50 protein-coding genes and 1 pseudogene (2 of these 51 only partly in view) are annotated in these 56,636 nt (G+C 74.4%); 38 read left to right on the top strand and 13 right to left on the bottom strand.

Features of this window, described 5'->3' with window-relative positions; all coding sequences use genetic code 11:
* From B5Y66_RS02120 to B5Y66_RS02095, 6 genes are all read left to right on the top strand, one after another.
* Positions 1-963 carry the 3' portion of a glycosyltransferase gene (locus B5Y66_RS02120; RefSeq protein WP_245806868.1) on the top strand. Its footprint begins 192 nt before the window's first position, so only the last 963 of its 1,155 coding nucleotides appear in the window; the start codon falls outside the window, past its left edge; the stop codon is at positions 961-963.
* 308 nt (positions 964-1,271) lie between these two features.
* Entirely contained in the window at positions 1,272-1,883 is a 612-nt protein-coding gene (locus B5Y66_RS02115; protein WP_079570299.1) for a 50S ribosomal protein L25/general stress protein Ctc, read from the top strand.
* A gap of 109 nt (positions 1,884-1,992) precedes the next feature.
* Positions 1,993-2,595, top strand: a complete 603-nt coding sequence (gene pth, locus B5Y66_RS02110) for an aminoacyl-tRNA hydrolase (RefSeq protein ID WP_079570296.1) — start codon at positions 1,993-1,995, stop codon at positions 2,593-2,595.
* Positions 2,596-2,709: 114 nt separating this feature from the next.
* The gene (locus B5Y66_RS02105; RefSeq protein ID WP_079570293.1) at positions 2,710-3,867 is read left to right on the top strand and encodes a glycosyltransferase; all 1,158 of its coding nucleotides are present in this window, start codon (positions 2,710-2,712) and stop codon (positions 3,865-3,867) included.
* Entirely contained in the window at positions 3,864-5,681 is a 1,818-nt protein-coding gene (locus B5Y66_RS02100) for a polysaccharide biosynthesis tyrosine autokinase (RefSeq protein WP_079570290.1), read from the top strand. Before B5Y66_RS02105 ends, B5Y66_RS02100 begins: the two co-directional genes overlap by 4 nt.
* 35 nt (positions 5,682-5,716) lie before the next feature.
* Entirely contained in the window at positions 5,717-6,883 is a 1,167-nt protein-coding gene (locus tag B5Y66_RS02095; protein ID WP_176168755.1) for a glycosyltransferase family 4 protein, read from the top strand.
* Here the strand turns inward: B5Y66_RS02095 and B5Y66_RS02090 are convergent.
* From B5Y66_RS02090 to B5Y66_RS02075, 4 genes are read right to left on the bottom strand one after another with little or no spacing between them, the layout of a single operon-like run.
* Positions 6,831-8,015, bottom strand: a complete 1,185-nt coding sequence (locus tag B5Y66_RS02090) for a glycosyltransferase (RefSeq protein ID WP_079570284.1) — start codon at positions 8,013-8,015, stop codon at positions 6,831-6,833. The two genes, B5Y66_RS02095 and B5Y66_RS02090, sit on opposite strands and share 53 nt — an antisense overlap.
* A complete protein-coding gene (locus tag B5Y66_RS02085; RefSeq protein ID WP_079570281.1) occupies positions 8,012-9,037 on the bottom strand; it encodes a glycosyltransferase family 4 protein in 1,026 nt (341 codons plus the stop codon). The genes B5Y66_RS02090 and B5Y66_RS02085 overlap by 4 nt, the downstream gene beginning before the upstream one ends.
* Positions 9,034-10,437, bottom strand: coding sequence for an O-antigen ligase family protein (locus B5Y66_RS02080; protein WP_079570279.1), 1,404 nt, complete (start codon positions 10,435-10,437; stop codon positions 9,034-9,036). The genes B5Y66_RS02085 and B5Y66_RS02080 overlap by 4 nt, the downstream gene beginning before the upstream one ends.
* Positions 10,434-12,461: a glycosyltransferase gene (locus tag B5Y66_RS02075; protein WP_245806867.1), complete on the bottom strand. Its 2,028-nt coding sequence runs from the start codon at positions 12,459-12,461 to the stop codon at positions 10,434-10,436. The genes B5Y66_RS02080 and B5Y66_RS02075 overlap by 4 nt, the downstream gene beginning before the upstream one ends.
* 195 nt (positions 12,462-12,656) lie before the next feature.
* On the opposite strand from B5Y66_RS02075, the gene B5Y66_RS02070 reads away from it, so the two are divergent.
* The 3 genes from B5Y66_RS02070 to B5Y66_RS02060 are packed head-to-tail and all read left to right on the top strand — an operon-like array spanning position 12,657 to position 16,197.
* A complete protein-coding gene (locus B5Y66_RS02070) occupies positions 12,657-13,691 on the top strand; it encodes an NAD-dependent epimerase/dehydratase family protein (protein ID WP_079570276.1) in 1,035 nt (344 codons plus the stop codon).
* Positions 13,688-15,001 carry a class I SAM-dependent methyltransferase gene (locus tag B5Y66_RS02065; protein ID WP_079570273.1) on the top strand — a complete coding sequence of 438 codons (1,314 nt, stop codon included), beginning with the start codon at positions 13,688-13,690 and terminating at the stop codon, positions 14,999-15,001. Before B5Y66_RS02070 ends, B5Y66_RS02065 begins: the two co-directional genes overlap by 4 nt.
* The gene (locus B5Y66_RS02060; protein WP_079570267.1) at positions 14,998-16,197 is read left to right on the top strand and encodes a class I SAM-dependent methyltransferase; all 1,200 of its coding nucleotides are present in this window, start codon (positions 14,998-15,000) and stop codon (positions 16,195-16,197) included. The genes B5Y66_RS02065 and B5Y66_RS02060 overlap by 4 nt, the downstream gene beginning before the upstream one ends.
* Here B5Y66_RS02060 and B5Y66_RS02055 read toward each other — a convergent pair.
* Positions 16,169-16,735, bottom strand: a complete 567-nt coding sequence (locus B5Y66_RS02055) for a dTDP-4-dehydrorhamnose 3,5-epimerase family protein (RefSeq protein WP_079570265.1) — start codon at positions 16,733-16,735, stop codon at positions 16,169-16,171. The genes B5Y66_RS02060 and B5Y66_RS02055 overlap by 29 nt on opposite strands.
* Before the next feature lie 181 nt (positions 16,736-16,916).
* Here B5Y66_RS02055 and B5Y66_RS02050 point away from each other — a divergent pair, with 181 nt between their 5' ends.
* From B5Y66_RS02050 to B5Y66_RS02025, 6 genes are read left to right on the top strand one after another with little or no spacing between them, the layout of a single operon-like run.
* Entirely contained in the window at positions 16,917-18,347 is a 1,431-nt protein-coding gene (locus tag B5Y66_RS02050; protein WP_245806866.1) for a glutamate-1-semialdehyde 2,1-aminomutase, read from the top strand.
* The gene (locus B5Y66_RS02045; RefSeq protein WP_079570262.1) at positions 18,344-19,195 is read left to right on the top strand and encodes a sugar phosphate nucleotidyltransferase; all 852 of its coding nucleotides are present in this window, start codon (positions 18,344-18,346) and stop codon (positions 19,193-19,195) included. The genes B5Y66_RS02050 and B5Y66_RS02045 overlap by 4 nt, the downstream gene beginning before the upstream one ends.
* Positions 19,182-20,429, top strand: coding sequence for a polysaccharide pyruvyl transferase family protein (locus tag B5Y66_RS02040; RefSeq protein WP_079570259.1), 1,248 nt, complete (start codon positions 19,182-19,184; stop codon positions 20,427-20,429). The genes B5Y66_RS02045 and B5Y66_RS02040 overlap by 14 nt, the downstream gene beginning before the upstream one ends.
* Positions 20,426-21,061: a PIG-L deacetylase family protein gene (locus B5Y66_RS02035; protein ID WP_079570256.1), complete on the top strand. Its 636-nt coding sequence runs from the start codon at positions 20,426-20,428 to the stop codon at positions 21,059-21,061. Before B5Y66_RS02040 ends, B5Y66_RS02035 begins: the two co-directional genes overlap by 4 nt.
* Positions 21,055-21,969, top strand: coding sequence for a glycosyltransferase family 2 protein (locus B5Y66_RS02030; RefSeq protein ID WP_176168754.1), 915 nt, complete (start codon positions 21,055-21,057; stop codon positions 21,967-21,969). Before B5Y66_RS02035 ends, B5Y66_RS02030 begins: the two co-directional genes overlap by 7 nt.
* A gap of 22 nt (positions 21,970-21,991) precedes the next feature.
* On the top strand, positions 21,992-23,413 hold the full coding sequence (locus B5Y66_RS02025) for an apiosidase-like domain-containing protein (RefSeq protein ID WP_139820675.1): 1,422 nt from the start codon (positions 21,992-21,994) through the stop codon (positions 23,411-23,413).
* A gap of 296 nt (positions 23,414-23,709) precedes the next feature.
* Here B5Y66_RS02025 and B5Y66_RS22845 read toward each other — a convergent pair.
* Positions 23,710-24,291 (bottom strand): annotated as a pseudogene (locus B5Y66_RS22845) (glycosyltransferase family 2 protein); the annotation flags it as partial.
* A gap of 249 nt (positions 24,292-24,540) precedes the next feature.
* Here B5Y66_RS22845 and B5Y66_RS02015 point away from each other — a divergent pair.
* From B5Y66_RS02015 to B5Y66_RS01995, 5 genes are read left to right on the top strand one after another with little or no spacing between them, the layout of a single operon-like run.
* Positions 24,541-26,148, top strand: coding sequence for an oligosaccharide flippase family protein (locus B5Y66_RS02015; RefSeq protein WP_176168753.1), 1,608 nt, complete (start codon positions 24,541-24,543; stop codon positions 26,146-26,148).
* Positions 26,145-27,386 (top strand): polysaccharide pyruvyl transferase family protein, encoded by a 1,242-nt coding sequence (locus B5Y66_RS02010; RefSeq protein ID WP_176168752.1) that lies wholly within the window; start codon positions 26,145-26,147, stop codon positions 27,384-27,386. The genes B5Y66_RS02015 and B5Y66_RS02010 overlap by 4 nt, the downstream gene beginning before the upstream one ends.
* Positions 27,353-28,288 carry a glycosyltransferase family 2 protein gene (locus B5Y66_RS02005; protein ID WP_079570243.1) on the top strand — a complete coding sequence of 312 codons (936 nt, stop codon included), beginning with the start codon at positions 27,353-27,355 and terminating at the stop codon, positions 28,286-28,288. The genes B5Y66_RS02010 and B5Y66_RS02005 overlap by 34 nt, the downstream gene beginning before the upstream one ends.
* Positions 28,289-28,302: 14 nt before the next feature.
* Positions 28,303-29,361 carry a glycosyltransferase WbsX family protein gene (locus B5Y66_RS02000; RefSeq protein ID WP_079571678.1) on the top strand — a complete coding sequence of 353 codons (1,059 nt, stop codon included), beginning with the start codon at positions 28,303-28,305 and terminating at the stop codon, positions 29,359-29,361.
* Positions 29,358-30,410 (top strand): glycosyltransferase family 4 protein, encoded by a 1,053-nt coding sequence (locus B5Y66_RS01995; RefSeq protein WP_079570240.1) that lies wholly within the window; start codon positions 29,358-29,360, stop codon positions 30,408-30,410. Before B5Y66_RS02000 ends, B5Y66_RS01995 begins: the two co-directional genes overlap by 4 nt.
* A gap of 320 nt (positions 30,411-30,730) precedes the next feature.
* On the opposite strand, the gene B5Y66_RS01990 is transcribed toward B5Y66_RS01995, so the two are convergent.
* Positions 30,731-31,570: an inositol monophosphatase family protein gene (locus B5Y66_RS01990; RefSeq protein ID WP_079570237.1), complete on the bottom strand. Its 840-nt coding sequence runs from the start codon at positions 31,568-31,570 to the stop codon at positions 30,731-30,733.
* Positions 31,571-31,778: 208 nt separating this feature from the next.
* Between B5Y66_RS01990 and B5Y66_RS01985 the strand changes: the two genes are divergently transcribed.
* From B5Y66_RS01985 to B5Y66_RS01955, 7 genes are all read left to right on the top strand, one after another.
* On the top strand, positions 31,779-32,387 hold the full coding sequence (locus tag B5Y66_RS01985) for an LOG family protein (RefSeq protein WP_245806865.1): 609 nt from the start codon (positions 31,779-31,781) through the stop codon (positions 32,385-32,387).
* A 205-nt stretch (positions 32,388-32,592) separates the two neighbouring features.
* On the top strand, positions 32,593-33,204 hold the full coding sequence (locus B5Y66_RS01980; RefSeq protein WP_079571673.1) for a TetR/AcrR family transcriptional regulator: 612 nt from the start codon (positions 32,593-32,595) through the stop codon (positions 33,202-33,204).
* Positions 33,205-33,272: 68 nt separating this feature from the next.
* Positions 33,273-33,980, top strand: a complete 708-nt coding sequence (locus B5Y66_RS01975; RefSeq protein ID WP_079570234.1) for an NADPH-dependent F420 reductase — start codon at positions 33,273-33,275, stop codon at positions 33,978-33,980.
* Between the two features lie 131 nt (positions 33,981-34,111).
* Positions 34,112-34,423, top strand: coding sequence for a hypothetical protein (locus tag B5Y66_RS01970; RefSeq protein WP_079570230.1), 312 nt, complete (start codon positions 34,112-34,114; stop codon positions 34,421-34,423).
* Between the two features lie 182 nt (positions 34,424-34,605).
* Positions 34,606-35,295, top strand: a complete 690-nt coding sequence (locus B5Y66_RS01965) for a histidine phosphatase family protein (RefSeq protein WP_079570228.1) — start codon at positions 34,606-34,608, stop codon at positions 35,293-35,295.
* A gap of 197 nt (positions 35,296-35,492) precedes the next feature.
* Positions 35,493-35,870, top strand: a complete 378-nt coding sequence (locus B5Y66_RS01960) for a PadR family transcriptional regulator (RefSeq protein ID WP_079571671.1) — start codon at positions 35,493-35,495, stop codon at positions 35,868-35,870.
* Positions 35,867-37,192 (top strand): hypothetical protein, encoded by a 1,326-nt coding sequence (locus tag B5Y66_RS01955; protein ID WP_079570225.1) that lies wholly within the window; start codon positions 35,867-35,869, stop codon positions 37,190-37,192. Before B5Y66_RS01960 ends, B5Y66_RS01955 begins: the two co-directional genes overlap by 4 nt.
* A 193-nt stretch (positions 37,193-37,385) precedes the next feature.
* On the opposite strand, the gene B5Y66_RS01950 is transcribed toward B5Y66_RS01955, so the two are convergent.
* Positions 37,386-38,738 (bottom strand): hypothetical protein, encoded by a 1,353-nt coding sequence (locus tag B5Y66_RS01950; RefSeq protein ID WP_079570222.1) that lies wholly within the window; start codon positions 38,736-38,738, stop codon positions 37,386-37,388.
* Positions 38,739-38,747: 9 nt separating this feature from the next.
* Positions 38,748-39,419: a hypothetical protein gene (locus B5Y66_RS01945; RefSeq protein WP_139820673.1), complete on the bottom strand. Its 672-nt coding sequence runs from the start codon at positions 39,417-39,419 to the stop codon at positions 38,748-38,750.
* A gap of 223 nt (positions 39,420-39,642) precedes the next feature.
* Between B5Y66_RS01945 and B5Y66_RS01940 the strand changes: the two genes are divergently transcribed.
* Positions 39,643-40,635 carry a GDP-mannose 4,6-dehydratase gene (locus B5Y66_RS01940; RefSeq protein ID WP_079570215.1) on the top strand — a complete coding sequence of 331 codons (993 nt, stop codon included), beginning with the start codon at positions 39,643-39,645 and terminating at the stop codon, positions 40,633-40,635.
* Positions 40,632-41,588: a GDP-mannose 4,6-dehydratase gene (locus B5Y66_RS01935; protein ID WP_079570212.1), complete on the top strand. Its 957-nt coding sequence runs from the start codon at positions 40,632-40,634 to the stop codon at positions 41,586-41,588. Before B5Y66_RS01940 ends, B5Y66_RS01935 begins: the two co-directional genes overlap by 4 nt.
* Positions 41,589-41,594: 6 nt before the next feature.
* Here B5Y66_RS01935 and B5Y66_RS01930 read toward each other — a convergent pair whose 3' ends face one another.
* A complete protein-coding gene (locus B5Y66_RS01930; RefSeq protein WP_079570209.1) occupies positions 41,595-41,852 on the bottom strand; it encodes a PqqD family protein in 258 nt (85 codons plus the stop codon).
* Between the two features lie 211 nt (positions 41,853-42,063).
* Here B5Y66_RS01930 and B5Y66_RS22435 point away from each other — a divergent pair, with 211 nt between their 5' ends.
* From B5Y66_RS22435 to B5Y66_RS01915, 4 genes are all read left to right on the top strand, one after another.
* Complete coding sequence (locus B5Y66_RS22435; protein ID WP_176168750.1) at positions 42,064-42,177, top strand: lasso RiPP family leader peptide-containing protein; 114 nt, start codon at positions 42,064-42,066, stop codon at positions 42,175-42,177.
* 131 nt (positions 42,178-42,308) lie between these two features.
* The gene (locus B5Y66_RS01925; protein ID WP_079570207.1) at positions 42,309-43,490 is read left to right on the top strand and encodes an asparagine synthase-related protein; all 1,182 of its coding nucleotides are present in this window, start codon (positions 42,309-42,311) and stop codon (positions 43,488-43,490) included.
* Complete coding sequence (locus B5Y66_RS22430; protein ID WP_176168749.1) at positions 43,487-43,927, top strand: lasso peptide biosynthesis B2 protein; 441 nt, start codon at positions 43,487-43,489, stop codon at positions 43,925-43,927. The genes B5Y66_RS01925 and B5Y66_RS22430 overlap by 4 nt, the downstream gene beginning before the upstream one ends.
* 2 nt (positions 43,928-43,929) lie before the next feature.
* Positions 43,930-44,910, top strand: coding sequence for a hypothetical protein (locus tag B5Y66_RS01915; protein WP_079570203.1), 981 nt, complete (start codon positions 43,930-43,932; stop codon positions 44,908-44,910).
* Here B5Y66_RS01915 and B5Y66_RS01910 read toward each other — a convergent pair.
* Positions 44,841-46,730, bottom strand: coding sequence for an ABC transporter ATP-binding protein (locus B5Y66_RS01910; RefSeq protein WP_245806864.1), 1,890 nt, complete (start codon positions 46,728-46,730; stop codon positions 44,841-44,843). The two genes, B5Y66_RS01915 and B5Y66_RS01910, sit on opposite strands and share 70 nt — an antisense overlap.
* A gap of 138 nt (positions 46,731-46,868) precedes the next feature.
* On the opposite strand from B5Y66_RS01910, the gene B5Y66_RS01905 reads away from it, so the two are divergent.
* Positions 46,869-48,044: a nucleotidyltransferase domain-containing protein gene (locus B5Y66_RS01905; RefSeq protein ID WP_079570200.1), complete on the top strand. Its 1,176-nt coding sequence runs from the start codon at positions 46,869-46,871 to the stop codon at positions 48,042-48,044.
* Here B5Y66_RS01905 and B5Y66_RS01900 read toward each other — a convergent pair.
* Entirely contained in the window at positions 48,011-48,652 is a 642-nt protein-coding gene (locus B5Y66_RS01900) for a phosphatase PAP2 family protein (RefSeq protein WP_079570198.1), read from the bottom strand. The genes B5Y66_RS01905 and B5Y66_RS01900 overlap by 34 nt on opposite strands.
* Before the next feature lie 22 nt (positions 48,653-48,674).
* Positions 48,675-49,916, bottom strand: coding sequence for an L-2-hydroxyglutarate oxidase (gene lhgO, locus B5Y66_RS01895; protein ID WP_407656366.1), 1,242 nt, complete (start codon positions 49,914-49,916; stop codon positions 48,675-48,677).
* A gap of 221 nt (positions 49,917-50,137) precedes the next feature.
* Here lhgO and B5Y66_RS22840 point away from each other — a divergent pair, with 221 nt between their 5' ends.
* The 4 genes from B5Y66_RS22840 to mfd all read left to right on the top strand — a co-directional run.
* On the top strand, positions 50,138-50,806 hold the full coding sequence (locus B5Y66_RS22840; protein WP_079570193.1) for a DUF4190 domain-containing protein: 669 nt from the start codon (positions 50,138-50,140) through the stop codon (positions 50,804-50,806).
* 95 nt (positions 50,807-50,901) lie between these two features.
* Positions 50,902-51,528, top strand: a complete 627-nt coding sequence (locus tag B5Y66_RS01885) for a DUF4190 domain-containing protein (protein ID WP_079570191.1) — start codon at positions 50,902-50,904, stop codon at positions 51,526-51,528.
* A 187-nt stretch (positions 51,529-51,715) separates the two neighbouring features.
* A complete protein-coding gene (locus B5Y66_RS01880) occupies positions 51,716-52,714 on the top strand; it encodes a DUF4190 domain-containing protein (protein ID WP_079570188.1) in 999 nt (332 codons plus the stop codon).
* Between the two features lie 387 nt (positions 52,715-53,101).
* A protein-coding gene (gene mfd / locus B5Y66_RS01875; protein WP_079570186.1) for a transcription-repair coupling factor crosses the window boundary here: on the top strand, positions 53,102-56,636 show its 5' portion. 95 nt of this gene lie beyond the right edge of the window; the window shows 3,535 of its 3,630 coding nt (coding positions 1-3,535); it begins with the start codon at positions 53,102-53,104; the stop codon falls past the right edge of the window.

The following is a 56,636-nucleotide window of genomic DNA, read 5'->3' as shown; positions in this document are numbered from 1 at the left end:
TCCGCGCTGCCCGTGCGGATGATCCACCGCGAGGTGCCCGACGGCGGGCTCTCGGGGGCGGTCGTCGCCGGCCTGCGGGCCGCGACCGGCGAGCGGGTGGTCGTCATGGACGGCGACCTGCAGCACCCGCCCGAGATGGTGCCCGTGCTCCTCGCCACCGCCCGCGAGACCGGGGCGGACGTCGTCGTTGCCTCCCGGTACACCGGCCGCGGCGACGCCGGCGGCCTCGACGGCCGCTACCGGCGCTGGGTGTCCAAGGCGTCCGGGCTGCTCGCCCGGTCGATGTTCCCTGTCAAGCTGCGCGACGTCTCCGACCCCATGACCGGGTTCTTCGTCGTGCGCCGGGCCGCCGTCGACCTCGCCGCGCTGCGCCCGCGCGGCTTCAAGATCCTGCTCGAGATCCTCGCCCGGCAGCGGCTCGTGGTGGTCGAGGAGCCGTTCGTCTTCGGGGAGCGGTTCGCCGGCCGGTCGAAGGCCACCGTCGCCAACGGGCTGCGCTACGTGCAGCAGCTCACGCTGCTGCGGTTCGGCCGCCTGTCCCCGTTCGCGCTGATCGGCGCGCTCGGCGCCGTGCTGAACCTCGCGATCCTCGCCGGGCTCCAGGCGCTCGGGGTGCACTACCTGCCCGCGGTGGTCTGGGCCAACGTCGTGACGATCGTCATCAACTTCCTGCTGCAGGAGCGGTTCGTCTTCGCCGACCTGCGGGAGGGCGCGCACGGCTTCTGGGGCCGGTTCGTGCGGTCGTTCGCGTTCAACGGCACCGAGGCGGCCGTGCGCACGCTGCTGCTGTGGTGGATCGTCGAGCGCGCCGTGCCGCACCCCGAGCTCGTGCAGGCGGTGCTCATCCTCGTCGCGTTCGTCGTGCGGTTCGTCTTCCAGGCGCAGGTCGTGTACCGCCCGCGGGGCACCTCGCGGGCCCGGGGCCGCACAGGGGACCGCCCCGGCGAGCACGCCCAGCCCTGAGTGAGGCTATACTCGTCCGGTTGCCTCGGCGAGGGACGTCTGACGGGCGCCGGTCACCAGGGTCGTGCAGGTCCAGCACCTGCGACCTGGCCGCCACCCTCAGCGCAGGATCCGTCGGATTTCCGTGATCGACTGGGCGGCTGTCGGTGCACCGCGTTCTGCGGGTGCCCCCACGGCGCGCTCACGATCGCGTCCGTCACGTGTCCCACGCCGACGCAACCGCAAGTTCGCGGGGACCACACTCCTCGTGGACAGCCGACGGCTCCCTCTGGCCGTCGGCACGCACAGACATCCCAGGAGTGATCCACGTGTCCGACATCAAGCTCGCCGCCGAGGCCCGCACCGAGTTCGGCAAGGGCGCCGCCCGCCGCATCCGTCGCGAGAACAAGATCCCCGCCGTCCTGTACGGGCACGGCACCGACCCGCTGCACATCACCCTGCCGGGTCACCAGACGATGCTCGCCACGCGCCACTCCAACGCGCTGTTCACCATCGAGCTGGACGACAAGTCCGAGATGGCCGTCATCAAGGACATCCAGCGCGACGCCGTCCGCGGCACCATCGAGCACATCGACCTGCTGCTGGTGAAGCGCGGCGAGAAGATCGCCGTCGACGTCACCGTGAACGTCGTGGGCGAGTCGGCCCCCGGCACCATCCACTTCGTCGAGGCGCAGACCCTGTCGGTCGAGGCCCTCGCCACGAACCTGCCCGAGTCCGTCGATGTCTCGATCGAGGGCCTCGAGGCCGGCCAGCACGTCACCGCCGGCGAGATCGCCCTGCCCGAGGGCGCCACGCTGCTCACCGACCCGGACGCCGCCGTCGTCGCCGTCGCCGAGCCGCGCGGCGAGGTCGCCGAGGAGGCCGAGGAGGGCGAGGCCGCCGAGGAGACCGCCGAGGCCGCCGAGTCCACCGAGGGCTGACCACACCCCCCGCCGTGAGCGCGATTTTGGCCCACTTCCCCGCGAGGAGGTGGGCCAAAATCATGCTCACAGCGATCCCGGGCAGGCGCAGGAGAGGAACCGACACCCGATGACCGACACCCCGTGGCTCGTCGTGGGGCTGGGCAACCCCGGGCCGAAGTATGCGGCCAACCGGCACAACGTCGGGCAGATGGTGCTCGACCTGCTGGCCGAGCGCACCGGCGCCCGGTTCTCCCGGCACGCGCGCGCCCAGGCCGTCGTCGCCGAGACGCGGCTCGGGGTGCTGCCCGGCGGCCGCCCCGGCCCGCGGGTCGTGCTGGCCAAGCCCACCACGTACATGAACACCTCCGGCGGGCCGGTCGCCGGCCTCGTCAAGTACTACGGCGTGGACCCGGCCCAGGTGGTCGTGGTGCACGACGAGGTCGACATCCCGTTCGACACCGTCAAGCTCAAGTCCGGCGGCGGCGAGGGCGGGCACAACGGCCTGCGCGACATCACCAAGGCCCTCGGCACCAAGGACTACGTCCGCGTCCGCGTCGGCGTCGGCCGGCCTCCGGGTCGTACGGACACCGCCGACCACGTCCTCAAGGACTTCTCCGCCACCGAGCGGAAGGACCTCCCGATCCTCGTCGACGACGCCGCCGACGCCGTCGAGATGGTGCTCGTCGAGGGGCTCCTCGCCGCGCAGGGCAAGTTCCACACCAGGGTGTGAACGGGGCCTGACCGGGCTCTTCACCCGGGTGGAAAGGCCTCCACAGGGCCCATTCCGTGCCCTGGTCTCCTTACGCTCGACGGGCGGTCTCGACCGTCCGCACGAGGAGGAACCATGGGCCCGACGGTGGCACTGGCGCACGACTACCTGACCCAGCGCGGCGGCGCCGAGCGGGTGGCGCTGACGATGGCCCAGGCCTTCCCGTCGGCGCCGCTCTACACGACGCTGTACCACCCGGACGGGACGTTCCCCGAGTTCGCCGAGGTGGACGTGCGTCCGTCGCGACTGGACCGGGTCGGGCCGCTGCGGCGCAACCACCGGCTGGCCCTGCCGCTGCTGCGGGGTGCGGTCGAGAGCCAGCCCGTCGACGCCGACGTGCTGCTCGCCAGCTCGAGCGGCTGGGCGCACCGCTACCGCGGCGCCCGGCGCACCGTCGTGTACTGCTACGCGCCCGCCCGCTGGTTGTACCAGCGGGACAGGTACCTCTCCGGGGCGTCCGGCCGGACGTGGAAGGACCTGTGGCGCACGGGGCTCGCCGGGTCGGCGCTCGACCTCCTCGGCCCCGGCCTGCGGAGGTCCGACGCGGACGCCGCCGCACGAGCGGACGTGTACCTCGCCGTCTCCACGGTGGCCCGACGGGCCGTCCAGGAGGTGTACGGCATCGAGGCCGAGGTGGTCCCGCCCCCGCCCGCGATGGATCCCGACGGCCCTGCCGCCGCCGTGCCCGGTCTGGCCCCGGGCTACCTGCTCTGCGTGGCGCGGCTCCTGCCGTACAAGAACGTCGACGTCGTCGTCGCGGCCGCCCGGCGCCTGCGCCTGCCCCTGGTGGTCGTCGGCGTCGGCCCCGACCGCGAGCGGCTCGAGCGGCTGGCGGGGAACGGCGTGCGGTTCGTCGGCAAGGTCGACGACGCGCAGCTGCGCTGGCTGTACGCCCACGCGTCGCTGCTCGTGGCGACGTCCTACGAGGACTACGGCCTGACGCCGCTGGAGGCTGCGGCGTTCGGCGTGCCCGCGGTGACGCTCGGCACGGGCGGCTACCTCGACACCGTCGTCGACGGCGTGACGGGCCTGTACGTGGAGAGCCCCGAGGCGGCGCCCGTCGCCGAGGGGATCGAGGCCGCGCTGGCGCGCTCCTGGGACCAGGAGGCCATCGGGGTGCACGTGAAGGGGTTCTCCCGGGACGCGTTCGTCGCCCGGCTCCAGGCCGTGGTGGCGCAGGAGGTCGCGGTCGCCGGGGTGTCGGGCACGCACAGGGAGATCGAGGGCCGATGACCGTTCGAGAGTTCCTGCGGGTGATGTGGGAGGGCAAGTACTTCCTCGTCGCCTCGATCGTGCTCGCCCTGGCGGCGGCGACCGTCTACGCGGACCGCAAGCCCGAGGTGTTCGAGGCGACCGCCACCGTCCAGATCAACTCGGTCGACCTGGGCGACAGCACGACCCCGGCGGCCACCACGACCAGCGTCGACACCGACCCCGGCCTCGTCGAGGCCCCCGGCGTGCTCCAGACGGCCGGCAAGGCCGTGGCCGCCGGGGCGGACCCGAAGGCGCTCGCCGCCCAGGTGTCGGGAGTGTTCGACGCCACCACCGGGATCATGACCGTCACCACCACGGCGGGCACCCCGGGCGGCGCGGTCGAGCTGGCCAACGGGGTCGCGTCCGCGTACGTCGACAGCCTGCCCGGCGTCATCGACGACCAGATCACCGAGATCGACGCCCGGCGCGACGCCCTGCGCGACCAGCTCGACACCGTGGACAAGCAGGTGAAGGACGCGCCGAAGGACCCCCTGGCGGGCGCGGAGCGCTCCACGATCATCGACCAGTACCAGACCCTGTCGGCGAGCCGGAGCACCCTGGAGTCGATCGTGACCCCCGCGCAGGTGCTCGTCCCGGCGACGGGCTCGTCGGCCGTGGTCGTCGGGCTGCCCCGGGCCAGCATCGTCCTCCTGGGTGCGCTCGCCGGGCTCGCGATCGGCATCGGGCTCGCCCTGGCACGGCGCGCGCTGGACTCCCGGCTGCGTGGCCGGTCCGACGCCGCCGTCGCCGCGGGCGTGCCCGTGCTCGCCGAGCTCTACGGGGTGACCAAGGCCGCCAGGTCGTACCGCCGCACGCCGGTGCTGCCGATCTCGAGCCGGGTGGCCTCGCCGTTCACCGAGTCGATCCGGGAGCTGCGCACCGCCCTGCACGTGGCGATGCAGGACCGCGAGCACGCCGTGGTCGTCGTGACCGCCACCGACCCGCACGCACCGCGGTCGTTCATCGCCGCCAACCTCGCGGCGTCGTGGGCGATGAGCGGGCGGGCCACCGTCGCGGTGTCGGGCGACCTGCGCCGGCCGGACCTGGAGGGCCTGCTGCCGCGCACGAACGGCCCGGGGACCGACCCGGACGGGCTGCGCCCCACGCAGGTGCCCAACCTGCGCTTCCTCGCGCTCTACGACCCGACGATGGACCCCGCGGACTACCTGGCGACGGACCGGGTCCGCGCGACGGTCGAGGCGGCCCGGGACGCGGCCGAGGTGCTCGTCATCGACGCGCCGCCGGTGCTCGCGGCCGCGGACGCCACGATCCTCGGTGCCTTCGCGGACTGCGTCGTGCTCGTCACGACCGCGGGCCGGACCGCGCGCAGCGTCCTGGCCGAGGCCGCGGAGCGGCTGCGGATCAACGGCGTGCCGCTCACCGGCGTCGCGCTCGCCGGCGTGAAGGGCGACAGCCGGATGGTCTACGCCTCGACCTACGGCGAGCCCCACGAGGGCGACCCGTCCGACACCCACCCGTCCGACACCCACCCGTCCGACACCGCTCCTGCCGACACCGACCCCTCCGACGTCGACCCGTCCGCCGCGAGCAAGGTGGACGACGACGCGTCCCCGGAGCGCCCGGGTGCCCCGGAGGGCGACGCCGCCCCCGAGCGCGTCACCCCTGCGCGGGAGGGCACGACCCCGGCCCGGCCGCCGGTGTTCCCGCCCACGGGGGTCCGGGTGGGGACCGTCGCGTCGCCCGTCCCGACGGCCGCGCAGGACGAGCCGCCGACGCCCGCGCAGGTCGCGCCCACGATCGGCCGGCTCCTGCGCACCGCGCGCCGGCCGTGACCGCCCGCCGGGGCGGCAGGGAGGGGCCCCTGCGCGTGGTCGTCGTCGACCACACCGCGGCGCTGGGCGGCGGGGAGCTGGCGCTGCTCCGGCTCGCCGCGGAGCTCGACCCGCGACGCGTCGAGCTCCGGGCGATCGTGCTGGACGACGGCCCGTTCGTGGCCAGGCTGCGGGCGGCGGGCGTGCGGACCGTGGTGGTCCGGGCGGGGGCGCGGTCGCGCGTCATGGACCGGCACGCGCTCGCCGGCTCCTGGCGAGCCGTGCTCGCGGTGGGTGAGACCGTGCGGCTCGTGGTCCGGGTGGCCGGCGTGCTCCGTCGCGCGGACGCCGACGTGGTGCACACCAACTCGCTGCGCGCCGACGTCGTGGGGCTCCTCGCGGCCCGGTGGTGCCGGGTGCCGGTGGTGTGGCACGTGCACGACCGGGTCGCCCCCGACTACCTTCCCTCGACCGCCGTCCGGCTGCTGCGCGCGCTGGCCCGCCGCGGCCCACGGGCCGTCGTCGCGAACTCGCGGGCGACCGCCGGGACGCTGCCGGGGGTGCGCGACCTGACCGTCGTCCACCCCGGCTACGCGCCCGAGCAGGCGGTCGCCACCTTCGAGGCGCGGGTGCCGCCGGAGCTCCCGGTGGTGGGCCTGGTCGGCCGGATCAGCCCCACCAAGGGCCAGCTGGAGCTGGTCCGCGCGGCGCGCACGGTGCTCGACCGCCGCCCCGACGTGCGCTTCCGCCTGGTCGGGGGAGCGCTCTTCGGCGCCGACGACTACGCGGTGGCCGTCGACGCGGAGATCGGCCGGCTCGGGCTGCGCGGCGCCGTGGACGTGGTCGGGTTCAGCGACGACCCGGCCGCCGAGCTCGACCGGTTGTCGGTGTGCGTGCACGCCTCGCCCGTCCCGGAGCCGTTCGGCCAGGTGGTCGTCGAGGCGATGGTGCGCGGGGTCCCCGTGGTGGCGACCGACGCCGGCGGGGTCCCGGAGATCGTCCGGCCGCTGGGCCGGGACCTGGGCGTGCTCGTGCCGCCGGGCGACCCGGAGGCGCTCGCCGCCGGGCTCCTGACCGTGCTGGACGACCCGGGCGGCGCCGAGCGGCGGGCCCGGGCGGCATACGACGACGCGACCCGCCGGTTTCCCGCCCGCGAGACCGCGCGGGCCGTCACCGAGGTGTGGGAGCGGGTGGCAGGACGGCGTCGACGACGTCGGACATGAGGGCGACCTGGCGCGTCCAGCTGGGGATCGGCTCGGCGCCGGCGTCCTCCGCGGTGGCCGGGGCGGGCGCGGGGACGGTGAGCGCGTCGCGCACGGCGGCGGCGAAGTCCTCCCGCCCGGCGACGGCGACGCGCGGGTCGCTCGTGTCGCGGAAGCCCGCCACCGGGGTCGACACGACGGGCCGCCCCACCGCCCGGTACTCGTAGAGCTTGAGCGGGTCGAGGCTGTCGGTGAACTCGTCGACGACGTGCGGGACGACGAGCGCCTCGGCGTGCTGCAGGTACGCGGGCACCTCGTCGAACGGCCGGGCGCCGAGCACCGCCACGCCCGCGCGGCGCAGCCGGTCGACGTCGGGGCGCTCCAGCGCGACCGGGCCGACGAGCACCAGCGTGCCGACGCCGTCGAGCGCGCGGGCGGTCTCCTCGCACAGCGCGACGTCGAGCCGGTCGGCGTGCAGCGTGCCGACGTAGACGGCCGTGCCGCCGGCCGGCAGGTCCGCCGGGCGGGGGACGGGGCGCCGGTACCGCTCGACGTCGACGCCGTTGGTCACGAGCACGACCGAGCGGGCGTCGGCCTTGCGGGCCGCCAGGGTGGGCGAGCAGACGGTGACGGTGGCGGCGTGCTCCACGAGGTACCGGTCGCCGTCCAGGACGCGTCGCGACTCGGCCGAGCCGCGCGACGCGGCGGTCCAGTCGTCGGTGACGTCGTACAGGGTCGGCCAGCCGCTGACGCGGGCCAGGGTGGCGCCGTAGGGGTCGTTGACCCACAGCACCGGCCGCGCCAGCCCGAGGCGGCGCGCGGCGCGGACGACGACGGCCGCGCGCCGCTCGTCGCCGTGCGGGGCGACCCGCCGGGGGAGCAGCTTGGTCGGCTCGAGGAGCCACAGCCGGCGGGGGCCGACCCCCTCGACGTCGGGGGCGGGCCGCAGCCCCCGCCCGGGCCGCGGCCACGCGCCGCGGGTGATCGCGTGCAGGGGGTCGCCGACCGGCTCGACGAAGAGCACCCGCGCCGACGGGCGCTCGCGCAGGAGCCCCGCGACGAGGTGCTGGTTGCGCCGCCAGACGTGGTCCCACGGCTCGAGCGACACGACGACGAGGTCGGGGCCGACGACGGTCTCCCGGGCCGGGTTCACGGCAGCACGTCCCGGTACACGCGTTCGGTGGCGGCGGCCTGGTGGGCGAGGGAGAACTCGGCCCGCTGCCGGGCCTGCAGGGCGGCGCCGTAGCGGTCGCGCAGCGCGGGGTCCTCGGCGAGGGCACGCAGCCGCCGCCCCGCGTCGTCGGCGTCGCCCGTGGCGTACAGGCCGGGACCCCCGGCGCGGCCGAGCGACTCGACGTGCCCGCCGGAGCCGTCCGCCACCACCGGGACGCCGCTCGCCATCGCCTCGAGCACGCTGAGCCCGAAGTGCTCGCCGGGGGTCGGGGCGAGGAAGATCGACGCGTCGGCCATCAGGGCGGCGACGTCGCTGCGGTGCCCGAGCAGGTCGACGGCGCGGTCGAGCCCGAACCTGGCCACCAGCTCCTTGGTCGCGACCTCGAGCGAGCCCGACCCGGCGATCCGAAGCCGCCAGCCGGCGATGGCGAGGCCCGACGCGGCGAAGGCGCGGACGCCGGCGTCCACGTGCTTCTCCGGCTCGAGGCGGGACGCGACGAGCACCACGGGCGACCTGAGCGCGGAGACGCGCGGGTGGGGCCGCTCCTCGACGCCCGCGACGATCACCTCGCTGGGACCGTCGATCCGCTCCCTCGTGTACCGGCTGATCGCGATCTGCGCGGCCACCGTCCGGCGGATGACGTGCGCGACGGCTCGGCCGGCGAGGCTGCGGCCGCGGACGAGGGCGAAGTGCCGCGTGACGACGAGCGGCACACGCCGTGCGAGCACCGGTGCCCAGAGGCAGGCCGCGGTCTCGGCCGCCGTCATGTGGGCGTGCACGACGTCGGGCCGGGCTCCCTCGGCGAGCGACCGGCGGGCCTCGGCCACGGTGGTGCCCGGCCGGAGCTCGACGGCGTCACCGGCGGCACCGGACATCGAGGCCGCGGCACCGCCGACCACGGCGACGTCGTGCCCCGCGTCGGCCTGGGCCCTGGCGAGCCGGGCGACGTGGGCCTCGACCCCGGCGAACGCGTCGGTCACGACGACGTGGGTGATCCTCATGACGCCTCCGTCTGCAGCGCCGCGTCCGAGCGGGGGCTCGGCACGTTCGGCGGCGGCGCGTCCCCGCCGACCTGTCCGTGCCGGACGTCGCGGGTGCCCGACTGCCTGTCGAGTCCCTCCGCCCCCAGGCACACGCCCACCAGCAGGAACGGCAGGGACACGATGATCGAGACCCAGAACTGGTCGAACTGGCTCGCGACGAGGCGGGACGCGAGCAGCGCGACGGCGAGCGTGCCGAACCGGCGGTCCATCCGCCACGCGACCACCAGGGTGCCCAGCATGAGGACCGCGAACCCCGCGAGGCCGACGACGCCGACGGAGGACAGCACCTCCGCGACCGCGTTGGGCGGCTGGAACCCGGCCACGGGCCCGGAGCTCCACCACCGCAGGCCGGCGCCGAACCACGGGTTCTCCCGCCAGACGTCGAAGCCGCCCGCGATCCCCGCGACGCGGAACGCCGTGGAGTTGAACGGGTCGTCGCCGGAGAGGTCGTCCTGGACCCGGCTCGCGACGAAGATCGCCGCCGGGGCCATGGTGAGCAGCATGAGGATCGGGGACCAGTGGCGGCCGTGGCCCGCGCGCAGCGCGAGGACGATCAGGCCGACGCCGAGGCCGACGATCGCCTGCCGGGACTGCACGGCCATCAGGCCGAGCACGAGCACGTAGAACGCGGGGATGCGGAACCACGCCGGCCAGTGCAGCCAGGGCTGCCGGACGAACGCGACGAGCGCGACCGACATGAAGATCGGGCCCGCGAGGTTCTTGTGCATCGCGAGCGGCCAGTTCGGGTAGACCGGCGACACGTCGCCCTGGGCGAGCTGCACCGCGGCCAGCGCGCAGGCGTTCAGCGCGACCACCAGGGTGGCGAGGGTGAGGAGCGTCAGCCCGAGCGTCGCGCGCCCGGACCGGCCCACCGCCCAGCCGACGACGAGCGCTCCACCGACTAGGACCCAGGCGTGGAACCACTCGACCGTGTTCTGGCGGAAGGGCGTGGCGACGACGGCGAACAGGGAGGCGAGCTGATAGATCGCCGAGAGCCACAGCATCGACCGCAGCGCGGGGGTGAAGGGGCGTGGCGAGAAGAGGAGGGCCACCCAGAACGCGCCGAACAGCGCCACGTCGCTGAGCGTCATGTTCAGGCTGTCGCCGCCGATCCGGTCGGAGACGACGAACGCGGGCATCGCGACCACCGGCACGAGCGACGGGTCGTAGAGGGTGACACCGGCGAGGGCGACGAGGGTCGCGGCGGCCACCCCGAGCGTGAGGTCGTGGGCGAGCACGTACGTGACACCGAGGACGGCGACCACGAGGACGGCCGCCCAGGTGGTGGCGCGGGTCGTCGTCCACAGGCCGGCGCGGAGGCCGGTGGGGAGGGCGACCCGGCGCCCGGCGGCGCTCACGAGGCCGCCACCTCGCGGCCCTCCAGCGCCGTGGGCCCGCCGAGGTAGGTGCGCAGCCGGCGCTGCGCGTGCCGCCGGCCAGGGCCGCGGAGCGCGGCGGACCGCAGCGCCGCGCCCGCGACGAGCGCGGCGCGGGCGGCGGCCCACCCCGCCGCACCGTAGTGCTTGCGCAGGTACCGCTCCTGCGAGGCGTGGAAGTGCAGCTCCCGCACCCGGTCGTCGGTGCTCGTGCCGGCGCCCTCGTGCAGGACCTTCGTGGTCTCCACGACGGCGTGCCGCCAGCCGCGCCGGTCGGCCCGGTAGGCCCAGTCGGTCTCCTCGGCGTAGAGGAAGAACCGCTCGTCGAGGGCGCCCACGCTGCGCAGCGCCTCGGCGCGGACCAGCAGGGCCGACCCGATCACGAAGGAGCGTTCCCCCGGGATCCGGAACCGGCCCAGGCCGGCGGCCTCGAGCCAGGCCCGGGCGGGGGAGGGGAACGGCCAGACCACGCGGCCGGGCCGTCCGTCGCCGTCGACCTGGGCCGGGCCGACGCTCGCGAGGCCGGGGTCCGCGTGCAGGGCGTCGTGGAGCGCCGCGACGGCGTCCGGCCCGACGACGGCGTCCGGGTTGAGCAGGAACACGTCGGCCCCCGGGTCCTGCCGGTGCGCGAGCGCCATGTTGACCGCCGCGGCGAACCCGAGGTTGCGCCCCGGGTCGTGGTAGACGCCGCCGCAGGCCTCGGTGATCGCGCGGTGCCGCGGGTCGGACGAGTTGTCGACGACCGTCAGAGGGAACGTGCCGGCCAGCGGCTCGAGCGCGGCGCGCAGCAGCTCCGGGCGGCCGTAGGCGACGACGACGACCTCGATGCGGGGCGCCGGCCGGTGGTCCGCGCCACCGCGCGCGGTGACGCCGTGGTCGTCCGTCGTCGTGCCGCGGCACGCCGCGTAGACCGCGCGGTACCGCCCGGCGACCTCCGGCCACGAGCACTCCCGGGCCCGGTCGAGCCCGGCCAGGCGCAGCACGCGCGCGGTCTGCGGCCGCGTCGCCTGCCGGATGCCGTCCAGCAGCGCCGCCGGGTCGCCCGGCGCCACGAGGACGCCGGCGCCGGCGACGACGTCCGGGACGGAGCCGACCCGGGTCGCCACCACGGGCGTGCCGCACGCCATCGCCTCCACCACGACCCGGCCGAACTGCTCGGCGAGCCCGGGCGTCTCCACCGACGGCACGACGAGCACGTCCAGCCCGCGGTAGAACGCGGGGAGGTCGTCGGTGTCCAGCGGGCCGAGGAAGGTCACCCGGTCGCCCAGCGGGGCGGCGGCCCGCCGCAGCCGTACCTCCTCCGGGCCGGCGCCCGCCACCACGAGCCCCAGGGACTCGTCCCGGGCGACGGCCGCGAGCAGCACGTCCACCCCCTTCTGGGTGGTGAGGCGCCCCGCGTACCCGACGCGCACCCGGCCCGGTGCCGGGTCGTCGGCCCGCGCCGTCGACGGCGTGAAGCGCGTCGTGTCCAGGCCGAGGGGGATGCGCTGCACCAGGCCCCGGGCCCCCTTGTAGCGCACGATGCGGGCGGCGTCGTGGTTGCACGTGACGACGGCGGCGGCGCCGCGCAGCGCGGCGGCCTCGAGCGCGCGGAACGGCCACGGGTACCGCTTGAGCAGGTTCTGCGCGGAGTAGAGCAGGTAGGGCGCGGGGCGGGCGCGGCGCCCGCGCGCGGCGTCGACGAACCGCCGCACCGCGCGCAGGCCCAGGATCTCGGCGGTGGCGAGCGCGACCGGCTCCTCGTGGATGTCGAGCACGTCCCACGGCTCGCCGAGCACCCGCCACAGCGCCCGCGGGTCGTAGAGGAAGAGGGCGGGGTGGCGGCCGAGGGTCCGTGCGGTCTCGAGCTCCTCGTCGGGCGCCGGCGAGGGGCGGACGTCCCGGCCGCCCTCGTCCCAGACGGCGGCCGTGAGGACGCGGACGTGATCGCCGTGCCGGCGCAGCTCGACCTCGCGGCCGCGCCAGGCGTCGACCACCGCGCTGTGGGAGATGCGCAGGACCCTCATGGTTCCCGATCCTCGCCGCCGGGGTGCGGGCGCGGAACGCCGCAGGCGCGGAATCACCCGGGTGACGAGGCTTTTCACCCCGGGCAACCCTCACGGTGGGAGGCGCCCGCTGGTTAGCGTCGAGGCGGCTGAGAAGCCACCGGCTCGGGGCTCCCCAGCCCGTCGGGCCGGCCGGACGACGACGGGGGACGGACCATGCGAGTGCTCGTCGATGGCGACCGAGGGTACGTGGGCGCGGTGCTGGTGCCGTTCCTGCAGGCGGCAGGCCACGAGGTGGTGGGCCTGGACGCCGGGTGGTACGACGGCTGCGACTTCGGGCCGCCGGTGACGGGGTACGAGCAGCGCACCGGCGACGTCCGGGACGCGCGGCCCGAGGACCTCGCCGGGTTCGACGCCGTGATCCATCTCGCGGCCATCTCCAACGATCCGCTGGGCCACCTCAACCCGCAGGCGACGTTCTCCGTGAACACCGACGGCGCCGTGCGCATGGCCCGCGCGGCGAAGGCGGCGGGGGTGACCCGGTTCCTGTTCTCGTCGTCGTGCTCCCTCTACGGGGCGGCGGGCGACGCGCCCGTGGACGAGGGCGCCGAGTTCCACCCCGTCACCCCCTACGGGGAGTCGAAGATCCAGGCGGAGCGCGGGCTCTCCGCGCTCGCGGACGACGACTTCTCGCCCACGTTCCTGCGCAACGCCACGGCGTACGGCTCGTCGCCGCGGCTGCGGGCCGACATCGTGGTCAACAACCTCACCGGCACGGCGTACACGCGCGGGGAGGTGCGGCTCGCGTCCGACGGCACGCCGTGGCGGCCCCTCGTGCACGTCGAGGACATCGCGCGGGCCTTCCTCGCCGCGCTCGAGGCGCCCCGCGAGGTGGTGCACGACCGGGCCTTCAACGTGGGCCGGGACGAAGACGTCGTGCAGATCCGCACGGTCGCCGAGCAGGTCAGCGAGATCACCGGCGCCCCCGTGACGTTCGCCGCCGGGGCGGGCGCCGACACCCGCAACTACCGGGTGGACTTCACCCGCGTCCGCGCCGAGCTGCCGGCCGCCGCGCCGCACTGGACGGTGCCGGACGGGATCCGGCAGATCTGGGAGGACGTCCACCGGTTCGGCCTCACGGCCGACGACTTCGAGGGCCCCCGCTTCGTGCGCCTGCACCGGGTGAGCGAGCTGGCCGGCACCGGCGCCCTCGACCTCGAGAACCTGCGCACGACGGCGGTGCCGGCATGACCGCCGTGTCGGCGGCCCGCCACGCCGCGCCCGCGGGGTCCGCGTCCGAGGGTTCCGCCGTGTCCGCGCCGTCGTGCCGGCTGTGCGGCGCGCCGCTGACCCGCACGTTCGTGGACCTCGGGATGTCGCCGCCGTGCGAGAGCTACCCGACGGCCGAGCAGGTCGACGGGCCCGAGGTGTTCTACCCCCTGCACGTGCGCGTCTGCGAGCGGTGCCTGCTGGTGCAGCTGCCCGCCTACGTGCCGGCGGAGGACATCTTCGACGACTACGCCTACTTCTCGTCCTACTCCGCGTCGTGGGTGGAGCACGCTCGCCGGTACGTCGACGACGCGGTCGAGCGGCTCGGCCTCACGCCCGAGCGGTCGTTCGTGGTCGAGGTCGCGAGCAACGACGGCTACCTGCTGCAGCACGTCACCGGCCGCGGGATCCGCTGCCTGGGCATCGAGCCGTCCGGGAACGTGGCCGCCGCCGCCGTCGAGCGCGGCATCCCCACGGTCGTCGAGTTCCTCGGCGAGGAGACGGGGCGGCGCGTACGGGACGAGCACGGCCCGGCCGACCTCGTCGTGGCCAACAACGTGTTCGCGCACGTGCCGGACATCCTCGACTTCGCGCGCGGACTGCGGCAGCTCGTCGCCGACGACGGCCGTGTGTCCATCGAGATCCCGCACCTGCTGAGGCTGGTGGAGGGCAACGAGTACGACACGATCTACCACGAGCACTACAGCTACCTGTCGCTGCTCACGACGCAGCGGGTGCTGGCCGCCGCCGGCCTCACCGTGGTGGACGTGGACGAGCTGCCCAGCCACGGCGGGTCGCTGCGCACCTGGTCGGTGCCGACGCCCGACGCCGGGGCGCCGGAGCCGTCGGACGCCGTCGCGCGCGTGCTCGCCGCCGAGGCCGCCGCCGGGCTGCACACCGTGGAGGGGCACGCAGGCTTCGCCGAGCAGGTCGCCGCAGTGCGCGACGACGTGCTGCGCTTCCTGCTCACCGCACGCCGCGAGGGCAAGCGGGTGGTCGCGTACGGGGCGCCCGGCAAGGGGAACACGCTGCTCAACCACTGCGGGGTGCGCTCCGACCTCGTCGAGTTCGCCGTCGACCGCAACCCGTACAAGCACGGCCGGTTCACGCCGGGCATGCACCTGCCGATCCGCCCGCCGGAGGAGCTCGACGCCGCGCGGCCGGACTACGTCGTCGTCATGCCGTGGAACCTGCGGCGGGAGATCTCCGCCCAGCTCGCGCACGTCGCCGACTGGGGTGGCCGCCTGGTGACGTTCCTGCCGCGCCTCGAGGTCTTCGAGCCGGGCACGTGAGCGCCGTCGTTCCCGGGTGGCGCTGCCGGTGGTGCCGTTCCGACCGGGGCACGGTCGTGCTCGACCTGGGCGCCCAGCCCGCGTCCGACCTGTTCCCGGAGCCGGAGGCGCCCGCCCCCGACCCGGTGCACCCCCTGCGGATGGTGATGTGCGACCGGTGCCGCCTCGCCCAGCTCGAGGAGGACCCGACCGGCCCGGAGGTGCCCCGCGGCGTGGAGCCCGCCGCCCTGGTCGCCCAGGCACGGGCGGGAGTGGCCGACCTCGTCGCGGGCGGGCTCCTGGGCCCCGGCACCTGGGCGGCGGAGATGCGCAGCCCGCACGGGGGCTCCTGGCTGGAGCGCGTGCAGGAGATCGTGCCCGACGCGGTGCTGCTGGACGGCCATGGCACGGTGCCGGGGCTCGCGGCCGACCTCGTCGTCGACTCGCTCGGCCTCATGCACGAGGCCGACCAGCGGGCGGCGTGGGACCTGCGGCTCGACTCCCTCGCCCCGGACGGCGTGCTGGCGCTGCACGTGCACCCGCTGTCGGTGATCGTGCGCGACGGCACCTGGAACGCGCTGCGGCACGGGCACTTCGCGTACTACTCGCTCACGGTGCTCGTGGAGATGGCGCGCAGCACCGGCCTCGTCCCGGTGGGGCTGTGGCGGTACCCGCTCTACGGCGGCACGCGCCTGCTCGCGCTGGCGCGGGAGGGCTCGGAGCCCGCCCGGGCGCACGCCGGGTCCGCGGGGGAGCTCGTCGCGACCGAGCTGGCCGCCGAGGCCGCGGCAGGGGCGACGGAGCCGCGCGCGGTGGCGGTGCTCCAGCGGCAGGTGGCCCGGTCGGCGGCGGCGCTGCGGGACTGGCTCGACGAGAGCACGGGGAAGGTCGTCGCCTACGGCGCGGCGTCGCGGGCGGTCGCGCTGTTCGCGCTCGCGGGCGTCACCGCCGACGACGTCCTCGCCGTGGTGGACGCGTCCCCCGCCAAGCGGGGCCGTGCCATGCCCGGCGGGCCCGGGCCGCGCGTGCCGGTGCTCGGGGCGGACATCCTCGCCGAGGTCCGCCCCGACAAGGTGCTCCTGCTGGTGCCGGACCTGCTCGACGAGGTGCGCTCCGCGCACCCCGAGGTCGAGGGGCTCGGGGGCCGCTGGGTGGTCGCGGAGCCCGAGCCCGTCGAGGTCGAGCCGCTCAGCCGCGACCGGGGCCGTCGCCGGTGAGCGTCGCGACCAGCGCCGCCCACGACCCGGCGGCGGCGTCGCGGTCGCTGACGAGCGAGACCGGCAGGGGCCACCCCACCCCCAGGTCGGGGTCGAGGTGGTGCACGGCGACGTCCTCCGCCGGGTCGTGCTCGGCGTCGATGCGGTAGCAGACGTCGGCCGTGTCGGTGAGGGTCTGATGGCCGTGCAGGCAGCCGCGCGGCACGGACAGGACGTGGAAGTCGACGTCGTCGAGCCGGAACGCCTCCCACCGCCCGAACGTGGGGGAGCCGGGCCGCGCGTCGACGACGACGTCGTGCACGGCGCCGTGCGCGACGCGCACCAGCTTGGCCTCCCCGCCGCCCACGCGGCCGTGCAGCCCGCGCACCACGCCGCGGCGCGAGCGGGACTGGCTGTCCTGCACGAAGGCCGCCGGGTCGAGACCGGCGCGCGCCGCGGTGGCGGTGTCGAACGTGCGCGTGAACAGGCCCCGCTCGTCGCGGTGCGGGGTGGGGGCGAGGATCAGCACCCCGTCGAGGGTGGTGGGCAGCACCTGCATGTCCACACCGTACGGACGGGCCGCGGGAGCGGACGGGTGAAGTCGTCCCGGGCGCCGGATGAAAAGGCCCTCGGGCCCTTCAACGCCGCCGGGCCTTCGCCGCAGACTGGCGGCGGGGCCGGCCCCCTGCCGGCCCCACCAGGCTTCACGACCCACCTCCCCACCCGCATCCGGGGGCACCATGACGCAGCTGACGCAGCAGGCTCCACAGCCCGACCCGATGCAGCCCGCCGAGCCCGTCCGGTCCTTCGACCGGTCGACGGCCGCGCAGGCCCGCCTGCACCGACTCGTGCCGGGCGGGGCGCACACGTACGCCCGCGGCGCCGACCAGTACCCCGAGCACATGGCCCCGGTGCTGGTCCGCGGCAGGGGTGCGCACGTGTGGGACGTGGACGGCAACGAGTACGTCGAGTACGGGATGGGGCTGCGCAGCGTCACGCTCGGCCACGGCTTCCGGCCCGTGGTCGACGCCGTCGCGTCGGCGGCCGCCGACGGCGTGAGCTTCTCCCGGCCCAGCACGTGGGAGCTGGAGGCGGCCGAGGCGTTCTGCGCGCAGGTCCCCGGCGCCGACATGGTGAAGTTCGCGAAGAACGGCTCCGACGTCACCACCGCTGCCGTCCGCCTGGCCCGCGCCGCCACCGGGCGCGACCTGGTCGCCGTCTGCGCCGACCACCCGTTCTTCTCCACCGACGACTGGTTCATCGGCACCACCCCGATGGACGCGGGCGTCCCGCGCGCGATCACCGACCTCACGGTCCGCTTCCCCTACGGCGACCTGGCTGCCGTGGCGGCCCTGCTCGCCGCTCACGAGGGCCGGGTCGCCGCCGTCGTCCTCGAGGCCGCGACCGCGCACGCGAGCCCCCCGCCCGGGTACCTGGAAGGGCTGCGCGCCCTGTGCGACAGCACCGGCACGGTGCTCGTGTTCGACGAGATCATCACCGGGATGCGCTGGTCCGCCGGCGGCGCGCAGACCGTGTACGGCGTCGTGCCCGACCTGTCGACCTGGGGCAAGGCGCTCGGCAACGGGTTCGCCGTCTCGGCGCTCGCGGGCCGCCGGGAGCTGATGGAGCTCGGCGGCCTCGCGACCGACGCGCGCCGCGTCTTCCTGCTCTCCACGACGCACGGCGCGGAGACGGCGGGCCTCGCGGCGTGGCTGGCGGTGCACCGCGAGTACGCGGCCCGCGACGTGCCCGCCGTGATGGCCGCCCAGGGGGAGCGGCTGCGCGACGGCGTGCAGCAGGTGGTGGACGCCGCCGGGCTGACCGGCTGGGTGACGGTCTCGGGGCACCCCGCGTGCCTGGTCTTCGGCACCCGCGACCACGCCGGCGAGCCCTCGCAGCCGTACCGCACGCTCTTCCTCGCCGAGCTGCTGCGCCGCGGCGTGCTGGCGCAGTCGTTCGTGATCTCGGCCGCGCACACCGACGCCGACGTCGACCGGACGGTCGAGGCCGTCGCGGGAGTGCTGCCGGTCTACGCCGCCGCGCTCGACGCGGGCGGTACCGACGGGTTCCTCGACGGGAGGCCCGTGGCCCCCGCGCTGCGGGAGCGGGCCGCGCCCCGCCGCATCCATCACACGCCCGACGACGGGCAGGCCCAGGGAGGGACGTCATGAAGGTCGTGCTGTTCTGCGGCGGACTGGGGATGCGGATGCGGTCCGGCCCCGACTCGCTGCCCAAGCCGATGATGCCGATCGGGTCCCGGCCCGTCCTGTGGCACATCATGAAGTACTACGCGCACTACGGGCACACGGAGTTCGTGCTCGCCCTCGGTTACGGCGCGAACGCCGTCAAGGACTACTTCCTGAGCTACTCCGAGACGCACTCCAACGACTTCGTCCTCACCAAGGGCGGCGAGCAGGTGGAGCTGCTGAGCAGCGACATCAGCGAGTGGCGCATCACCTTCGTCGACACCGGGATGGACACGGCGATCGGGGAACGGCTGCGGCGCGTGCGGCGCTACCTCGACGACGACGAGGTCTTCCTCGCCAACTACGGCGACGTGCTCACCGACGCGCCGATGGACCGCATCGTCGACGACTTCCTGGCCACGGACGCCGTCGGCTCGCTGATGGCCGTCTCCCCGCAGGACTCGTTCCACGTGGTGCGCTTCGACCCCGACGGCACGATGCGCGACCTCGAGCCGGTGGCCGACATGAGCATGTGCATCAACGGCGGCTACTTCGTGCTGCGCCAGGGCATCTTCGACTACCTCGGCGAGGGCGAGGACCTCGTCATGGACGCCTGCGTCCGCGCCGCCCGTGCCGGCCGGTTCCGGGTGCACCCGCACACCGGGTTCTGGGCGCCGATGGACACGCTCAAGGAACGGTCCGCGCTGGAGGAGATGAACCGCACGGGCGACCGGCCGTGGGCGGTCTGGGACCGCGCCGCGGCGCGCGAGCCGCGGCGCGTGCCGGTGGTCGAGGTCGGCGAGGTCGTGGGTCGGGCGCGTGCCCGTGCGTGAGGGCGCCGTGCGAGTCGGCCTGCTCGGCCAGTTCGGATACTGCAACTTCGGGAACGAGGCGTCGCTCGACGCCGTCCTCGACCTCCTGCACCGCCACGGCGGGCCCGCGGTCCGGCCGGTGGTCCTCACCGACGCGCCCGACCATGTGCGGGCCGAGCGCGGGATCGAGGCCGTGCCGGCGTCCGACCGGAGCGCCGTGCGGACCGGCTGGAGGCGCGTGGCGGCCAAGCTCGCGGACATCCCTCACGCCTGGCGGGTCGTGGGAGGGCTCGACGCCGTGGTCGTGCCGGGGACGGGGATCCTCGAGGGGCACGCGGTGTCCCCGTTCGGTCCGCCGTTCCAGATCGCCCTGTACGGCGTCGTCGCCCGGGTGCGACGGCGCCCGTACCTGGTGCTCTCGGTCGGCGCGGACCGCCGCGGGGGTCGCGCCCACCGGCTCATGCAGCGCACCGTGGCGCGCACCGCGACCTACCTGAGCGCCCGGGACGCAGGCTCGGCGGACGCGCTCGCGGCCGGCGCGCGCCGGCCACCGGAGGTGCCCGACCTCGTGCTCGGACTGCCTCTGCCGGAGCCCGGCGACGGCCCGGGGCCGGGAGACCGTCCCCTCGTCGCCGTGGGCGTCGTCCGGTACGACTGGTACGCGCCCGCCGACGAGCGCGACGACTACGCGGACCGCACGGCCCGCCTGACCCGGGAGCTGGTCCGCGGCGGTGTCGACGTCGTGCTCGTCGTGGGTGACGGTGCCGACGACTCGACGGCTCAGGACGTGGCGGCGCGGATCGACGCCCCGGACCACGTGCACGTCGCCGCCGTCGGCTCGGTCGCCGAGCTCGAACGTCGTCTCGTCGGCTGCCGCGCGATGGTCGCCGTCCGCTACCACAACCTGGTGGGCGCGATCCGCACCCGCGTCCCGGTCGTCTCGCTCGGGTACGGCCCCAAGCAGCGGTGGCTGCTGGAACGCTTCGGCGACCCGGGGCGGGCGCACGACGTCCGCCGGTTCGACCCGCAGGTCGTGGCCCGCCAGGTGCTGGCCGCCGTCGCGGACGCCGACGCCGACGGGGTGCGCACCGCACGGGCGCTGGCGGCGGCGCAGGCCACGCTGGCCGTCCAGGAGCGCCGGGTGGCCGCGCTGCTGGGGCTCGCCGGGCCGGTCGCGCCCGCCCTGGACGCGGAGGTCCTGGACGCGGAGGACCTGGACGTGGGGGCGGCCCCGCTCGCGGAGGTGACGGAATGATCCCGCTGCGCCTGGACTCCGCCGAGCTGCGGGTCGTGTGCCTCGCGGCCCACCCGGACGACGTCGAGATCGCCTGCGGCGGCACGCTCCTCGCGCTGGCGGAGCGGCCGGGCGCCACGGCCGACTTCCTCACGCTCACCGGCGACCCCCTGCGCGAGGCCGAGGCGGCCGACGCCGCGAAGGCGTTCGTCCCGGCCGCGTCGTCGGTGTTCGCGGGGCTGCCCGACGGGCGTCTTCCCGAGCACTGGGGCGCGACGAAGCGTGCGCTCCACGAGCACGCCGAGCGCCACCCCGCGCCGCACGTGGTGCTGGCCCCGCGTCCCGACGACGCCCACCAGGACCACCGGCTGGTGGGGGAGCTGGCCGCCACCGTGTGGCGGGACGCCCTCGTGCTGCACTACGAGATCCCGAAGTGGGACGGCGACATGGGACGCCCCGCCGCCTACGTGCCCGTGCGGGAGGAGCTGGCGCGGCGCAAGGTCGAGCTGCTCGACCGGAGCTACCCGTCCCAGCGCGGCCACGACTGGTGGGACCCAGAGGTGTTCCTCGGCCTGATGCGGCTGCGGGGCATGGAGTGCCGGGAGCGGTACGCGGAGGCGTACACGGTGCGAAAGGCCGTGGTCCGGTGGTGACGGTGACCGTGGGGGTGCCGGTGCGCAACGGGGAGGAGTTCCTCGAGCGCACGCTGCGCGCCCTTCAGGAGCAGGACCTGGCGGACATCGAGGTGATCGTCGCGGACAACGCGTCCACCGACGGCACCCGGAAGGTCGCCGAGGCGGTGGCCGAGGAGGACCCGCGGTTCACCTACCTGCCCGCCGAGGCGAACGGCGGCATCCCCTGGAACTGGAACCGGACGCTCGCCCGCGCCCGCGCGCCGTACTTCATGTGGAACGCCGCCGACGACATGGTCCGCCCCCGGCACCTGACGGCCTGCGTCGACGCGCTCGAGAGCTGCCCCCGGGCGACGATCGCGTTCTCCCGCGTCCAGTGGTGCGACCCGGACGACCACGTGGTGGACGCGATGAACGACGAGGGCCTCGACTTCCTCCCGCTCGGGCCCGCGGACCGCGTCGGCCTGTTCCTCGGCCGCGGGGTGTGGCAGGCGGTCGGCTGGGGCGGGGTCTTCCGCACGGCGGCGCTGCGGGAGCGCGGCGGGCTGCCCGACTACTGGGGCGGCGACTTCGGGCTCGGGGTCGCGATGGCGATGCGGGCGCCGTGGGTCCAGGTGCCCGAGATCGGGTACCTCGCGCGCCGGCACCCGGGGCAGATGACGAACCTGCAGGCCCGCGACCCGGTGCAGCAGACACGGGCCTACCGGCCGGGCTTCCGCCGCCCGGTCGCCTTCCCTCAGTGGTACATGAACGCCCGGATGCTGGCGGAGGCGGCCCGCGCCCCGGCGCCGGCGGCCGAGCGTGCCCGAGCCGCCCTCGCGGTCGTCCGGCACTGGACGGTGCCCGACGCGCGGTCCCTCGGCAGCGACGTGAAGCGGAGCCTGATCAGGGTGGCGCGAGGGGGGCTCCGGGATGCGACACCCGCATGAGCGGTCGCCTCGGCGAGCTCGCGTGCTGGTGGGGGCCGGCACGGTGGTGGTGGTCGTCCTGGCCGCGTGGGCGGTGCTGAGCATGACGGGCGCCGCGCCGTGGGACGAGGAGCCCCCCGCCGCGGACGCCCCGCTTCGCGAGCTCACGGCAACCCGGGGCGCCGTCGCCACCGGCGGCGAGCCCCAGTGGATCACGGGGATCTCCTCCGACGGCCGCACGTTCGTCGACCAGGGCGGCGACCCGGTCCTCGTGCGCGGCGACGCGCCCTGGTCGCTGCTGACCGACCTGCACCCCGACGAGGCCGAGACCTACCTGGCGACCCGGTCCGCGCAGGGGTTCAACGCGATGCTCGTCTCGCTGGTCGGTGCGGTCGCGAACGGCGCGCCGTCCGACGACGGGGCGACGGTCGACGGGCTGCTGCCGTTCGTGGACGGCGACGTGCTGCGGTGGGAGGAGGAGTACTTCGACCGGGCCCACGAGACGGTGCGGCGGGCGGGCGAGCTGGGGATCACGGCGATGCTGTACCCGATCGACTCGTGGACGCTGGACCACACCTTCGCCGGAGCGTCGCCGCAGACGTGCCGCGCCTTCGGGGAGATGGCGGCCCGCTGGGCCGCCGACCTGCCCGTCCTGTGGATGACCGGTGGCGACTACTCGCGCTCCGCGGAGCGAGACGCGTGCCTCGAGGCGATGCTCGAGGGCATCCGGTCCACGGGGGACGACCGGCCCTTCACCGCCCAGCTGCGGGACGTGTCGTCCGCGGCCGCCGACGACCACTGGCGCGACCGCGTCGACTGGAGCTTCGTGTACACGTACGGGCCGACCCCGCTCGCGGTCGGCGAGGCGTACGCCGCGACCCCCGCCCGGCCGGCGCTGCTGGGCGAGGCGAACTACGAGGGCGAGAACAACACGGGCGGGCCGACGACGACCCCGGAGACGTTGCGCCGCCAGGTGCTCTGGGCGATCACCTCCGGCTCTCCCGGGGACGTGTTCGGGACGGACGACTGGGAGTTCCACGACGGCTGGGAGGCGCGCCTGGAGTCCGAGGGCGCCGAGCAGGTCTCCCGGATCCGGGACGTGGTCGCGTCCCTGGCGTGGTGGACGCTCCGGCCCCAGGAGTCGTTCCTCACCGGCGGGGCCGGCGGGGAGGCGGAGGCGGCCCAGGACGTGCTCGACGCCGACCTCGCGACGGCGGCGGTCGCCCCGGACGGCAGCCTCGCGCTCGTCTACGTGCCGTCCGAGCGCGCGGTCTCCCTGGACCTGTCGCTCCTCGCCCCGGGGGCGGAGGCCGCGTGGGTCGACCCGTCGACGGGCGCGGCGACGGCCGTCGGGCCGGTGTCGGAGCTGTCGGTCACGCCGTCGGGAGAGGTGCCCACGCCGGGGGACAACGCGGCGGGCGCGGGCGACTGGCTGCTCGTGCTGGGCACGGACCTGCCCTTCTGAGCACGTCCCACGGAGCGGGCGGCGACTCGCGTCACGGCCTCGGGCTGCCCGCCGTGCAGGACGACCTCGGCCAGGCCGAGGAGGTTGCCGCGCAGGCGCCCCGCGCGGTCGGGCCGCCCGCGGTCGGCCAGGTGCAGCACGTTCGCGCCCAGGGAGTGCGTCCAGTCGTGCAGCAGCTCGCGGCCGGTCGTCGTGCCCTTGCGCCACAGGTAGAACGGGTTCACGACCTGGACGAACCCGAACGTGCGGCCGTCGACCCGCCCGCTGCCCACGGCCAGGTGCACGGCCACGCAGCCGTGGTAGTGCACTACCCGTCCGTGCCGGCCGCAGCGCACGGAGAAGTCGGTGTCCTCCTGCCACGCGTACTCGCGCAGCCGCTCGTCGAAGGGCACCGCGAGGGCGACGTCGCCCCGCACGGTCATGTTGCACCCGTACGCGGCCCGCACGTCGCGCACGAACGACGTCCCCCGGGCGGAGGCCAGGATCGAGCGGGCGCGTTCGCGGGGGATCTCGCCGCGGGAGGCAGCGCCGTCGGCCGCGACCAGGCCGGTCATGAGCGCGACGTCGGGATGGTCGGCCATGAACGCCCGCATGCGGGCGAAGTAGTCGGGCGCGAGCTCGGCGTCGTCGTCGACGAACGTCACGAGCCCGGGGGCGAACCCGGGCTCCGGCACGAGACTGCGCACCCCCACGTTCCGCTGCACCGACGACCCCCGCGGGGACCGGACGACGCGCACCGACGGGCCCCAGTCGGCGTCCGGCGGGAGGTCGGTGTCCGCGACCACGCTGACCACCACCACGTCCGCGGGCGCCGTCTGTCGCGACAGCGCCTCGACCGTGGCCGCGAGCACCTCCGGCCGTCGCACGCTGCAGATCACCACGGCGTGCACGGTCGTTTCGTCCTTGCTGAGGTCGTCCCTGCCGAGTCGGTCCCTACCGAGATCGTCGTCCCTGTCGAGCACGGCGCGCCCTCCTGTCCGTGGGGTCCCGGGTGCGGTGCTGCCCGCCAGGCTATGCACGGGCGTGGCGGCAGCGTCCGGGTGGGCCCGGGTGAAACCCGCGCCGCCGCGGCTGAAAACTGCCCAGACCCCTCGGAACGAGGCCGTCGGGCGTGAACGATGTCGACTGTGACGAACACCGACGGGCTGTCGCGCGGCGAGCTTCAGGACAAGGCGATCCAGGGTGCGCTCTGGACCCTCGTCCACGTCGCCGTGTCCTTGCCGCTCGCCTTCGCGGTCAACATCGTCATCGCCCGCACGCTGGGCGTGGTCGACTACGGCCGGCTCGCCTACCTGGGCACCGTGATGGTGCTGGTCGGCACGGTCGTCGACCTCGGCGTGGTGAGCGGCGTGGTCCAGTTCGGCGCCAAGGCCCACGCCGCGGGGCGGACCGCGGAGGTCACGCGTCTCCTCAGCGCGTCCAAGGGGTACCGGACGGTCGTCGGGATGCCCCTGATCGCGGTGACCGTGCTCGTGCTCGTCGACGTCGACCCGGGGCTGATGGCCGTCGCCATCGCGTTCGGGGTCGTCCTCCCGTGCCTGCTCGGCGGGGCCGGCGAGGCGCTGGCCATCGAGAGCAAGACCGCGAGGGACGCGCAGGCCTCGATGATCGTCAACCTCGTCGCCCAGGTGCTGGTGGTGATCGCCGCGACCACGGTGGGCACGGCCGACTCGATCTGGGTGGTCCGTCTCGTGGCCGGCGGGCTGGGCACCCTGCTCTTCCTCGTCTTCGTCTCCCGGACGTACCGGCGCGCCATGCTGCGTCCTCGGCTCCGCGGGTTCCCACGGGGCTTCTGGAAGTTCGCGCTCCCGGCCGGGGCCGCCAGCATGGTGGCGGCGTTCGTGCTGTCCCGGAGCGAGGTCCTGGTGCTCACCTGGATGTCCGAGGTCCACGCGGCCGGGGTGTTCGCGCTGGCCATCGGGCTGGCGTCCCACCTCTTCGCCCCCGCGCAGTCGCTCGTCGGCCCGCTGGTGCCGGCGATCTCCGGGCTGCGGGAGGTGGACGTGGACGCCGTCGGGCGCGCGCTCGGCAGGACGCTGCGGGCGTCGTCCACGGTCATGGCGGCGATCGTCGCCGCGGCGATGCCGGCCTTCGCACTCCTGGTCCCGTTGATCTACGGCGAGGAGTTCTCCGACGTGCCCGAGGTGCTGCTCGCCCTCGGGATCGCGGGCGGGCTCCTGGTGATCGCGGAACCGATCAAGGCGTTCGTGGCGGCCCGGCTCAAGGGCATGTGGCTGCTCTGGCTGAACCTCACCACCCTGGTCGTGAGCGTGGGACTCATGGTGCTCCTCATCCCGCCCCTCGGCGTCTGGGGCGCGGTGATCAGCAACCTCTCCTCGGCGCTCGTCCTCGTCACGCTCCTGATCGTCACCGAGGTGCGGGCGGTGGGCACCGGGACCTGGCGGGCCCTGGGGGACATCGCGCCGTACTTCCTCGGCGTGCTCGCCTGCCTCGTCGCGTGGTGGGGCACGGGACGGTTCGGCCTGCCCTCCGTGCCGTCGGCCGTCCTGGCGGGCGTCGTCGGCCTCGGCCTCGTGGTGGGGGCGATGCGGCTGACGCGCCGCGGTCTGACCCCGCAGGACGCCGAGGCCGTGCAGCGGTCGCTGCCTGGGCGGGTGCGACGGGTTCTCCGAGGGCCGCTCCGGCTCATGACGACCGCCCGCGACGACGAGGAGCGGAGCCGGAAGCGCGGGACGACGCCGGTCGACGCCGTCCCCGGGGTGGGGGCACCGTGACCGCGCGGATCGCGCTCCTGGGCGAGGCAGGCATCGCCAACGTCGGCAACGACGCGTCGGTGGCCCAGGTGATCCGGCTGCTCGAGGAGTCGGACCACGACGTCGAGGTGACGCTGGTGGGCCGGGAACCGGGCGGGGCGGAGGCGGCGCTCGGCCGCCCGGCACTGAGCTCGCGAGCACCCTGGGGATATCGGGGCCCGCTGCACGCCTCCGTCCTGGCCAAGGGCCTTCGTACGTTCCTGGACGTGGCCCACCTCGTGCGGCTCGTCGGCCGCTTCGACGTCGTCGTCGTCCCCGGCACCGGGGCCCTCGAAGTGGGCAGGGGAGGGCCCCCGGGAGGGCAGATCCTCTCGCTCCTGCTCACCGGCGCGGCGTGCCGGCTGAGGAGGACGCCGTTCGTGTGGGTGGCGGTCGGCGGGAGCCGGTACTCGCGCCGGCTCACCAGGGCGGCGGTCCGCGCCACCGCCGCGACCGCGACGGTGCGGTCCTACCGTGACCCCGCGACGCTCGAGGCGGTCCGCTCGTGCGGGACCGACACCTCGCGCGACGTGCTCATGGACGACATCGTGACGGCGCGGACCGACACCCCGCGGGCTGCGGCGGACGGCGGGTCGGAGGCCGTCCGGGACACCGTCGTGGTGAGCGTCCTCGACGTGCCGTCCGCCACCGGCGAGGCGCAAGCGACGGCGGCCGAGCGGCAGCGGTACCACGACGAGATGTCCCTCGTCGTCGGCGCCCTGCTCGACCGGGGGACGCCGGTGCGGGTCGTCGTCTCCGACGCGGCGGACGTCCCCGTGGCGCGCCGCATCGTCGACGCGGTCGCGAGGGACCGTCCGGGGCCGAGGCCCGAGGTGCGCGTCCCGCACGACTTCGACGAGCTGTCGGACGACGTCGCCGGGGTCCGCGCCGTGGTCGGCAGCAGGTTCCACGTCCTCGTCGCCTCGGCTCTCAGCAGGGTCCCGTTCGTGACGGTCGAGCACGCGGACAAGGTCAGGATGCTGTCGGACGACGCCAGGGTCGGCGCCTACCGGGTCGACGCATATGCGTTCCGGGCCGACGAGCTCCTCGAGTCGCTCGACGCCCTGCTCGACAAGCGCGAGGCCCTGGCGCTCGACCTGGACGCCTGGGCGGTCGACGCGCGCCGGCGGACCCGGTCCGGGTACGACGAGGTCCTCACCAGGCTCGATGAGATGGGGGTGTTCGCATGTCAGGCAGATCCGGCGCCGCGCCGCGGCTGACGATCGGGGTCCCGGTGTACAACGGGGAGCCCTACCTCGACCACGCCCTGCGGTCCGTCGCGGAGCAGACCGACGGCGACTTCGAGGTGGACGTCGCCGACAACGCGTCGACGGACGCGACCGAGGAGATCGCGCGGGAGTGGGTGGCGCGGGACGCCCGGTTCGCCTACCACCGGCACGAGACGAACATCGGCGGGGCGGTGAACTCCAACGTCCTCCTGGGCCGGTGCCGGAGCCCGTGGTTCAAGTGGGCGTACCACGACGACCTGTGCGACCCCCGGCTCGTGGAGCGCTCGTTCGCCGTCCTCGACGACGCCCCGCCGGGGTCGGTGCTGGCTTACCCTCGCGTCCGCCTCGTCGACGCGGACGGGGCGGTGTTCGGGCAGCACGCGGACGCGGACCTGCGGATGGACGGGCCTGCGCCGGACGAGCGCCTGCGGGTCCTGCTCGCGCGCGTCGTGACGCAGACGCAGTTCGGGATCATGGACACGGCCGTCGCGCGGGCGGCCGGCGGCGTGGTCGTCTCGCCGGCCGGCGAGATGCTCTTCCCGGCGGCGCTCGCGCTGCGCGGGAGGCTGGTGCTGGTGCCCGGCGAGCCTCTCCTGTCGATCCGGTCGCACGCGGACAGGCACGGGGGCTCCCGGGAGTCCGAGATGGCCTGGGTGGACCCGTCCCGGCCACGGACGGCGTTCCCGTACTCGCGGTCCACGCCGATGCTGCTCGGCATCGTCGCGCGGTCGCCCCTGACGCTGCGCGAGAAGCTGCGGAGCGCGGCCGTCGTCCTGCGGTGGTGGACCGTCCCAGGCGTCCGCACGATCGCGGGCGACGTCGTCCGGCTGCCCTCCGACCTCGGGCTGCTCCCGTGGCGGCGGGGCGCCCGCGGGCCGGTGGTCGGCCGGTGAAGGAGGTCCCGACGGTGGAAGCCAGGGCGGTCGCGTTCTACCTGCCGCAGTTCCATCCCATCCCCGAGAACGACGCGTGGTGGGGGCCGGGGTTCACGGAGTGGACCAACGTGGCGCGGGCGCGCCGTCTCTACCCAGGGCACCGGCAGCCGCTGGTGCCCGCCGACCTTGGCTTCTACGACCTGCGGCTGCCCGAGGCACGGGCCGCGCAGTCGGAGCTGGCCGCGCAGTACGGGGTGGAGGCGTTCGCGTACTGGCACTACTGGTTCGGCAACGGGCGGCGCATCCTGGAGCGCCCGTTCTCCGAGGTGCTGGCCTCCGGCGCGCCCGACGTGTCGTTCTGCCTGGCGTGGGCGAACCAGACGTGGAGCGGCATCTGGCACGGCGAGGCCGACCGCGTCCTGGTGCAGCAGCACTACCCAGGCGTGGAGGACTACACCGCCCACTTCGAAGCCGTGCTTCCCGCCTTCCGCGACGCCCGCTACCTGCGCGTGGGCGGTCGGCCCGTCTTCTACGTCTTCCGGCCCGAGGAGCTGCCCGACGCCGGGGACTTCGTCGACCTCTGGCAGTCGCTGGCCCGGAGGGCGGGACTCGAGGGCCTGTACCTCGTGGCCGAGATGAGCGACCTGCTGGGCGGCGGCCCGCGGTACGACCGGGTCAAGGAGGACGGCTTCGACGCCGGCGTGTACATGCGGATGCCGGCCGGGACGTCCCGCGCGGAGACGGCGCGGATGCGCGCCTTCCGCAAGCTCGCCGGCGGGCCGGAGATCTTCCCCTACTCGACCGACTGGACCGGGCAGAACCGCACCGGCGACCTGGTCCAGCCGTGCGTCTACCCCAACTGGGACAACACGCCGCGCTCCGGCCGCGGCGGCGTCGTGCTGCACGGCGCCACCCCGGCAAAGTTCGGCGCCAACGTGCGCCAGGCGGTGGCGTCGATCGCCCACCGCCCCGCCGACGAGCGGCTGCTGTGGGTCAAGTCGTGGAACGAGTGGGCGGAGGGCAACCACCTCGAGCCCGACCTCCGGCACGGCCGCGGCTGGCTCGAGGCGCTCCGGGACGGCCTGCGATGACGACCGCCGCCGGCGCGAGGCCGCTGCGGATCGCGATCGTCTCCTACTACCTGCCCAGCACCAGCAAGCAGGGGATCGGCTACCAGGTGCACGAGCTCGCGACCGAGCTCGCGCGCCGCGGGCACGACGTCACCGTCCTGAGCGACTGCCCGCCGGTGGAGGGTGCCGTGTACGGGCACCGGCACGTGCGGATGACGGGCTCGCTGCGCACGTTCCGGTTCGCGCTCGCGCTGCGTCGCGTGGACCTCTCGTCCTTCGACGTGCTGCACGCCTGGGGCGACGACTACTGGCTGTGGCGCCGGCGCGTGCCGCGGCACGTGCGCACGCTCGCCGGGTCGTGTTTCGAGGAGGCTCGCACGATCAAGGGCGTCAAGGAGAAGGCGCGGATGGTGCTCCTCGGGCTGTCGGAGGTGCTCGCGTCGCTCGTCGCCGACCACACCGTCGTCATCTCGCCCGAGACGCGCCGCTGGTACCCGTGGGTGCGCGACGTCGTGCCCTGCGGCACGGACGTGCGACGCTTCCGGTCCGACGCCGGACAGCGGTCGGCCAGCCCCGTGGTGCTGTTCGTCGGGTACTGGCACGGGCGCAAGCGAGGCGCGGAGCTGGCCCGGCAGTTCCAGGAGACGGTGCTGCCGAAGCACCCCGACGCGGAGCTGTGGATGGTCAGTCAAGACGTCCCGGACGACGCGGGCCCCGGGATCCATGCGCTGGGGCGGCTGTCCGACGACGAGCTGGCGCTCGCCTTCCAGCAGGCGTGGGCGTTCTGCCTGCCGAGCGACTACGAGGGCTTCGGCATCCCGTACGTCGAGGCGATGGCGTCCGGCCTGCCCGTCGTCGCGACCCCCAACCCCGGCGCCCTGTACGTGACCGACGGCGGCCGCACCGCCGTGGTCACGCCGCTGGACGGCATCGGCACGGCGCTCGCCGAGCTCCTCGCCGACGACGCCCGGCGGGAGGCGCTCGCGGAGGCCGCGCTCGAGCGCGTCCAGAAGTTCACGCTCGAGCGCGTCGTCGACCGGTACGAGGCGCTCTACCGCGGCGACGCCTGACCCGCGTCCCGTCAGGTGTCGACACGCGGCGCAGAGTGCACGGACATGTCGCTCGACCTCGCACGAACCGAGCAAGTCGTGAGTGGCGTGCGACGGGGGTTGCCTCCCCAGGGTCGGCGGCCCGGAGGCCGAGGACGCTGAACGGGCGTACGGCACGTGATCGCCGAGCTGGCCGCCACCGTAGCGAAAACCCCCGCCGGAGGTTCTGGGCCGACGGGGGTTTTGAACGACGTTTTTGAGCGGCGTGTCGACGGTGTGTCGAGCCTGACGCTTCGGTGTGTCAGAAACGGTCGGTTCTGACGGGTCGGCTCTTCGCGGCATTACTCGCGCGGCGATGCGGCCGCCGACGGCCGCTCGGGAATCTCGAGGACGCCGCGCGCTGCCGCGGCCGTCGCGTCGTCGCACGCGAACACGCCGGTCCCGGTGACCGGGTGCCGCTGCCCCTGGTCGCCGCCGAAGCTGCCGCCCGCCTCGGTGACGATCAGCGACAGCGGCGCGTAGTCCCATGCCTTGCCGCCCACCTGGACCGCGAGGTCGAGCACGCCGGCAGCGACGAGCAAGGCTCCATGCACCCGCCATCCGGACGGGTCGACCGACGGCTCGACGGCGGTCACGAGCCGGTCCACCTCGGACCGGTGCTGCTGGGGCACCATCGTGACCGGCGGCAGCACCGCCGTCCGGGACGACCCGAGAGACGCCGGCGGCCCGCCGACGCGCAGGGCCCGCTCCCTCGTCACCGTCCCGTCGACGACGTCCGCGACGAAGGCCCCTTGGCCCCGCACCGCGTACCAGACCTCATGCTGCGCCGGCACGATCGCGACGCCGACACTCACCACGCCGTCCTCCTCTAGCGCGATCAGGGTCTGCCACCGGTCGTCGCCCTCGACGAAGACGAGCGTGCCGTCGATGCCGTCGAGGATCCACCGGCGCCGCCCGGCGCCGAACTCGCCCGTCTCCTCGCCGAGGAACGCGTCGTCAGGCCGCTCGGCGAGCAGGACGCGCCGCACCTCTTCCTCGACCGCGAGGTCGGCGCGGGTCACCACGGATCCGTCGAACTTGTGCTCGCGCGCGAGGTCCTGCACGTGCGCGAAGTACTTCAGGCCGAGCGCTCCGCCGGAGAGTGCCGCTCGCAGTGCCAGGTCGAGGTCGTCGGATCGCATGGCCACATGATCCTCCGCACCCGGACATCGACGCCGATACACCGAGCCAGCGAGCCGCCATACCGCCGACCTCATCGTCGCGAGGGTGGTTTCGAAACCTCCAGAACCCGATTCTGGTGCGCTCCAGAATCGGTCAGTTCTGACGCGGCCAGCACGGTTGTGGAGTGCCGACAACCCGCTGGAAGTCGTGGGCTCCTACGATGTCCGGGTGCTCGAGCCCCAGACTCTGACGTCGTCCACGCCAGGCGCGCTGCGCCACCTCACACTCTTCACCGGCTCCTCGGCGGGGCGCGACCCGCGTTATGCCGCGGCCGCGCGCGACCTGGCCAGCACCCTGGCCGACCGCGGAGTCGGCGTCGTCTACGGCGGCGGCAAGGTAGGGCTGATGGGCGAGGTCGCCGACGCCGCGCTGGCGAGCGGCGGGGACGTGCTGGGCGTCATGCCGCAGGCCCTGGTTGACGGCGAGATCGCGCACCCGGGCCTTACCCGCCTGGAGGTGGTGGCCGACATGCACGAGCGCAAGCTGCGCATGAGCGAGCTCGGCGACGGGTTCGTCGCCCTGCCGGGTGGCGCCGGCACCCTGGAGGAGCTGTTCGAGGTGTGGACCTGGCAACAGCTCGGCATCCACGCCAAGCCCGTAGCGCTGTACGACGTGGACGGGTTCTGGCAGCCGCTGCTGAGGATGGTCGACCACATGGTCTCCGAAGGCTTCCTCGCTGCGACCTATCGTGAATCACTCGTCGTCGCCGACTCTCCGCAGGGCCTCCTCGACGTGCTCGGGACGTGGCGGGCGCCCGCCGCTAAGTGGAGCCGCTGACGTTTCCTGTCCGTGAAGGACGTTGCCGAGCCGGCGCGATGCCCGCGGGGCCGCACAGGTTTCGAAACTCTCAGAACCCGATTCTGACGCGCCTCAGAATCGGTCGGTTCTGACCGGCATGTTTGACTCGTGCGCTTAGCGGACATAGTCTCCGCTTGCGTCGATGCGGAGAGCCTCTCCGTTAGATCGGCAGAGGGGCGTTGTGATGCAGGGAATGACGACGGATAAGACTCGCGCTCTGCGGGCCGATGCCCAGCGCAACAGGGACCGGATCCTCGACACGGCGGAGCAGTACTTCTCCGAGCATGGAGTCTCCGGCTCGCTCGATGCGATCGCCAAGCAGGCTGGGATCGGCGCAGGGACCCTCTACCGGCACTTCCCGAATCGGGAGACGTTGCTTGCCGCGTTGCTCACCGCTCGCGACGACGCGCTCGTGGCTCGGCGTGATCACCTCCGGGGCGGATCGGTGAACGCGGCCGATGCACTGGACGGTTGGCTCGACGCGATCACCGCGTGGGCGGGAGCATTCGCCGGCCTGCCTGAGCCTCTGCGGGCCGCGACGACGACCAGCTCATCCCCGCTGTCTGTGACCTGCCAGGGGTTCATCACGACCACCGAGGAGTTCCTGCAAGCCGCGCAGGACGACGGGAGCGCGCGCCGCGACGTCCGGGCCCGCGATCTGTTCCTTGCCGCACTGGCCACCAGCTGGGTACGCGGTGCAGCCCTGGCCGATGACGCGTCTGCCGCCGCTCTGGCCGAACTGACCAGGAACGGGTGGGCGACGACGAGACCCGCTCGCGCCGTCGACGACCGCTAGCGCCGACGACACCACCCGACCGACTCCGACCACCACGACGAACACCCGGACGAACATCAGGAGAGACCATGAATCGCATCGGCATCATCGGTAGCGGAGCCATCGGAAGCGCGGTCGCCCGCCTGGCCGTCGCGACCGACTACGAAGTCCTCATCGCGAACTCACGAGGACCGGAGTCCCTCACCGCCCTGATCGACGAACTCGGTCCCCTCGCACGGGCCGGCGATGCTCGAGCGGCTGCGGACTTCGGCGACATCCCGGTACTGGCCGTGCCTCTGGGCGCCTACCCGAACCTGCCCATCGACGCCCTGTCCGGAAAGACGATCCTCTCGACCGGCAACTACTACCCCCACCGTGACGGCCGCATCGAGCCGCTCGACACGCTTCAGAGCACGACGGCCGAGTACGAGCAGGCACTCCTGCCTGACTCCATCGTCGTCAAGGCCTTCAACAGCATCGTCTCCCACCACATCCCCCACCTCGCTCACTCCCACCCGCGGACTGCACTGCCCGTCGCCGGTGACGACAGCGAGGCGAAGGCACGCGTCTCCCAGATCGTGAGGACGCTCGGTTTCGACACCGTCGACGCCGGGACGCTCGCCGAGTCGTGGCGCTTCGAGCCCGAGTCGGGGGCCTACACCCCGATCTACGCCGCCGACGTCGACGGCTTTGCGAAGAACTACCTCGACGACCCGGGCGCCCCCGTCTCCGCAGCTCGCCTCCGCGAGTTGCTCGCTTCGTCACACCGCCCGGACGTCGCTGCACGGCAATTCTGATCGAGACCAGGCGGGTGCAGCCGACAGCTGAGGTGGTGATCAGGATCACCTCGGCGTCAGACGATCTGGACCCTTGCCGGTTCCGACCGGCAAGGTGTCGTCGTGGCCAGCGCAAGGGTGGGATTCACCCGATGAAGACTTTTTACTTCCATGAACTCAAGAGCCATGGCGTCCTGGGTCGCTCGTCGACTCAATACCTGCTGCCCTCGCGTGCTGTCGTCCGCGCGGACAGTCTCAGCAGTGCCCGGAGGTTCCTGCGGGACGTCGGTCTCAGCGGGAAGTCCTACCGCATTGCGACAGCATCCGAAGCGAGGCTCATCGACGACTTCGAGCCAGGCACCGTCGCCTGGACAACCGCCGACATGACCGAGGGCGAGTGGGTGATCCGGCAGACCGTCGACGAGTACGTGCGCGAGCATCCACGTTGGGCGGACCTCACCTGAATGCGGGTCGACGCGCGCTGACGTGAAGCGATCCGCCATCAGGCGCCGGAGCGGACCGAGCGGATGCCGGCAGCATCCAACGCAGTTCGCACTCTCTGACTGGTAGAGGTGCATGCCCGTGAGGTGCGAGTTCCTGGGACGGCGCGGGCGTCGACCACCGGTCCGTGTGTGAAAGTGGCCGGGTGACGGCACCCGACGAGACCTCTCCGCTCGCACCGGTCCCCGGCCGCGTCCCCGCGCACGAACGCCGGGTCAGCGTGGTCACACACCCGGAGGCGACCCACCATGTCGAGCACGTGGTCGGCGGGCAGTTCGACTCGGTTCTGACGCCACGCGGAGAACGACATGCTGAAGCGATCGCCGCCGCTCTGCACGATCGCATCGACGAATCGGCCCGGGTCGCGATCGCAGCGTCCGATCTGAGGCGTACCCGGCGGACGGCAGAGATCATCGGACAGACCCTGACCGTCGTACCCGCGCTTGACCCGAGGCTCCGTGAGAAGTCGTACGGAGAAGCCGGCGGACGCCCGCAGTCGTGGCTCGACGCGCGGTTCGTGCCGCCGCCGGCGGTCGGCGACCGCCTCCGTCATCATGACGGCCCGGCAGGCTCGGAGACCCGGCTGGACGTGGCACGACGCATCTACGAAGCGATGATGGACCTGCTCACGCTCGAGGTCGACGAGCTTGTCATCGTGACGCACGGCTACACCGCAGGACTGGTTGTCGCCGCCTGGATCGGCATGCCGATCGAGGCGGCCGGGCACGTCGCGTTCCCGGTGCCGTCAGGCAGCATCACGACGCTGCGAGAGGACAGTCGCTTCCACAATCGTGCCGTCGTCACCATCGGCGACATCCGCCATCTGGATTCTTAAGTCCGGCCTGCCCGAACCCGCCCCGAGCCTAGGTTTGGCACGCCCCTTCGGTGCGGCGAGCAGGGCCAACAGGTGTCGAAACCTCCAGAACCCGATTCTGGCGTGCCTCAGAATCGGTCGGTTCTGACACCCGGCGTTGAGTCGCGACCGGCGTGTCACCGGTGGCATGCCTTCGTGGCGAGCGTATGTTCTCGGCCATGACATCGAGACCGTTGCAGGAACCCGCGTTCTTGATCCTGTCGGCGCTGGCCCAGGGGCCGGCGCACGGGTACGGCATCGTCAAGGACGTCGAATTGAGCTCCGAGGGGCGGATCACGTTGCGTGCTGGCACCTTGTACGGCGCGATCGATCGACTTGTCGCGGCGGGCTTGGTCGAGATCGATCACGAAGAGGTGGTGGACTCGCGACTGCGGCGCTACTACCGGCTCACCCCCGAGGGCGGGAACCGGCTAGCGGCCGAGGCCCACCGCGCCGAGGCCCAGGCACGAAGTGCATTGGCCCGCCTTAACGCCCGGGGTTGGGTTGTAGGGACGCCGGGTGGCGCGGGCTCGCGCCTGGACGGGGCGACGGCGTGAACGACGAGAAGGTGCGCGTGCATCCGGTCCTGGTGAGGGACTATCAGCGTCTGTTGTCCCTGTTTCCCTACTCCTACCGGCGTGATCACCAGGCAGAGTTGCTCGGACACCTCGTCGAGGCGTCCGAGCCCGAACAGAGCCGCGTTTCGTCTGGCGAGCGTTTCGATCTGCTGCGCGCGGCCGGGCGAGAGTGGCTTCTGGCCCCGGTCGGGTCCACGGCCCTGCAGCGCAGGCATGGCACCAGCAGCCTGTTGATCTTCCTCCCCATACTGCTGTTCCTCCCGGCAGCTGCCGCGCTCGGCAGCATCGTCGCGACACTGCAGTTTGACGGCAGCCTTCGTCACGCGGTCGAGGGAACACCTCTTGCCCCAGCGTGGCTCCTGTGGTTGGTCGGGTTCGTCGTCCTCGCGCTGGGGTTTCTCCGCACCGCGAGAGCGTTCCTGACGGTCGCCGCGGCGGTGTCGTGGGGCACGCTGATCGTCTTGGGCGGCCGCGGTGAGATGCAGGAGGCGTTCATCGTCGCTGGCTGGGTGCTCGGGCAGACCGCGTGCGCCATGGTCGTCGCTGAGCGCGTGGCATGGAGTCGGACGCTGCAAAGCCCCGTGTGGAAGCGGGTCACGGTCCTGGCCGTTGCGGGCGTCGTCGCGCTCCCGACCGCCTGGATTGTGCAAGGCCTCTCGTACGGGACGGGGCCGTGGGGTTATCGGCCCGGGTTCAGATATGCGCTGGGCACGAACGGAGTCCTTCTCCTGCTAGGGCTTGCGTTGGTGGTGCTGCTTTGCTCCAGACGTACCCGCCAGTCGATCCCGGTCCTCGCGGGAATCGCGACAGCCGTGACCGTTGGGCGCACCGGGATCTTCGGCTCTCGCTTCAGGCCGTTGGACGTCGTCGACTTCGGCAACGTCATCGGTCTCTTCGCGGTCTCCATCGTCGCTATGGCCGGCGTGCGCTGGGTGATCAACCGGATGGACGAGCTCAGTTCCGCGCGTATCCGGCTAAGCAGCACCGCGGCAGGGCTCACGGCGACGGTGGCCGTTCTCGCCGGTGCCCTGCTCGCGCCCAGCTGGACCGGGAACGACCTCGGCCCTCATTGGGTCGCTGGTGTCCTGACCGACGCTCCCGTGAGAACGGAGCCGGAACTCATCGCGTTCCTTCAGTCGGGCGAACCGAAGACAGCCACCGTGGACGCCACCACCGGTGAGCTCGACTCGGTCTTCGTAGATGCCGTGCCGACGGCCAAGGATGAATGGGCCAACTCGAGCTCGCCGACCGGATGGATTTCATCGACCCGCACGACGCCAGACGACGGCAGCGCGCTCTAGAGGGACTGCTGCACGGATAGGTGACACCTGACCTGTGGTGCCGTGAGGCACTGCTGGAAGGTTGCGTCCCGTGCCCAGACCCGATCGTCAGGTCGAGGCGACGGCGCGCCCGCACGGCGCGCCGCACCGCCGGGGTCGGGCGCGCGTCATGTGACGTGGACGCGAGCTCGTCGACCGAAGTTGTCTCTCGACATCAAGGCACGGGCTGCGGCGTGCAGTCGGTCAGCGCGACCTTGAACGTGGTGGGCGTGTCCGGCGTCTCGATCATCGCGCCGTCCTCGTCGCCGACCAGCTCGATCGTGTGGACGTCGCCGGGGGACAGGAACGTGGGCCGCCACGTGTCCGTGCCGCGCTGCCACTCGATGACGAGCACCTCGCCCTCGAGGACGTGGATCCGGCAGCCGTCCGCCCACGACCCCATGTAGGGGTGGATGACCTCGCCGTCGAGGTCGCGCACGGTGCGGGAGTTCGAGCCCTCGCGCACGTTCGTGGAGTAGGCCGCGGACTCGGGCCAGGCGACGGCGCCGCCCACCCACGGCGCCCAGCCGTCGTCCGCGCACGTGGCGTAGGCGTCGCAGTGCCATTGCGCGAGCGTCGAGGTCATCACGACGGCGCCGGCCGGGACGGTCGGAGTCGGAGTCGGTCCCGGGTCCGGGGTCCCTTCACCGGGGGTGTGCACGTAGGTGAACGGCGCGTCGTCGTTCTGCACGGACAGCACCTGGTCGGAGGGCAGGCCTGTGATCGTGTGCTGCTCGCCGGCGGACAGGCGCGCGACGCTGCGGTGCGGCCCGGTGGGCGTCCCGGCGTACAGGGTCGCCGAGCCGGTGACGACGGCGACGGTGTCGCCGTCGGCCGCGGGGGCGGGGAGGTAGACGGCCTCCGACGTCGTGTACCCGTGGCGCGAGGTGATCGCGCCGGACGTCTCGGGCCAGGAGACGGCGTTGCCCGACGTCCTCGAGCCCCAGGGGCACGGGTCGCCCGTGCAGCTCCAGGTGACGGGCCGGGACGCCCCGCCCGGCCCGGGGGTCGGGGTGGGGGTCGGCGTCGGTTCCGGCGTGGGCGTCGGCTCCGGTTCGGGCGGTGTCTCGCCGGCCGGGGTGAACGCGTACGCGAACGCCGCCCCGTCGTTCTGCAGGGACACCACCTCGCCCGCGGCGAGGTCCCCGACCGTGAACGCGTCGCCGGCGGACAGCCCGGCGAGGGAACGGTGCGGGCTGTCGAGCGGGCCCGCCCACACGCCCGCCGATCCCTCGAGGACGGTGATCGTGGCGCCCTCGGCCGCGTCGTCGGGCAGGTAGACCGCCGCCGACGTGGTGTAGCCGTACCGGGACGAGACCGCGCCGGAGCCCTCGGGCCACACGGCGGCGTTGCCGGAGGTGGACCCGCCCCAGGGGCACGGCGAGCCGGTGCAGGTCCAGGTGATGGCCCGGGAGGCCGTGCGCGCCCGCTCCTCGCCGTCCTCGGCCGTGGCCGGGGAGATCGAGCCGGCCGCCAGGGCGAGGGCCGGGGCCAGGAACCGTGCCGCCCGGCGGCGTCGCGTGGTCATACGGCGACGCTATGCCGGACGCCGCGGCCGCAGGGCCGCGACCGGGGTGAACTTGCCGTCGACGGCAGGTGAAAGGGCGCCCGGGGACACGGCGGCGACCGCCGACGCCACCGCCCCGACGAGCAGCAGCGAGCCGAGCACGTCGAACGGCCGGTGGGCGAACGTGACCACGTTGACCACGCAGGCGAGGACGACCGCGGCGAGGGCCGCCTCGCGCACGACGACCGGCCCGACCGAGCCGCGAGAGGGCCAGAGGGCGACGAGCACGAGCGCGAGGGCCGCCGTCGCCGCGACGTGAGTGCTCGGGAACGTGTTGTACGGGTAGCCGAGCAGCACGTCGTGCACCGGACGGGGCAGGACGGCGCCGCGCAGCACGAAGGCCAGGGCCGCCGCCGCGGCGAGGGCGAGGCTGGCCGCCAGCGCCGGCCACCGGCGGTCGCGGAGCGCGCGGACGGCGAGCACCGCGACGACGACGCCCAGCCCGAGCACCAGGACCTCCCGCGCGACGCCCGCGACGTGGCGCAGCGGCGCGCCCGCGCCCGTCAGCACGTTGAACGCCAGCTCGTCGACCCGCTGCCCCCACGGGGCGACGACCCCGGCGACGTAGAGCACGACGAAGCCCACGGCCAGGGCGGCGGCCCGCACGGCGTGGTGGCGACGACTCGTCTCCGGGCGTGACATGCCTTCGATGGTTCTCGTCCGCGGGTCGCCCGGTCGAGGCCGCGACCGGATGAAGTTCCGGCGACCGGGGGCGCCGTCGACGCAGATTCACCCTGGTCCGGCACCTGTTCACCCGGTACGGACGGCCAGCGGGCGCCTCTTCCTGATTAGCGTGGTGGCGTCCCAGAAAGGGAGTGCCGCCGGGGGACGGCGCTGACTCAGCGCTCACAGAACGGTTGCCGACATGCCTCGAGCACTCATCACCGGAATCACAGGCCAGGACGGGCTGTACCTGTCCGAGCTGCTCCTGTCGAAAGGGTACGAGGTCTGGGGACTCATCCGCGGCCAGAACAACCCCAAGCTCGACCTCGTGCGGCGCATCGTGCCGGACGTGCGGCTGGTCACGGGCGACCTGACCGACCTGTCGTCCCTGCTGCGGGCCCTCGCCGCCGCGCGGCCCGACGAGGTCTACAACCTCGGCGCGATCTCCTACGTCGCGTACTCGTGGGAGAACGCGACGCTCACCAGCGAGGTGACCGGCAAGGGCGTGCTCAACATGCTCGAGGCGGTCCGGCTGCACGCGGGCGACAACCCCGGTGCCGTGCGCTTCTACCAGGCGTCGAGCTCGGAGATGTTCGGCAAGGTGCAGGAAGTGCCCCAGCGGGAGTCGACGCTGCTGTGGCCTCGGTCGCCGTACGGCGTCGCGAAGGTGTTCGGGCACTACATGACGATCAACTACCGCGAGTCGTACGGGATGCATGCCTCCAGCGGCATCCTGTTCAACCACGAGTCGCCGCGCCGCGGGCCGGAGTTCGTCACCCGCAAGGTGTCGCAGGCCGTCGCGCGGATCAAGCTCGGCCTGCAGGACTCGCTCACCCTCGGCAACCTGGACGCCCGCCGCGACTGGGGCTTCGCCGGCGACTACGTCGAGGCGATGTGGCGGATGCTGCAGCAGCCCGAGGCCGACGACTACGTGGTCGCGACCGGCGCGACGCACTCCATCCGCGACCTGCTCGACGCCGCCTTCGGGTGCGTGGGTGTCGAGGACTGGTCCGGCTACGTCACGCAGGACCCGCGCTTCATGCGGCCCGCGGAGGTCGACCTCCTCATCGGCGACCCGTCGAAGGCGCGCGAGGTGCTGGGCTGGGAGCCCCGCGTCGACTTCGCGCGGCTCGTCGCGATGATGGTCGAGAACGACCTCGACGAGCAGGCGGAGCAGGCCGGGATGCGCCGGTGACGGTCGCCCTCGTCACGGGAGTCGCCGGGCAGGACGGGTCCTACCTGGCCGAGCGGCTCGTCGCCGAGGGCGCCGAGGTGCACGGGCTGGTCCGCGAGGGCGAGCACCCGGAGGGCCTGCCCCGCGAGGTCGGCCTCTGCGTGGGCGACCTCGGCGACGCCGAGGGGCTGGCGGACCTCGTACGACGCACGAGGCCGGACGAGATCTACAACCTGGGCGGGATCAGCTCGGTCGCGTACTCGTGGCAGCACCCCGTCGAGACGGGCGCGGTGTCAGGGCTCGGCGCCGTGGCCCTCTACGACGCCGCGTGGCGCCTGCAGGAGGACTCGGGCCGCACGGTCCGGGTGCTGCAGGCCTCCAGCGCGGAGATCTTCGGCACGCCCGACCGCACGCCGCAGGACGAGGGCACGACGGTCCGGCCGTCGTCTCCTTACGGCGCCGCCAAGGCGTACGCCCACCAGATGGCCGCGGTGTACCGGGCGCGCGGGCTCGGCGTCTCGGCGTGCGTGCTCTACAACCACGAGTCGCCGCGCCGCCCGGAGACGTTCGTGACCCGCAAGATCACCGCCGCCGCCGCGCGGATCGCGCGCGAGGGCTCGGGCACGCTCGCGCTGGGCAACCTCGACGCCCGCCGCGACTGGGGGTGGGCGCCCGACTACGTCGACGCGATGGTGCGGGCGGTCCGGCACCCGGTCGCGGACGACTTCGTGGTCGCGTCGGGGGCGACCCGCTCGGTGGCCGACTTCGTGGCGGCGGCGTTCGCCGCGGCGGGCGTCGACGACTGGTCCCGGCACGTCACCGTCGACCCCCGGTTCGTGCGCCCCGCCGACCCCGCGGAGCAGGTCGGGGACCCGCGGCGGGCTCGCGAGGAGCTCGGCTGGGGCGGCACGATCGCGTTCGACGAGATCGTCGGCCGCATGGTGCGGCACGACCTGGCCCTGCTCACGGTCTGAGCGCGGTCAGTCCTCGACCAGGAGGCCACGGTCGCGCAGCGCGTCGACGAAGGCCCCGGCGTCCTGCTGCGCGACGTCGGCGGGGATGCCGTACTCGGCGACGAGCGCGTCCGCGAGGTCGTCGGTCGTGCGGTCCTCCTGCAGCAGCTTCGCCGCGAAGGCGCCGGAGCCGTTGGTCGTGAGGTACGTGGACGACGCGAGGTCGAGGATGACCAGCTCGCCGTCGATCTCCTGCCAGGTGACGCCGTCCTCGCGCAGCCTCATCGCCGTGCCTCTCGTCGCGGTTCTCGGGTCGTGCCGCCCCGAGGATAGGCCGATCCGGAGCCCCGGGCGGGGGTGGGACGAAGGTTTCACCCGGCGTCGGGTGAAAGGCCTCGGGGCGCGGGGTGACTTCGGCCGGAAGTGCTTGACCCCTCGTTGCTCGCGGCGCGACGTTGGGCGCGTCCTGCACCAACGAGGAGAGGGGAGTACTCCGATGTACGAAGCACCGCGCATCACCGAGGTGGGCTCGGTCAAGGACGTCACGCTGGAGCAGCAGTTCGCCTTCGACTACGACGGCGACCTGTTCCACAAGGGCAAGGCGTCCTGAACCCCACCCGGGACACGGTGCCGGTCGTTCCGACGTCGGAGCGGCCGGTACCGCCGGCTCCTCGACCGAGCATCTCCGGTCCGAGCAACCCTGCACGTGACAACTCTGCACCGAGCGACCCTGGACCGACGATGACGTCCTCCTACCGCCCGACGGCCTTCGAGGTCGCCGCGTGCTGGCTGCCCGGACTGGTCCCCGCCGACCCGGCGCCCGCGGCGACGCGCCGGACGACGCTCCGGAGGACCGGGGAGCCGCTGGAGGCGATCAAGGGTGCCGTGCGCCGCGCGGCCGCAGGGCGGCCCGTGGCCGTCACCTTCTCCGGCGGGCGGGACTCGTCCGCCGTGCTCGCCGTCGCGACCGCCGTCGCCCGCGAGGACGGCGCCCCCGACCCGGTCCCCGTGACCTTCCGCTACCCCGGCGTCGCGGAGGCGGACGAGTCGGCCTGGCAGGAGTCGGTCGTCCGGCACCTCGGGCTCGCGACGTGGCGGCGGATCGTCGTCGGCGGCGGCGAGAACGACCTGCTCGGCGAGGGGGCGCGGGAGAGCCTGCTGCGCCGCGGGCTGCTGTTCCCGGCGACCATGCACGTCAAGGACGCGATGCTGCGCGAGCTCCGGGGGCACGCCGTGCTCACGGGCGAGGGCGGCGACGAGGTGTTCGGCGACCGCCGGTCCCGGGCGCTGCTGCGGGTCGCGCGCGGGCAGGGGCGGGTGGGCACCCCCCGGCGGGCGGCGCTGGCCTCGCTGCTGCCCGGCCCCGGGCGCCGGTGGCGGGAGCACGCCGCCACGGCGCGCAGCACGGCGGCCCTCACGTGGCTGACGCGCGGCACGACCGCGCGGCTCGCCGACGAGATCGCCCGCGACGCCGCCGCCGAGCCGCTGTCGTACGCCCGCGGGCTGCGCTGGCTGCGACGCCGGCGCGCGAGCCGCGTCTTCCTGGACACGTTCGGGCAGGTGGCCGCCGAGCACGACGTCGCGCTCGCCCACCCGCTGCTGGACGACGGCTTCCTCGGTGCGCTGGGCGCGCGCCACCCGTGGGGGTTCGCGGACCGCACCGCGGGCATGCGCGCCGTCTTCGGCACCCTGCTCCCGGACGCGGTGTGCGCGCGGTCGAGCAAGGCGTCGTTCAACCGCGCCTACCTGGGGGCCGCGACCCGCGACTTCGCCGTCCGGTGGGGCGGGGACGGCGTCGACCCCGCCCTGGTCGACGTCGGCGGGCTCCGCGCCGCCTGGCTGTCGGGCTTCCCGCCCGGGCCGACGAGCCTGCTGCTGCAGCAGGCGTGGCTGGCGTCCGTCGGGGCGGAGGCGGCGCGGTGACCGCGCCCGCGGCGCTCCGCCGGTTGCGCGCCGTCCCGCTGGCGCTGCGGTTCCTCGGGGCCCTGCTGCTGCTCGAGACGCGCCTGCGGCGCTGGGACGTGGCGCGGGTCGCCCGGCGCTACGACCTCGCCCTGCTGGCGTCGCCCGAGCCCGCTGCGGGCGACCTCGACCCGGGCACGCTGGACGACGCCGAGACGCGGGAGCTGCGCGTCCTGCGGCGCGTGCTGCGCCTGCCCGGCGTGAACGGCACGTGCCTGCGCTCGGCGATCCTGGCCGGCCGCGTGCTGCGCGACCGTCGTCCCGCCCTCGTGCTGGGCGTCGCCAAGGCCGGCGGCGTCGTGCGGGCGCACGCCTGGCTGCGCGTCGACGGCCGGGACCTCGACCTGGACCGCGGCACCGGCTTCCGGCCGCTCGTGGTCCCGACCCCAGGAGCGTGACCGTGACGGACCGCCAACAGCTCTACGGCCTCGTGGTCGAGGCGCCCTTCGACCTGCACCAGGACCGGGCGGACGCGGGCGCTGCCCGGGCCGACGTCGTGGTCGCCGCCGGGCCTGGCACGGACCAGCGCACGACTCCCGGCGGGAGGCCGGTCCTGCACCACGAGCTGGCCGGGGACCCCTGGTACAGCGCCTGGGACCTGGGCGCCGACGGCTATCTGCTGCGCTTCCACGACGCGTGCGACTTCGAGGTGTCGGCCGACCTGCGGGACGTCGTGCTGCGGGAGGCCGGCGGTGTCGACCCGGGCCTGAGCCGGGTGCTCACCACCGGCGGCATGCTCGCCTTCCAACTGTACCTGCGGGGCGAGGCCGTGCTGCACGCGAGCGCGGTCGAGGACGACGACGGTGTGGTCGCGTTCGTCGGCTACTCGGGCATGGGCAAGTCGACGATGGCGACGCTGCTGTGCGCGGAGGGGGCCGCCCTCGTCACCGACGACGTGCTGCGCCTGGACCGCACCGACGACGGCTTCGCGGCCCGGCTGGGGGCCACGGAGGTGCGGCTGCGCAAGGGCGCCGACACGCTGGCCGGGCGGTTCGCCGGGCGGGCCCCCGGGCACCGCGTGAGCGCCGACGCCCGGCACGTGCTGCAGCTCGGCGCGGGCGCGCGCGACCGCCGCCCGCTGCGCGCGATCGTCGTGCCGCAGCCCGACAGGGACGGCGGGGAGCTCGTCGTGCGCCGGCGGACCGGCACGGCGGCGCTCCTCGAGCTGCTGCACTACCCCCGGCTGCACGGCTGGCTGGACGAGCGCGTGCAGAGCGTCCACCTGCGCCACCTCGCCGACGTCGCCCGCGCCGTCCCCGTGCTGGTGGCGGACGTCCCGTGGGGGCCGCCGTTCGCGCCGGGGCTGGGCGCTCAGGTCGTCCGGTCGGTGGCCGAGGCCTCGGCGCGCCCGTTGGTCGGTGCCGACGCGCCGTCCAGGTAGGACCGGGCCTGGACCGTGAACATCTCCGCGTAGGCGCCGTCGAGCGCCATCAGCTCGTCGTGGGAGCCCTGCTCCACCACGGCGCCGTCGTCGAGCACCACGATGCGGTCCGCCGACCGCACGGTCGAGAAGCGGTGCGACACGAAGAGCGCCGTCCGCCCGTCGAGCGTGGCCCGCAGCGACGAGAACAGGTCGTGCTCCGCCAGCGGGTCCATGGCGGCGGTCGGCTCGTCGAGGATGACGAGCGCCGCGTCCCGGTAGAACGCGCGGGCGATCGCGACGCGCTGCCACTGGCCGCCGGAGAGCTCGGTGCCGCCGGGGAACATGCGCGACAGCCGTGACTCGTACCCGTCGGGAAGGCCGGCGAGGGCGTCGTCCACCCCCGAGACCCGGGCCGAGCGCCGCACCCGCTTGTGGTCGACCGGGACGTCGGTCCGGCCGAGGGCGATGTTCCACGTGGCCGTGTAGGCGTAGTGGACGAAGTCCTGGAAGATCACCGCCACCTGGGACCGCACGGCCGCGCCGCGCATCCCGGCCAGCGGCCGGTCGCCCCACAGGACGGTGCCCGACGTCGGCTCGTACAGGCCGGCGAGGAGCTTGGCGAGGGTGGTCTTGCCGGAGCCGTTGGCGCCCACGAGGGCGACGACCTCGCCGGGGCGCAGCGCGAGGTCCACGTCGCGCAGCGCCGGGCGCCGGGAGCCCGGATAGGTGAAGGAGACGCCATGGGCGAAGACGCCGGGGAACGCGGCCGGCGGCTCCTCGCTCCCGTCGGCGGCGCGCGCCGCAGCCCGCCCGTCGGTGAGGAACGCGTGCACGTCGTCCAGGAACAGCCCCGACTCGAAGATCTGCTGGACGCCGCCGAAGATGCCCTGGATCTGCCCCTGGAGCATCCGGACCGCGACGACGGCGGCCCCCGCCTCGGAGAACGTCACCTCGCCGCGCGTGATGAGCCAGGCCAGCACCAGCAGCACGCCCGCGAGCACCACGGCCGCGGCGAGGTTGCCCACGCCGTTCGTCAGCGCCCGGCGCCGCACGTGGCGGGCCAGGTCGGCCAGGTAGGTGCCGTACAGCTCGCGGTAGCGCGCCTGCAGCCACGGGGCCGACTGGAAGGCGCGGATCTCCTTGGCCTCGTCCCGGCTGCTCTGCACGTAGTTGGTGTAGATGCGCTCGCGCTCGTTGGTCGTCTGCGCCACCCTGAACGCGAACTCCAGCCTGCCCTCGCGCCGGCCCGTGACCAGCAGCGGCAGGCCGCCGAGCGCGAGCAGGGGGAGCAGCACGGGGTGCAGCGCGACCAGCGCCGCGCCCACGCCGACCGTGGCGATCGACGACCCCAGCAGGTCGAACATCCCCTGCGTCACCTGGAAGGGACGCGAGAGCGCGTTGACGCGGACCCGCTGCAGCCGGTCGTAGAACGTGGCCGACTCGAAGTGCTCGAGCGGCACGCTCGTCGCGACCTCCTGCACCTCCTCGGCCATCAGCCGCGCGACGTGCTCGCCGAGCACCCGGCGCGCCGACGCCTGGAGGCCGCCCGCGACCGTGGCCAGGCCGGTCAGCGCGGCGAGGGCGAGGACCGGCCCGGTGACCGACGCGAGCCCGCCCGACCCCTCGGCCAGCCCGAGCAGCACGTCGAGCAGCGCGGAGACGACCAGCACCTGGCCGGCCAGCGCCCCCGCGACGAGCACCTGGAGCGCCAGCATCGTGAGGAACAAGGGCCGGCTCGCCTGCCAGGACACCCGCAGCGACCCGCCGAGCAGCCGCAGCAGGCGGCGCCCCCGCCGCCCGTCGCTCTCGGGCGTGCCACCCGCCGCGCTGTCTGCCACTGACCGCTCCGTCCTGTGCCGGGGCTCGGCCCGGCCTCACACACGCTAGCCGCGCAGGGGCGGCCGGAGGACGGTCCGGCCGAGAATTCGCCCGCTGCCGACGCCCCACGGTTGCCCGGCGCTCCCTATCCTGCCGGGATGGGGGCACGACCGACGGTGCGCCGCCCGCTGGCGCAGATCCTGCTCGACTCCGTCGCGCCCGCGGGCCGTGCGTCGACCGGGTCGTCGTCCGGATCGCTCGACGGCATCCGGCTCGAGCACCTGGCCGACGCCGCCCAGGACCACCGCGTCCTGCCCGCCGTGGCGAAGCACGTCGCGGGCCGCCCGGACTGCCCGGAGCGGTGGCGAGCGCCGCTGCGCCGCGCGCGCGACGAGCAGGTGGTGCGCCACCTGGGCGCGCTCGCCGAGCTCGCCGTCCTGGGCGCGGCGCTCGACCGCGCCGGCGTGCCGTGGGTGGTCGCCAAGGGGCCGACGGCCGCCGCGCTCTGGCCCGCGCCGGACATGCGGGAGTACTACGACCTCGACCTGTACGTGCCGCGGGCCGGCTTCCGGGCGGCGGTCGAGGCGCTGGATGCGGCAGGCTGCACGGGCGTCGACCGCAACTGGCCCCTCATGGTGCGCGAGCGGCGCGCGGAGTACGCGATGCGCGGGCCCCTCGGCGTCCACCTCGACCTGCACTGGGACTTCGCCGTGCCGCACGCGCTGCGGCGCAGCTTCCGCACCGACCCCGAGGCGATGATCGCCAGGCGCCGCACGGTGGCGCTGGGTGGCGGACGGGTCGTCCCGACGTTCGACCCGGTCGACTCGGTGCTCGTGCTGGCGTTCCACGCCGCGCAGGCGGGCGCCGGGCGGCTCCTGTGGCTCGTGGACGTCGCCGCCGCCGTCGCGGCGTGCGACGGGGCGCGGCAGGAGATCGGCCCGCGTGCCCGAGCCATGCGGATCGAGGCGCCGGTGGCGCTCGTCGTCGACCGCGCCGCGCGGGTGCTCGGCGGCCACGGCGAGGAGTCGCTCGGCGGCACGGGGCTGCGGGTGCCGACCGTGCTGCGGGGCGCCGCCGCCGCGCTGGACCGCCGCCGCGGCTTCCCCGACCTGCCCGGCGACCCGCACCGCGGCGGCCGGCTCTACGCCGGTGCCCGGCCGCGGGCGTGGGGGACGACGACGGCGCTGGTGGGGCACGCCGTCGCGCAGCGCCGGATCGACCGTGCGCTCCGGCGCGGGCTGCCCGACGCCGGGGAGAAGGCGCTGCGCCTCGACGTCCCGGACGAGCGGGCCCGGGAGGGCTACCTCCGGTTCGTCGACTCGGGCGTCGGCTGACCGTCCCGGGAGCCCGGTCGGCTCGCGGGGACCGCCCAGGGCGCGACGATCCCCACCAGGAGCAGCGCCCCCACGACGTCGCTCGGCCGGTGGGCCTGGGTCGCGACGTTGGCCCAGGCGGCCAGGAGCACGGAGGTCGCGAGCGCCGCCGTCGCCCACCCGCCCGGGCGGCGGCCGAGCAGGAGCACCACGGCGACGCACGTGGCCGCGAGCGTCGCCGTGTGGGCGCTCGGGAAGGTGTTGTGGAGGTAGCCGTGGGCTCCCAGGAAGGGCCGGGGCAGGACGATGTCCCGCAGCACGGTCGCGAGGCCCAGGACGACGAGCGGGAGGCCGGCGACGACCAGGGCGCGCCCGCCCGCGCGCCGCCGCACCGCCGCGACGAGGGCCGCCACGAGGACGCCCGCCGCGGCGACGGGCAGCAGCGCGCGCACGAGGCGCGCGGTCCCGGCGAGGAGCGGCTCGGGGGCGGTCAGGAGCGCGAGGCCCGCGACGTCCGCGCGCTGACCCGGCTCGGTCAGCACCGCCAGCGCGAAGAGGGCGACGAACAGGCCGGCCGACGCGGCGGACACGGCGAGCACGACCGGGCCGCGGCGTCGCCTTTCGGTCATCCGGCCCGCCGCCCCGGGGGCGTCACCCGGTGGCCGCCATCGTGCGGTCCAGCTCGGCCTCGACGTGCCGCGCGATCTCCAGCGACGCGGTGGCGGCGGGCGACGGCGCGTTGACGACGTGCACCTGGCGGGGCGCGGTGCGGACGAGGAAGTCGTCGACCAGCGAGCCGTCGCGGTGCAGCGCCTGCGCGCGCACGCCGGCGGGGGCGGGGTGCAGGTCGTCCGCGGTCGTGCCGGGCAGGAGCCGCGCCACGGACGCGGCGAACAGGGTGCGCGACACCGACCGGGCCACCTCCGCGGCGCCCGGGACGAGGTGGCGCCCGGCCAGCCGCCACAGGCCGGGCCACGCGGCGGCGTCGACGACGTCGCGCCACGCGACGTCGCGCCGCCGGTAGCCCTCGCGGGCGAGAGCGAGGACGGCGTTGGGCCCGGCGTGCACCTCGCCGTGCACGCCGCGCGTGAGGTGCACGCCCAGGAACGGGAAGCGCGGGTCGGGCACCGGGTACACGAGGCCGCGCACGCGGTCGGCGGCGCGGGGCGCGAGGTCGAAGTACTCGCCCCGGAACGGCACGATGCGCGCGCCGGGGTCGACGCCGCACGCCAGCGCCAGCCGGTCGGCGTGCAGCCCGCCACACACCACGAGGGCGTCGGCGACGAGCTCGTGCACCGTGCCGGTGCCGACCTCCTCGACGTCGACCCGGACCTGCGTGCCGACCACCCGGGCGCCGCGCAGCGCGCGGCCGAGCAGCACCGTGCCGCCGGCGTCGCCGACCTGCCGGGCGAGGACCGCGCACACGGCGCGGTAGTCGACGACGCCCGTGGTCTCGACGCGCAGCGCGCCCACGCAGGCGATGTCCGGCTCGTGCTCCCGGGCCTCGACCGGGTCGAGCTCGCGCACCGGCACGCCGTTGGCGGTGCCGCGCTCGGCGAGCGTGCGCAGCCGGTCGCGTTCGCCGGCGTCGGTGGCCACCACGAGCTTTCCGGTGGTGGCGACGGGCACACCGTGCTCGGCGGCGAACTGCGTCATGGAGGCGGCCCCCGCGGTGCCGAGCCGGGCCTTGAGGCTGCCGGGCGCGTAGTACAGGCCGGAGTGGATGACGCCGGAGTTGCGGCCCGTCTGGTGACAGGCGAGCTCCGGCTCCTTCTCCAGCACGACGACGTCGTCACCGCGGCGCGCGAGGCGCGCCGCGGTCGCGAGCCCGATGATGCCGCCCCCCACCACGACGACGCGCACGATCCCTCCCCGGGTCCGGTGGCGGACCAGGTCCCTGGCCCGGTCCGCCGCCCTTCACGATGCCGCACCACGGGCCCGTCGTGGAACATCGGGCGGGGTGAACGACCGGGTGAGAAGCGCCCCGCGCCCCGCGTGTCGCCCCGGACCGGGTGAAGTTCCGTGCGCTGCTTGCCCCGGGCAGCCCGGCGGTGCGAATCTTCGGCGTCGACGCGGCCGGCCCGGGCCGTGCGCGGACCGGGAGGACGGTGGCGATGGCCCACGACGACGGCGGCACGCGGCAGCAGGCGGCGCCGGACCCGTTCGCCCCGCCCCACGCGTCTCCGGCCTCCGGCGCATCCGCCCCTGCGTCGACTCCCGACGCCGCGATGCCGTATGCCTCGTCGCCTGACGCCTCGACGCCGTACGCCTCGACCTCGTATGCCTCGACGCCGTACGCCTCGACGCCGTACGCGTCCGTTCCGCAGGCGCCGGCCGGCGGGACGGACGGCGTATCGATCGCGGCCCTGGTCACGGGGGTGCTGTTCCTGGGCGTGGTGCCGTTGGTGCTCGGCATCGTGGGGCTCGCACGCGTGCGGCGCAGCGGACGGCCAGGGGCGGGGCTGGCGGTGGCGGGCATCGTGCTGGGCGCGCTCTCGACCGTGGGCTGGGTGGTGGGCGTCGTCCTCCTCGGGGTCGCGGTGGACGTGCTCGAGGATGAGGGCGTGCTCGACGACCTGGGCACCGGCCTGTCCCGCGCGACGGCGACGGAGTACGGCGACGACCCGTACCTGGACGGCCTCTACGACGACTGCGCGGGGGGCGACGACACCGCGTGCGACGACCTGTACTGGGAGTCGGGCGCAGGCACGGCGTACGAGGAGTTCGCCCTGAGCTGCGGCGGGCGCGAGGACCGGTGCCTCGTCGTGATCGGCGAGGAGTAGGTCGGCCGTCCCCGCCCCTGCGGCGGCGTCCTCCGGCATAGTGGGAGGAACGGGGCGGCCGGGTCCGGCCGTCGCGCCGACGAGGAGGAACGGCCATGAGCCAGGACGACGGCACGCAGCCGAACCCGTACGAGCCGCGACCCGACGCCCCCGGGCCCGACACCCCCAGGGCGGACGGGCCGTCCGGCGGCTCGGAGCCGCCGGCGTCGCCGGACCCGTACCGGCAGCCCACGCCTTCCGAGCCCACGCCCCCCGAGCCCACGCCGCAGCCGGGTGCCGTGCCGCAACCGGGCCCGTCCGAGCAGCCCGGATACCCGCAGCCCGGATACCCGCAGCCCGCGCCGCAGGCCGGCGACCCGGGCCAGCAGTACGCGCAGCAGGGATACCCGCAGCAGCCGTATCCCCAGTCCTCCCCGCAGCAGCCCTACGCCCAGCCCTATGCGCCGTCGGCGGGCACGGACGGCTGGGCGATCGCGGCGCTGGTGACCGGCATCCTCGGCCTGGCGGTCGTGCCGATCGTGCTGGGGATCATCAGCCTCTCGCGGATCAACCGCACGGGGCAGCAGGGCAAGGGCATGGCGATCGCCGGCATCGTGCTGGGCGGAGTGGGCGTCGTCGTGTGGGTCCTGGTCATCATCTTCACGGTCGTGCTGGTCAGCCAGCTCGATCCGAGCGACTTCGAGTCGTTCGACACGTCGATGGCCCTCCTGCTCTCGCAGTAGGCGACGGTTCGTCGGCCGGCGCTCCACCCGCACAGGTGAGGGTGCCGGCCGACGGTCGTGTGGGGGTCCGGCGAAGACGCCGGCCACGGGGTCGGCCACGGCCGCGGGGGTGGGTAGCATCGCGGCTCGGACGGCACGCCGGACCGTCCGGGACGCCGAGGCCGACGACGAGCCGACCAGGAGGACCATGAGTCACCCGCGCGGGTACGACCCCCACGACGCACCGCCCACCCAGGTGTTCACGCCGCAGGAGGACGGCACCACCGTGCTGCCCCCGACCCAGGCGATCCCGCCAGGGTCCGGCGAGAGCACGACGGTGCTGCCGGCCGCGCAGGGATACACCGGGTACGACGACGGCACGGCGGTGCTGCCGGCGGCGCAGGCGTACGGCGGGTACGACGACGGCACGGCGGTGCTGCCGAACGCGGCGCCGCCGCGGCGCACCACCTCGCGGCCGGTCGCATCGCTGTCGGCGCCGGGACAGGCTGCCACGACGCCCGCCCCGCACGCGCCGGCCGCCCGCACGGCGGCGCCGTCCCCCGTCGCGGCGCCGGCCCCGCAGCACACCGCGCAGCCGCCCGCGCAGCGCGCCGCGGCCCCGTCGCCGTGGGGCGCGGCGCCCGCTCAAGGCGCGCCGGCCGGTCCGGGCCGGGCCGCGCCGGAGCCCGCCGGCCGCGGCACGGAGCCCACGGCGGTGGCGGCACTGCTCACCGGCATCGTCGGGTTCGTCGTGCCCCTGCTGGGGGTCCTCGCGATCATCCTGGGCGGGATCGGCCTGGACCGGACCCGCCGCCGGCGCACGGGCGGCCGCGGCATGGCGAAGACCGGCATCGCGTTCGGGTCGATCCAGGTGGTGTTCACCGCGATCGTGGTGATCGCCGGGCTCTGGCTCTGGAACGCCTACGGCGACGACATCCAGCAGGCGCTGGACGAGGCCGAGCAGCTCACGCAGACGGACCTGTCCGTCCCCGACCTGCTGCTCGGCGGCCTCACCGGAGACCTCTCCTTCGGCGACCTGCAGGACCTCGCCGGCACGCTCGGCGACGCGGACCAGCTCCAGGAGCTCGGCGGCCAGTGCCAGGCCGGCGACCCGACGTCCTGCGAGGACCTCCTGAGCCGCCTGCCCGACGGTATCCGCGACCAGCTCCCCGAGGACCTGCGCGGCCAGCTCCCGTCGGGCAGCTGACCGCCGAGGTAGTCCAGATCCCCGCGAGGTAGTTCCCCCCTCGCCGAGGTAGTGGTCCAGTCCACTACCTCGGCGCGACCTGGACTACCTCACGGGGATCTGGACTACCTCACGGGGGTCCGAACTACCTCGACGAGGGGGGAACTACCTCGCGGGGCGGCGTCGGACGGTCGGCGTAGTCTGGTGCGGCACGCCCGGCAACTCGCCGGTCGCACGGTTCCCCGCCACGACGCACGGTCGAGGACGCCGCTCCACAGCGGCGCGTCGCCCGGCGTCCACGGCCCCCGGAGCCCTGTGCGTCCCGGGGAGAGCTGGGCCTGTCGTCGTGCCCGCACACCGGGCCCCGTCCCGACCGCACCGTGCCGCAGACCCCGCCCGAAGGACCCTATGAACCTCACCGGCATCGTCCCCGCCCTCCTCGCCGACCCCGGAGCCGCCGCCGCGCTCGAGCACGTGCCGGCGCGGGGGTTCGCCGACGTCGTCGGGCCGGTCGGCGTACGCGCACCGCTGCTGGCCGCCGCGGCCGAGCGTCGCCCGCTGGTCGTCGTCACCGCGACCGGGCGGGAGGCCGACGAGCTCGCCGCGTCCGTGCGCGCGTACCTGCCCGACGACCGGGCGGACGACGTCGCCGTCCTGCCCTCGTGGGAGACGCTGCCGCACGAGCGGCTCTCGCCGCGCGCCGACACGGTCGCCAAGCGGCTCGCCGTGTTCCGCCGGCTGGCGCACCCGGACCCCGAGCCCGGCCAGACGGGCCCGATCCGGCTGCTCGTCATGCCGGCCCGCGCGCTGCTGCAGCCGGTGGTCGAGGGCCTGGGCGAGCTGGTGCCCGTCGAGCTGCACACCGGCACGACGGCGGACCTCACCGAGGTGGGCGACCGTCTGGTCGCCGCCGCGTACACGCGGGTGGACATGGTGGAGCGGCGCGGCGAGTTCGCCGTCCGCGGCGGCATCCTCGACGTCTTCCCGCCCACCGAGGACCACCCGCTGCGCATCGAGTTCTGGGGCGACGAGGTCACGGAGATCCGGTGGTTCGCCGTCGCCGACCAGCGCTCGCTGGAGATCGCGGAGCACGGGCTGTGGGCGCCGCCGTGCCGCGAGATCCTGCTCACCGACGCGGTGCGGAAGCGTGCCGCGGGCCTGATCGAGCGGCTGCCGGGCGCGATCGAGATGCTCGACAAGCTCGCGGCCGGCGTCGCCGTCGAGGGCATGGAGTCCCTGGCGCCCGCGCTCGTGGACCGGATGGTGCCGGTGCTGGAGCTCGTGCCCGACGACGCGCTGCTCGTCATCGACGAGCCCGAGCGGGTCCGTCGTCGTGCGCACGACCTCGTCGCCACCACCGAGGAGTTCCTCGCCGCCGCGTGGACGGGCGCCGTGGCGGGCGGCGCGGCCCCGATCGACCTGTCCGCGGCGTCGTTCGAGACGTTCGCCGAGGTGCGTGACGTCGCCGCACGCCGCGGGCTGGGCTGGTGGACGCTGTCGTCGTTCGGCCTCGACGCGCCCACCGCGGACGGGTCCGACGACGGGGCCGCGGGCACCGCCGTCGCGCCGACGTCCGAGGTGGACGGCGTCACGACCTTCACGGTGGGCGCGCGCGACGTCGAGTCGTACCGCGGCGACCTGCAGCGTGCGCTGGACGACGTGCAGACGCTGCAGAAGGCCGGCTGGCGCCTCGTGCTCACCACGGAGGGGCACGGCCCGGCCAAGCGCATGGTCGAGCAGCTCTCGGCCGTGGACACGGCGGCCCGGCTGGTCGCCGAGCTGGGGGAGGAGCCCGAGGGCGGCGTCGTCCTCGTCGCCCCCGCGCTGGTGGGCAAGGGCTTTGTCGCCACGGACCTGCAGCTCGCGGTGTTCAGCGAGTCGGACCTCACCGGGCGCCAGGGCTCCACGACCCGCGACATGCGCAAGATGCCGAGCCGCCGGCGCAACGTCGTCGACCCGCTGCAGCTGCGCGGCGGCGACTACGTGGTGCACGAGCAGCACGGCGTGGGCCGGTTCGTCGAGATGGTGCAACGCACGCTCGGCGCGGGCGCGAACGCGGCGACGCGCGAGTACCTGGTCATCGAGTACGCGTCGTCCAAGCGGGGCCAGCCCGGCGACCGGCTCTTCGTGCCGACGGACCAGCTCGACCAGGTCACGAAGTACACGGGCGGCGAGTCGCCGTCGCTGTCGAAGATGGGCGGCGCGGACTGGAAGAACACCAAGGCGCGCGCCCGCAAGCACGTCAAGGAGATCGCGGGCGAGCTGATCCGCCTCTACTCGGCGCGCATGGCCACGCAGGGGCACGCCTTCGGGCCGGACACGCCCTGGCAGCGCGAGCTGGAGGACGCGTTCGCGTACGTCGAGACACCCGACCAGCTCGTCACGATCGACGAGGTCAAGGCCGACATGGAGAAGGCGGTGCCGATGGACCGCCTGGTGTGCGGCGACGTCGGCTACGGCAAGACGGAGATCGCGATCCGCGCCGCGTTCAAGGCGGTGCAGGACGGCAAGCAGGTGGCCATCCTGGTGCCCACCACGCTGCTGGTGCAGCAGCACTTCGACACGTTCTCCGAGCGGTACGCCGGCTTCCCCGTCACGGTCCGCGCGCTGTCGCGGTTCCAGACCGACAAGGAGTCGGCCGAGACGGTCGAGGGGCTCGGCAAGGGCACGGTCGACATCGTCATCGGTACCCACCGCCTGCTCACCGGGTCGGTGCGGTTCAAGGACCTGGGCCTGGTCATCGTGGACGAGGAGCAGCGGTTCGGCGTCGAGCACAAGGAGACGCTCAAGCAGCTGCGCACCAACGTGGACGTGCTGGCCATGTCGGCCACCCCGATCCCGCGCACGCTGGAGATGGCGGTGACCGGCATCCGCGAGATGTCGACCCTCGCCACCCCGCCGGAGGAGCGCCACCCCGTGCTCACGTACGTCGGCGCGTACGAGGAGAAGCAGATCGGCGCGGCGCTGCGCCGCGAGCTGCTGCGCGAGGGCCAGGTCTTCTACGTGCACAACAAGGTGGAGACCATCCAGAAGACGGCGTCGCGGCTGGCGGAGCTCGTCCCCGAGGCCCGCATCGGCGTGGCGCACGGCAAGATGAGCGAGCACCAGCTGGACCAGGTGATCCGCGCCTTCTGGGAGAAGGAGCTGGACGTGCTGGTCTGCACGACGATCATCGAGACCGGCCTGGACATCTCCAACGCCAACACCCTGATCCTGGAGCGCGCGGACGTGCTCGGCCTGTCGCAGCTGCACCAGCTGCGCGGCCGCGTGGGCCGCGGGCGGGAGCGCGCGTACGCCTACTTCCTGTACCCGCCGGAGCGGCCGCTCACCGACACGGCGCACGACCGCCTGGCGACGATGGCCGCGCACACCGACCTGGGCGCGGGCATGCAGATCGCGATGAAGGACCTGGAGATCCGCGGCGCCGGCAACCTGCTGGGCGGCGAGCAGTCGGGCCACATCGCGGGCGTCGGCTTCGACCTGTACGTGCGCATGGTCGGCGAGGCCGTGGCCGCGTTCCGCGGGGAGCGCGAGGAGGAGCAGCCCGAGGTCACCATCGAGCTGCCCGTGGACGCGCACCTGCCCGAGTCGTACATCGCGACCGAGCGGCTGCGGCTCGAGGCGTACAAGAAGATCGCCGCGGCGCAGGACGCGGCCGACCTCGCTGAGGTGCGGGCCGAGCTGGTCGACCGCTACGGCACGCTGCCCGACGTCGCCTCCGCACTGTTCGAGGTGGCGGACTTCCGCAACCACGCACGCCGGGCCGGGCTCGCCGACGTCACCGCACAGGGCAAGTTCGTCCGGTTCGCGCCGGTGGACCTGGCGGAGTCGGCACAGCTGCGCCTCAAGCGGTTGTACCCGGGCACGATCCTCAAGCCCGCGATCCGCGCGTTCCTCGTGCCGTTCCCGACGACGGCGCGCATCGGTGGACGTCCCCTGCGCG

Origin of the sequence: Krasilnikoviella flava, assembly GCF_900167525.1 — a bacterium.
GTDB lineage: Bacteria > Actinomycetota > Actinomycetes > Actinomycetales > Cellulomonadaceae > Isoptericola > Isoptericola flavus.
Note: the sequence above shows the minus strand (reverse complement) of the source record. Positions and strands in the feature narration are given on the sequence as shown.

Excerpts from the sequence above, each read along its gene's own strand:
- pth (WP_079570296.1), top strand. The coding sequence starts at position 1,993 with ATGACCGACACCCCGTGGCTCGTCGTGGGGCTGGGCAACCCCGGGCCG.
- B5Y66_RS02105 (WP_079570293.1), top strand. The coding sequence starts at position 2,710 with ATGGGCCCGACGGTGGCACTGGCGCACGACTACCTGACCCAGCGCGGC.
- B5Y66_RS02100 (WP_079570290.1), top strand. The coding sequence starts at position 3,864 with ATGACCGTTCGAGAGTTCCTGCGGGTGATGTGGGAGGGCAAGTACTTC.
- B5Y66_RS02085 (WP_079570281.1), bottom strand. The coding sequence starts at position 9,037 with ATGAGGATCACCCACGTCGTCGTGACCGACGCGTTCGCCGGGGTCGAG.
- B5Y66_RS02075 (WP_245806867.1), bottom strand. The coding sequence starts at position 12,461 with ATGAGGGTCCTGCGCATCTCCCACAGCGCGGTGGTCGACGCCTGGCGC.
- B5Y66_RS02070 (WP_079570276.1), top strand. The coding sequence starts at position 12,657 with ATGCGAGTGCTCGTCGATGGCGACCGAGGGTACGTGGGCGCGGTGCTG.
- B5Y66_RS02065 (WP_079570273.1), top strand. The coding sequence starts at position 13,688 with ATGACCGCCGTGTCGGCGGCCCGCCACGCCGCGCCCGCGGGGTCCGCG.
- B5Y66_RS02055 (WP_079570265.1), bottom strand. The coding sequence starts at position 16,735 with ATGCAGGTGCTGCCCACCACCCTCGACGGGGTGCTGATCCTCGCCCCC.
- B5Y66_RS02050 (WP_245806866.1), top strand. The coding sequence starts at position 16,917 with ATGACGCAGCTGACGCAGCAGGCTCCACAGCCCGACCCGATGCAGCCC.
- B5Y66_RS02045 (WP_079570262.1), top strand. The coding sequence starts at position 18,344 with ATGAAGGTCGTGCTGTTCTGCGGCGGACTGGGGATGCGGATGCGGTCC.
- B5Y66_RS02035 (WP_079570256.1), top strand. The coding sequence starts at position 20,426 with ATGATCCCGCTGCGCCTGGACTCCGCCGAGCTGCGGGTCGTGTGCCTC.
- B5Y66_RS02005 (WP_079570243.1), top strand. The coding sequence starts at position 27,353 with ATGTCAGGCAGATCCGGCGCCGCGCCGCGGCTGACGATCGGGGTCCCG.
- B5Y66_RS01995 (WP_079570240.1), top strand. The coding sequence starts at position 29,358 with ATGACGACCGCCGCCGGCGCGAGGCCGCTGCGGATCGCGATCGTCTCC.
- B5Y66_RS01990 (WP_079570237.1), bottom strand. The coding sequence starts at position 31,570 with ATGCGATCCGACGACCTCGACCTGGCACTGCGAGCGGCACTCTCCGGC.
- B5Y66_RS01980 (WP_079571673.1), top strand. The coding sequence starts at position 32,593 with ATGCAGGGAATGACGACGGATAAGACTCGCGCTCTGCGGGCCGATGCC.
- B5Y66_RS01975 (WP_079570234.1), top strand. The coding sequence starts at position 33,273 with ATGAATCGCATCGGCATCATCGGTAGCGGAGCCATCGGAAGCGCGGTC.
- B5Y66_RS01970 (WP_079570230.1), top strand. The coding sequence starts at position 34,112 with ATGAAGACTTTTTACTTCCATGAACTCAAGAGCCATGGCGTCCTGGGT.
- B5Y66_RS01960 (WP_079571671.1), top strand. The coding sequence starts at position 35,493 with ATGACATCGAGACCGTTGCAGGAACCCGCGTTCTTGATCCTGTCGGCG.
- B5Y66_RS01950 (WP_079570222.1), bottom strand. The coding sequence starts at position 38,738 with ATGACCACGCGACGCCGCCGGGCGGCACGGTTCCTGGCCCCGGCCCTC.
- B5Y66_RS01945 (WP_139820673.1), bottom strand. The coding sequence starts at position 39,419 with ATGTCACGCCCGGAGACGAGTCGTCGCCACCACGCCGTGCGGGCCGCC.
- B5Y66_RS01940 (WP_079570215.1), top strand. The coding sequence starts at position 39,643 with ATGCCTCGAGCACTCATCACCGGAATCACAGGCCAGGACGGGCTGTAC.
- B5Y66_RS01930 (WP_079570209.1), bottom strand. The coding sequence starts at position 41,852 with ATGAGGCTGCGCGAGGACGGCGTCACCTGGCAGGAGATCGACGGCGAG.
- B5Y66_RS22435 (WP_176168750.1), top strand. The coding sequence starts at position 42,064 with ATGTACGAAGCACCGCGCATCACCGAGGTGGGCTCGGTCAAGGACGTC.
- B5Y66_RS01925 (WP_079570207.1), top strand. The coding sequence starts at position 42,309 with ATGACGTCCTCCTACCGCCCGACGGCCTTCGAGGTCGCCGCGTGCTGG.
- B5Y66_RS01905 (WP_079570200.1), top strand. The coding sequence starts at position 46,869 with ATGGGGGCACGACCGACGGTGCGCCGCCCGCTGGCGCAGATCCTGCTC.
- B5Y66_RS01900 (WP_079570198.1), bottom strand. The coding sequence starts at position 48,652 with ATGACCGAAAGGCGACGCCGCGGCCCGGTCGTGCTCGCCGTGTCCGCC.
- B5Y66_RS22840 (WP_079570193.1), top strand. The coding sequence starts at position 50,138 with ATGGCCCACGACGACGGCGGCACGCGGCAGCAGGCGGCGCCGGACCCG.
- B5Y66_RS01885 (WP_079570191.1), top strand. The coding sequence starts at position 50,902 with ATGAGCCAGGACGACGGCACGCAGCCGAACCCGTACGAGCCGCGACCC.
- B5Y66_RS01880 (WP_079570188.1), top strand. The coding sequence starts at position 51,716 with ATGAGTCACCCGCGCGGGTACGACCCCCACGACGCACCGCCCACCCAG.